We start from the raw sequence: 57,671 nt of genomic DNA, 5'->3' as shown, positions 1-57,671 counted from the left end.
GCCAGGGTGCTGACCATGCGCTCAAGGCCTTTGACGGCAAGAAACTCTGTCTGCACCGGGATCACCAATTGCTGACTGGCGGCCAGGGCATTGACCATCAAGACGCCGAGCAACGGCGGACTGTCGATAATGGCGTAGTCAAATTCACCCCACAGCTGGGCCAGCGCCTTGGAGACAACCAGGCCCAACCCATTCTGGCCGGGCGACTGTCGCTCAAGCGTGGCCAATGCGGTACTGGAAGGCAGCAAGGCGATCTGCTCATGGCTGGTGGGCAGGAGCAACTGTTTAGGCAGCCCTTCGGGCACCACGCCCTGATGCAGGAACAAATCAAATGCACTGTGCGCCAAGCTATCCGGATCGTGCCCGAAATAGCTTGTCATTGAGCCATGAGGGTCGAGATCGACCACAATCACACGCTTGCCGGCATCGGCCAAAAGACCTGCCAGCGCAATGGATGAAGTGGTCTTACCGACACCACCTTTTTGATTGGCTACTGCCCAAACTCTCATTCTGCTCTTCCGCCCACCACAGGGATTGCCTGCGCAGGACCTAGTGTCGCCCGATCAATTCGGCGACGATGATTTGACGGCACCGCCCTGCGACGCCTGAACCATCGGTGATGGTGCAGGTTGCGTGCCAGCGTTGCGTAACGCATTGTCAGGTTGTGCCCGGGAACTGCCAACGCCACTGATACCACGGCGCACATCGAGGTTACGCGAGATTACCAAAACCACCCGGCGGTTTCGCGCCCGCCCTTCACTGGTCGCATTATCGGCCACAGGCTGAAACTCGCCATAGCCCACCGAAGCCATGCGCGATGGATTGACCCCATCGAGCGCCAACATCCGCACAATACTTGCGGCTCGCGCAGCGGAAAGTTCCCAGTTACTCGGGAACTGCGCCGTATGAATCGGCTGATTATCGGTAAAGCCCTCGACATGAACCGGGTTGCCGTAGGGTGCCAAAATCTTGGCAACCTTCTCGACAATATCGAAGGCCGCATCGCTGGGCAGCGCGTCGCCACTGGAGAACAGCAAACTTGAACTCAGCTCGATTTCAATCCATAACTCATTGCCGCGCACCTTCAACTGATCACTGGCGATCAGGTCCCCAAAAGCTGCAGTTATGCTCTCGGAAATACTTTGCAGGGAGTCTTGCGGTGCTTGAGTAACATCTTCATCGACCAGCGAAAGATCAGGCTCGGTGGTCCTTGGCCGTTCTTCACCCACCGGAATTGGCTTGATCGATCGATCAGGCTGGTTGAACACACCGGTAAGGGTCTGCGAAAGAATCTTGTACTTGCCTTCGTTGACCGATGAGATCGAATACATCACCACAAAAAACGCAAACAACAAGGTGATGAAGTCGGCATAGGAGACTAGCCAGCGCTCATGGTTTTCGTGTTCTTCCTGATGGCGACGGCGAGCCATGTCTCACTCCATTAATCCATGAAACCTTGCAGTTTCAATTCAATGGAACGCGGATTCTCACCCTCTGCAATCGACAATATGCCTTCGAGGATCATTTCGCGATAACGCGTCTGGCGCTGGGCGATTGCTTTGAGCTTGTTGCCGATGGGCAACAGCAGCAGGTTGGCAAAGCTCACGCCATAGATGGTCGCGACGAAGGCGACGGCGATCCCGCTGCCCAGCATGCTCGGATCGGCCAGGTTGCCCATCACATGGATCAAGCCCATTACCGCACCAATGATGCCAATGGTCGGGGCATAGCCACCCATGCTCTCGAATACCTTGGCCGCCTGGATGTCGTGGCTTTCCTTGGTGTACAGGTCCACCTCGAGCACACTGCGGATCGATTCGGGCTCGGCGCCATCGACCAACAACTGCAAGCCTTTGCGGGCATAGGGGTCGGTCTCCAGGTCAGCCACCGACTCAAGCCCGAGCAAACCTTCCTTGCGCGCCACCAGGCTCCAGTTGACGATGCGATCAATACCGCCTGCCAAGTCGATATGCGGCGGGAAGATGATCCAGCGGACAATGACCAGCGAGCGTTTGAAGACACTCATCGGTGCCTGCAAGAAAGCAGCGCCCAGCGTTCCGCCAATCACGATAAGCGCAGCAGGACCATTGAGCAGCGCGGCGGCATGGCCGCCCTCAAGGTAGTTGCCGCCCAAAATAGCGACAAACGCCAGGATGATGCCAATCAGGCTCAGGACATCCATTAGATGCAGGCCTGGGTAATGTGCCGGCCGATATCATCCAGCGGGTAGACGGCATCGGTCAGGTTGGCCTTGACCACTGCCATTGGCATGCCGTAAATCACGCAGCTGGCTTCATCCTGGGCCCACACCTGGCTGCCATTCTGCTTGAGCAGGCGCGCACCTTCACGGCCATCGGCGCCCATGCCGGTGAGTACCACCGCCAGCACCTTGTCATGATAGGTACGCGCCGCCGAGCCGAAGGTAATGTCGACACAGGGCTTGTAGTTAAGCCGCTCATCGCCCGGCAGGATCCGTACCGAACCCCGCGCGTCAATCATCATTTGCTTGCCGCCGGGGGCCAGCAACGCCAGGCCGGGGCGCAGCAAATCGCCGTCCTCGGCCTCCTTGACACTGATGCGGCAGAGCTTGTCCAGCCGCTCGGAAAAAGCCTTGGTGAACGCCGCTGGCATGTGCTGGACCAGGACGATCGGTGCCGGAAAATTGGCAGGCAACTGGCTGAGCACGCGCTGCAGCGCCACCGGACCACCGGTTGAAGTGCCGATCGCAACCAGTTTATAGGCCCGCTGCTTGGGCGCGGCACCAGTACCTGCATGGCTATGCGACCCGGAAGGCCGTGTGGGTTCAACAACTGGACGTGCCGGGCTGCTCAGCGGTGCACTGCTACGCCTGGGCAATGCGGTTGTAGTAGCCGTGGTTGGCGCCTGCCCAGATGAAACCGGCGGTGCCGAGCTGAGGCTGCGCCTGTTGCTGCGTGCAATGCTGTGGACTTTCTCGCAGAGCAGCTGGCGAACCTTGTCCGGGTTGCGCGAGATATCCTCAAAATTCTTTGGCAAAAAATCAACCGCACCCGCATCCAGCGCATCGAGCGTGACGCGAGCGCCTTCATGAGTCAGCGAGGAAAACATCAGTACCGGTGTTGGGCAGCGCTGCATGATATTACGCACTGCCGTGATGCCATCCATCATCGGCATTTCGTAATCCATGGTGATCACATCAGGCTTGAGGTTTTGCGCCTGATCGATCGCTTCACGGCCATTGGTTGCCGTGCCGATGACTTGAATATTCGGATCCGAGGAAAGGATTTCAGAGACTCGACGGCGAAAAAAACCGGAGTCATCCACTACCAATACTTTTACAGCCATTAGAGCTCCTTTTCCGCGCAGACAGGGCTGCGCGGGCGACAGTCACATGCGGCGTGCGTAATGTTTGAGCATGCTCGGCACATCGAGAATCAGCGCAATACGCCCGTCCCCCGTGATGGTCGCACCCGACATGCCGGGCGTGCCTTGAAGCATCTTGCCAAGCGGCTTGATCACCACTTCTTCCTGGCCCACCAACTGATCGACCACAAAGCCTATGCGCTGGCTGCCGACAGTCAAAATCACAACGTGACCTTCGTGTTGTTCTTCATGCGCGGCGCCTTTTACCAGCCAACGCTTGAGGTAGAACAATGGCAAAGCCTTCTCCCGCACCACGACCACTTCCTGGCCATCAACAATGTTGGTACGCGACAAGTCGAGGTGGAAGATCTCGTTGACGTTGACCAGCGGAAAAGCAAAGGCCTGGTCGGCCAGCATCACCATCAAGGTTGGCATGATCGCCAGGGTCAAAGGCACCTTGATCACGATCTTCGAGCCCTGGCCCTTGACCGAGAACACGTTGACCGTGCCGTTGAGCTGGGAAATCTTGGTCTTGACCACATCCATGCCGACACCCCGGCCGGACACGTCGGATATCTCGGTTTTAGTCGAGAAACCGGGCGCAAAGATCAGGTTGTAGCATTCAAATTCATTGAGCCGGTCTGCCGCGTCTTTTTCCAACAACCCCTTTTCGACGGCCTTGGCACGCAATACGTCGGCATCCATGCCCTTGCCGTCGTCGGTGATCATCAACAGGATATGATCGCCTTCCTGTTCGGCCGACAACACCACCTTGCCACCACGCGACTTGCCTGCCGCCTCGCGCTCAGCGGGCGACTCGATACCGTGGTCAACCGCATTGCGCACCAAGTGCACCAGCGGGTCGGCCAGGGCCTCGACCAGGTTTTTATCCAGGTCGGTTTCTTCGCCGATCAACTCCAGGCTGATTTCTTTTTTCAGGTTGCGGGCCAGGTCGCGAACCAGCCGCGGAAAGCGACCAAATACTTTCTTGATGGGCTGCATGCGGGTTTTCATCACCGCGGTCTGCAAGTCAGCAGTGACCACATCCAGGTTCGATACCGCCTTGCCCATGGCTTCATCGTTGCTGCTTGCACCCAGGCGAACCAGGCGATTACGCACCAGCACCAGCTCACCGACCATGTTCATGATTTCATCAAGGCGCGCGGTATCAACCCGAACCGTGGTTTCCACTTCGTTGGCTGGAGCCGCCTTTTCAGGAGCCGGCGCAGCTGCCGCAGCTCGGGCTGGTGCAACCTTTGCGACTGCCGCAGTTGCCTGGGCAGGCTGTACGTCGGAGCCGACAACCTTGGCAACTGGCTCGCTAAACTTGCCTTTGCCGTGCAGCTCATCAAGCAAGGCTTCAAATTCGTCGTCGCTGATTTCATCGCTGGCAACCGCCGGCGTGGAGGCGCTTTCCACTGGCTCAGAAGCTGCGGCAGGCTCAGCCACCTTGGGCGCTACGAACTGGCCTTTGCCATGCAACTGATCGAGCAAGGCCTCGAACTCATCGTCAGTGATTTCATCACTGGCTGATTCGGCAGCCGGAGCTTCGGGAACCGCCGCCTCGGCCTTGGCTGGCGCGGTTGAAGCCTCGCCTGTGGCGAACTGGCCCTTGCCGTGCAATTGATCAAGTAGCGACTCGAATTCATCGTCAGTGATTTCATCACTGGCAGCCGGGGCATCGACCTGCTGTGGCGTTTCGTCAAGGGCGTCGAGCAACTGTTCAAATTCGCTGTCGGTAATATCGTTGGAGGTTGCCGCAGTCGGCGCAGTAGCAGGCGCAGCAACAACTGGCGCTGGGCTGGCGACGCCCGCAGCAGGCGTTGGCTCAGCCAGCTGGGCCAATGCAGCCAATAGCTCCGGGGTCGCGGCAGTGGGCGTGACACCTTCGCGTACTTCACTGAACATGCCATTGACGGCGTCCAGTGCCTCAAGCACAACGTCCATCAACTCCGAATCGACCCGGCGTTCGCCTTTACGCAAGATATCGAAGACGTTTTCCGCAATATGACAGCACTCCACCAACTCATTGAGCTGGAGAAAACCGGCACCGCCTTTAACTGTGTGAAATCCCCGAAAAATCGCATTGAGCAGATTCATATCATCCGGGCGGCTCTCAAGCTCAACCAACTGCTCGGACAATTGTTCGAGTATCTCGCCGGCCTCTACCAGGAAATCCTGGAGAATTTCTTCATCGGCGCCGAAGCTCATATGGACGTGCTCCTAAAATCCCAGACTGGACAACAGATCATCGACGTCATCTTGACTCGCTGCGACGTCATCAAGCTTATCGGCATGAATCTGCGGACCTTCACCCTGAGATGGATTTTTTTCTTGTTGTTTTTCTGCACGCAATGCCTCCTGGTCATGTTCGATGCCGGCATAGCGATCAACCTGGGTGGCCATGAGCATCAACTTGAGCAGATTGCTTTCAACTTCAGTGACCAACTGGGTGACGCGCTTGATCACCTGGCCGGTCAGGTCCTGGTAATCCTGGGCCAGGAGAATATCGTTCAAGTGCCCTGACAACTTGCCACTGTCTCGCTCGCTATTGACCAGGAACAACTCGACTCGCTTGGCCAGCTCACGAAAATCTTCGGCGCCCATTTCGCGGCGCATGAAACGCCCCCAGTCGGCACTCAGGCTCTGCGCCTCGGTGCGGATATCATTGACCAGCGGCGCACTCTGCTCGACCAGATCCATGGTGCGATTGGCCGCATCCTCGGTCATTGTCACCACGTAATTGAGGCGTTCGGTTGCGTCGGTAATCTGCGAGACTTCGGTCGCATGGGGCAGGCGCGGGTCAAGCTGGAAGTTGACGATTGCGCTGTGCAGCTCGCGCGTCAGCTTGCCGACTTCGTGATAAAGACCACGGTCGCGCACTTTGTTCAGTTCATTGATAACCTGGACAGCATCACCAAAATTGCCGCGCTCAAGGCTTTCAAGCAATTGGTGGGCATTACTTTTCAGGGTCGATTCAAAGTCACCCACTTGGGAATCATCGTGTTCCATAACAACCTCAGCGCAGACATCAGCCGTTTACACGCTCAAATATCTTTTCTATTTTTTCTTTAAGCACTTGAGCAGTGAAAGGCTTCACCACGTAACCGTTTACACCGGCCTGGGCAGCCTCAATGATCTGGTCACGCTTGGCTTCAGCGGTCACCATAAGTACCGGCAGTTGTTTCAGCCGTTCATCCGCACGCACTGCGCGCAACAGCTCAATACCGGTCATTCCCGGCATGTTCCAGTCAGTCACCAGAAAGTCGAAACTGCCGCTTTGCAGCATTGGCAGTGCAGTGGTGCCATCATCGGCTTCAGCAGTGTTAGTAAACCCCAGATCACGCAGGAGGTTTTTGATAATGCGGCGCATCGTTGAAAAGTCATCAACGATGAGGATTTTCATGTTCTTGTCCAAGTCGACCTCCGTACCTTCCCCAGTGCACTCAGCAGCCTGAATGCACCCTCTAATCGTGAAACCGGCCTGGCTAGGCACCTGCGTGCCTCGCTATACAAGGTTTTCAGTATCCAACTATTTATCCAGCTCGCCACTCGCCCAGGCGCGCACGCAAACGTGCGGCGCACTGGCTGTGCAACTGGCTTACCCGAGACTCGCTCACGCCCAGCACTTCACCAATTTCCTTGAGGTTGAGCTCTTCGTCGTAATACAACGAAATGACCAATTGCTCGCGCTCCGGCAAGTTGCCAATCGCATCGGCAAGCGCTTTTTGAAAGCGCTCTTCCTCGAATTCGCGTGATGGGCCTGATTGACTGCTACTCACATCTTCATGCAGGCCGCTATTTTCTCCGTCCTCAAGCAGGTCGTCAAAACTGAACAGGCGGCTGCCCAAAGTGTCGCCAAGAATGCCGTAGTAATCTTCGAGACTCAATTGGAGTTCGGCCGCAACTTCGTGATCTTTAGCGTCACGACCTGTTTTTGCTTCAATTAATCGAATTGCATCACTGACCATGCGGCTATTGCGATGCACCGAACGCGGTGCCCAATCGCCTTTACGCACTTCATCAAGCATTGAGCCACGGATACGAATACCGGCAAAGGTCTCGAAACTGGCGCCTTTGGAGCCATCGTATTTTTTCGAAGCCTCAAGCAAGCCGATCATTCCGGCCTGGATCAAATCATCGACCTGAACGTTCGCAGGCAAGCGCGCCAAAAGGTGATAGGCAATCCGCTTGACCAATGGCGCATACCGTTCGATTAGCTGATGTTGCAAGTCTTTACCTTGCGCTTTGCTATACATTCGGAGTCCAGACGCCGCTGTCATGCCGGCGTATCAGTAGCAGGTTGTTGCACCAGACGCTCGACAAAAAACTCCAGATGCCCACGCGGATTGGCGGGTAAAGGCCAGGTGCAGACCTTCTGGGCTATTGCTCGAAACGCCATGGAGCATTTTGAACGTGGAAATGCTTCAAAAACTGCACGTTGCTTCTGCACGGCTTTGCGCACCGACTCGTCATAAGGCACGGTGCCAACGTATTGCAATGCGACATCGAGGAAACGGTCGGTGACCTTGCTCAGTTTGGCGAACAGATTTCGCCCTTCTTGCGGGGTGTGCGCCATATTGGCCAACACTCTGAAACGGTTCATGCCGTAATCGCGGTTAAGCAGTTTGATCAGGGCATAGGCATCGGTAATAGACGTTGGCTCATCGCAAACCACCACCAGCACTTCCTGCGCTGCGCGTACGAAACTGACAACCGAGTCGCCGATTCCGGCTGCGGTATCGACAATCAACACGTCAATATTTTCACTGATGTCGCTAAATGCCTGGATCAGGCCGGCATGCTGCATGGGCGATAGCTGAACCATGCTTTGCGTGCCCGAAGCTGCCGGCACAATGCGAATACCGCATGGCCCCTGGATGACCACATCGCGCATGTCGCATTCGCCACTGATGACATCTGCCAGCGTGCGCTTTGGTGTAAGCCCCAGCAGCACATCAATGTTCGCCAGCCCCAAGTCAGCATCCATCAGCATGACGCGCCGGCCTTCCTCGGCCAGCGCCATTGCCAGGTTGACGGACACGTTGGTCTTGCCGACGCCGCCCTTACCGCCAGTAACTGCAATTACTTGCACTGGGTGCATAGCCATTTAATTACGCTCCTTGTTCACGTTGGTCAGAAGCATCCTGTCCATTGAGCTTCGACTAAGATGAACACAACAAGCTTGCATGCAAGCTGTATCAAAGATCATGTGGTGACGCATCAACTCGCCTGTCTAGCCGGTTGCTGGTAAAGACCCGCAAAGACTTCAGCCATGGTGTCTTCGCAAGGTTCTTCCTGTGCTTGAAGGCCAACTGCGCGGCTGACCAACTGATGACTGCGCGGCAGCTGTAGATCATCAGGAATTCGAGGACCATCAGTCACATATGCAACTGGCAGGCGCTGGCTCATCGCCAACCCCAGAACCTCACCCATGCTTGCCGCTTCATCCAGTTTAGTCAGAATACAACCCATAAGCCCACAGCGCTTATAACTATGATAAGCCGATTTCAGTACCTGATTCTGACTGGTCGCGGCCATCACCAGGTAGTTTTTCGCATTAATCGAGCGGCTCGACAAGGCTTCAAGCTGCATTCGCAGCGCCGGGTCGTTGGCTGGCAGGCCTGCAGTATCGATCAAAACCACACGTTTGCGCATCAAGGGGGTGATGACCTGGGTCAACGATTGACTGGGATCAACCAGCGTCACCGGCACATTGAGAATGCGGCCCAGGGTTTTCAGTTGTTCCTGAGCGCCAATGCGATAGCTATCCAGGCTGACCAGCGCGATATTCTGCGCGCCGAACTTCAGTACATAACGCGCCGCCAGCTTGGCAATGGTCGTGGTCTTGCCCATGCCAGCCGGGCCGACCAGGGCAATAACACCACCCTCTTCCAGCGGCTCCTGCTTGGGAACCTGAATCGCGTGAGCCATATGTGCCAACAACATGCGCCAGGCCTGGCGAGGCTCGGCAATTTCGCCAACGCGCTCCAGCAAGGGCCGGGCGACATCCGCGGGCAAGCCCATGCGCTGCAGGCGGCGCCACAGGTTGGCTTGCTGGGGCCGACGGGTTTGCATCTGCCCCCAGGCGATCGAGCCGAGCTGGACTTCGATCAGCTCACGCAGCCCAGACAACTCAGAACGCATGGCATCGATAGTGTTTTGATCAACCGCCGCAGCCGCCGCTTTGGAAGATGCACGTACGGCAGCATCCAGCGGGCTTTCAACCTGCTCCGACAGCTCAGCGAATAGCTGCAGATCCTTGGCCACCTCAGGCTCGACGCGCAGGCTCAACTCAGCATGGGCCGCAGCAATTTTCGACTGGGTTTTGCGCAGTTCGGTTTCCAAGGCAGGGTTCGGCTGGCGCGCGGGCGCCGCAGGAACCTGGTAATCCAGCGCGGCGGTCAACTCGACGCCGCCCGCAACACGGCGATTACCGATGATCGACGCGTCAGCGCCCAGCTCTTCACGAACCAGCTTCATGGCTTGACGCATATCGGCAGCAAAAAAGCGTTTAACCTGCATACCTGTGACCTCGGTTTTGCGGCGGCTGGACAACATCTGTGCGATTCAGCACCGCTTAATTCTGACCCACCGTCGCAACGATGGTGACCTGCTTGTTATCGGGTATTTCCTGGTAAGCCAACACATGGGCATTGGCTACCGCCATTCGTGCAAAGCGCGAGAGCATCGCCCGAACCGGCCCGGCGACCAGAAGAATCACTGGCTTGCCGAGCATTTCCTGGCGCTGAGCTGCATCGATCAAGGAACGTTGCAGCTTTTCAGCCATGCCCGGCTCCAGCAAGATGCCTTCCTCGGAGCCTTGACCGGCCTTCTGTACGCTATTTAGCAATATCTGTTCCAACCTTGGCTCCAAGGTGATCACAGGCAGCTCGGGCTCTAGTCCCACAATGCTTTGCACTATTGCACGGGATAGCGAAACACGAACTGCCGCCACCATAGCGGCGGGATCTTGACTCTTTGGCGCGACATTGGCGATGGCCTCGGCAATGGTCCGGATATCACGCACCGGCACCTGCTCCTGCAGCAAGGCTTGCAGCACTTTAAGCAAGGTCGACAGCGATACCAGCCCCGGCACCAGTTCCTCAGCCAGCTTGGGCGAGCTCTTGGCCAACAGCTGCATGAGTTGCTGGACTTCTTCATGGCCCAGCAACTCATGGGCGTGCTTGTGCAGCACCTGGTTGAGATGGGTCGCAACCACGGTACTGGCATCGACCACTGTATAGCCCAGCGACTGCGCCTGGTCGCGCTGGTTAACATCAATCCAGACCGCTTCAAGACCGAACGCCGGATCCTTGGCGGCAACCCCGTTGAGGGTGCCAAATACCTGCCCCGGGTTAATGGCAAGCTCGCGATCCGGATAGACTTCTGCCTCCGCCACGCTGACGCCCATCAAGGTCAGGCGATAGGCATTGGGCTGTAGATCAAGGTTGTCGCGGATATGCACCGAAGGCATCAGGAAACCCATCTCCTGCGACAGTTTTTTACGTACGCCCTTGATCCGCGCAAGCAACTGGCCGCCCTGGTTGCGATCAACCAGTGGAATCAGCCGATACCCCACTTCCAGCCCGACCATGTCGACCGGCATCACATCATCCCAACCCAGTTCCTTGACGTCCTGGGCACGCTGGGCAGGTAGCTGCTCTTGCTGGCGCTGAACCTCCTTGACTTCCTCCTCCTTGACCTTGCGCTGCTTGTTGGCAATCCAGTAGGCCGCACCGGCAGCCACCAGGCCAAGACTGATAAAGGAGAAATGTGGCATCCCCGGCACCAGCCCCATTGCAATCATGATGGCAGCAGCCACGGCCAGCGCACGCGGCGAGGCAAACATCTGGCGGTTGACCTGCGCCCCCATGTCTTCGGAGCTGGAAACCCGGGTCACCATGATTGCCGCCGCAGTCGACAGCAGCAGCGACGGAATCTGGGCAACCAGGCCGTCACCAATGGTCAACAGGGTGTAGACCTTGCCTGAATCGGCAAAGCTTAAACCGTGCTGGAAGATACCAATGGCGACACCGCCAATAAGGTTGATGAAGAGGATCAGCAGGCCGGCAATGGCATCACCACGGACGAATTTGCTGGCACCGTCCATCGAGCCGTAGAAATCCGCTTCCTGGGACACTTCGGAACGGCGCTTTTTGGCTTCGGCCTGCTCAATCAGACCGGCATTGAGATCGGCGTCAATCGCCATTTGCTTACCGGGCATGGCGTCGAGGGTAAAACGCGCGCTCACCTCCGAGATACGCCCGGCACCCTTGGTGACCACCACGAAGTTGATGATCATCAAGATGGCGAAGACCACGATACCTACAACGTAGTTGCCACCAATCACCACCTCACCAAAGGCCTGGATCACCTGCCCCGCTGCCGCGTGGCCATCATGGCCATGGAGCAACACCACCCGTGTAGAGGCTACGTTTAGCGCCAGGCGCAGCAAGGTGGCCGCCAGCAGGATGGTTGGGAACACCGCAAAATCCAGCGGGCGCAAGGCATAGATACTGACCAGCAGCACCACGATCGCCAAGGCAATGCTGAAGGTAAACAGCACGTCGAGCAGAAATGGAGGGATCGGCAGCATGACCATGCCAAGCATGACCAGCAGCAACAGCGGGATACCCAGGTTGCCCTGGCGCAACCCCGAAAGATTACTGCGCACGTTACCGATAATCTGTGAATGATCTACCGCCACATCTTTACCCCAGCAGGTTCAATCTTTTGACGCGAAAGCGCCTTTCACTGGGGTTTTGCAAAATCCCGTCCAACTTTGCCCTGCGCCTCAAAATTCCCTGAAATAGGCAGGGAATCAGTCGTCACGACGCAAGTCAGGCGGGATGGGTAGATCCTTGAGGCTATCGGGACGCTTGCCTTTGCCAGCCTGATACTGGCGTAACTGATAGACATAGGCCAACACCTGGGCCACCGCCAGATACAGGCCAGCCGGGATTTCCTGATCGATTTCCGTCGAATAGAACACCGCCCGCGCCAGCGCCGGGGACTCCAGGAGCATGACATCGTGTTCCTGGGCGATCTCGCGAATTTTCAGCGCCGTAAAATCGCCGCCCTTGGCCAACATCACCGGGGCACTTCCCTTGGTCGGGTCGTACTTTAGCGCCACGGCAAAATGCGTGGGGTTGGTGATGACCACGTCGGCCTGCGGCACGGCCTGCATCATTCGGCGCTCGGTCATCTCACGCTGCAATTGACGGATGCGCTGCTTGACCTCGGGCTTGCCCTCGCTGTCCTTGTACTCGTCGCGCACTTCTTGCTTGGTCATCATCAGCTTTTGCTTGTTGTCCCAGATCTGGAACGGCACATCCACCGCAGCAATCAGAATCAAGCCACAGGCAATCCACAACGCACTCCAGCCCACCACTTGCGAGGCATGCATGATGGCGTTTTCCAGCGGCTCATGGGAAATTGCCAACAAGGCATCGCGATCCGCCGACAGCACCAGCAAGGCGATGATCAGGATCACGGCAAACTTGGCCAGCGCCTTGACCAGCTCAACCAGGGCCTTGGTCGAGAACATTCGCTTGAGCCCTGCCGCCGGGTTCATCCGGCTGAACTTGGGCGCCATCGCCTGCGCCGAAAACAACCAGCCACCCAGGGCGATTGGACCAAGGATTGAAGCGATCAGCAGCGCCATGAACAATGGCACCAGCGCCTCGAACGCCACTTGACCGGCGGCCATCAACCAGATGCCCATATTGCGTTCATCAAGTATCACTTCGCGAGGCAGTGAAAAACTGCCGCGCATGACATTGAGCATTGCATTACCAAGCGCGCCGCCGCTGGCCAGCAGGCCACCTGTACCCGCCAGCATAATGGCCAGGGTGTTGAGTTCACGCGAGCGTGCTATCTGCCCTTTTTCACGGGACTCACGCAGGCGTTTCTCCGTGGGTTCCTCGCTTTTGTCGGCGCCGCTTTCAGATTCAGCCATGGACTGACCTCACCTCGCCTGTGCCATTTCACGCAGGAACAGTAACGCCTCACGAGCGAAAACCTCGTATTGCGCCAGAATATCGGCCAGGCCGATCCAGATAATCACCAGGCCCAGCACCACCGTCAGCGGAAAACCGATGGTGAAGATGTTGAACTGGGGCGAGGCCCGGGTCATTACCCCGAACGCCAGGTTAATCACCAGCAAGGCGGTAATCGCCGGCAACACCAGGATCAGCGCCGCGCCAAATACCCAACCGAGCTTGGTCGCGATATCCCAATACTGGTTAGTCAAAAAGCCGCCACCGACGGGCAAGGTGACAAAGCTTTCCGCCAGTACCTCGAACACCACCAGATGCCCGTTCATGGCCAGGAACAGCAAGGTCACCAACATGGTAAAGAACTGGCCGATCACCGGCACTGAAATGCCGTTGGTGGGGTCGACCATCGAAGCGAAGCCCAGGCCCATTTGCATCGAAACAATTTGCCCTGCGATCACGAATGCGTGGAAAAACAGCTGCAACACAAAGCCCAGCATCACCCCGATCAGGACTTCCTGGGCAATCAGAACCAGGGTTTGCACGTTCAATGCATCCACCTGCGGCATGGCGGGCAACGTTGGCAGCAGCACCAGGCAGATCGCCAACGACAGGTACAGGCGCACCCGCACCGGAACCAGCTTGGTACCGAAAATAGGCATGGTCATCAGCAACGCGGCGATACGAAACAGTGGTAGCAAAAAACTACCCACCCAACCACCAATCTGCGCATCGCTAAGCTCAAGCATGGTCAGCCAATGAGCGAGGGAATGTTCATGATCAAGGTGCGCGTGTAGTCCATCAACTCACGCACCAGCCAGGGGCCGGTAATAATCAGCGTGAGGAAGATCACCATCAGGCGCGGCAGGAAACTCAGGGTTTGTTCGTTGATCTGCGTGGCAGCCTGGAACATCGCAACCAGCAACCCCACCAACAGACTCGGCACAACAATAGTTGCGACAATCATCGAGGTCAGCCACAGCGCCTCTCGAAACAGATCGACTGCAACCTCTGGAGTCATGGCTATATACCTCCGAAACTGGCAGCAAGTGTGCCCATGATCAGCGCCCAGCCATCAATGAGTACAAACAACATGATCTTGAACGGCAACGAGATGATCAGCGGCGAGAGCATCATCATCCCCATCGCCATCAAGATACTCGACACCACCAGATCGATAATCAGGAAGGGGATAAAAATCATAAAGCCGATCTGAAATGCGGTCTTCAGTTCAGAAGTCACGAAGGCCGGCACAAGGATGGTCAACGGCGCGTCATCCGGGCTGGCGATGTCGGTGCGCTTGGACAGGCGCATAAACAACTCGAGATCACTTTCCCGGGTTTGCGCCAGCATGAAATTCTTGATCGGGCCTTCGGCCTTGAGTATCGCCTCCTGCGCCGGAAGCTGTTCATTGAGATAGGGCTGCAAGGCATCCTTGTTAATCTGGTCGAACACTGGCGCCATGATGAACAGGGTCAAGAACAGCGCCAGGCCGACCAGTATCTGGTTCGATGGCGTCTGCTGCAGGCCAAGCGCCTGGCGCAGAATCGAAAATACAATGATGATCCGGGTGAAGCTGGTCATCAACATCAGGAACGCCGGGATAAAACTCAGCGCCGTCATGATCAGCAAGATCTGCAGGCTGACCGAATACTCCTGCTGCCCCTGGGCATTGGTGCTCAGGGTGATCGCCGAAATCGACAGCGGGTCATCCGCGCCCAGTGCCATCGGCGCCGCCAGCATGAACAACGAAAGCAACAACAGGCGCATCGCGCTCATCAACTCTTGTCCTTATTATCTTTACCCAGCAGCTCCATCAGGCGCTGGGAAAACTCTGCTGGCGCAGGCTTGCTCTCACTGCTGTCCACCGGTTCCTTGAGCACATGCAAAGGAGTGATCCGCCCCGGCGTCAGGCCCAGCAACACCTGTTCGTTACCGACCTGGACCAGCAATAGACGATCACGCGTGCTCAGGGCCTGGCTGGAAATGATCTTGATAGCCTGGCCACCACGCGGAGTAATCTGCTGGACCCGACGCATCAGCCAGGCAAGCAAGAAGATCAAGCCGATAACCAGCAGCAAGCCAACCAGCAGTTGGCTCAGTTGCCCGGCGATACCACTGCTGGCCATCGGCGTCACCGCCTTGGCAGCAGGTTCGGCAGCCAGGGCGGTCAAGGGCATGGCCAGCAGCACGGCAAGGCTTTTCATATCAACGTAGCTTCTTGATGCGTTCGCTCGGGCTGATCACGTCCGTCAGACGAATGCCGAACTTTTCGTTGACCACAACCACTTCACCATGGGCGATGAGCGTGCCATTGACCAGCACATCCAGCGGCTCGCCTGCCAGGCGATCCAGTTCGATAACCGAGCCCTGATTAAGCTGCAGCAGGTTACGGATGGTGATGTCGGTATTGCCCACTTCCATGGATATCGACACCGGAATGTCGAGGATCACATCAAGGTTCGGGCCTTCAAGGTTGACCGGCAAATTGCTTTTTGGCACACCGCCAAACTCTTCCATTTCAGCTCGTGAAGCCGCCGGAGCCGAGTCACTGCCAGCATCGCCAACACCGGCGAGCATCGCGTCTATGTCATCTTGATTGGCATCGCCCGACTCGGACAGTGCAGCGGCCCACTCATCGGCCAATGCCTGCTCCTCGGGTGAAGTCGCTTCGTTTTCATCTGCCATGATCTTTCCTCGGATGGCGTAAAATACTTGCTGAACTTCTATAAACCCATGCGCTGCCTGGCGCGACGAGATTCAGAAGCTCCTTGATTGTTCAGCCCTGCAAGCGCGCGTGGCGCTAGCGGCTACGATTAATCGGGTCGAGCACCTGCAGCGCCAAATTACCTTTGTGCGCGCCCAGCTTGACCTTGAATGAAGGCACGCCACTGGCGCGCATGATCACATCGTCTGGCAGCTCAACCGGAATCACATCACCAGGTTGCATGTGCAGGATGTCGCGTAGCTTCAACTGACGACGCGCAACCGTGGCCGACAAGGGCACGCGCACATCCAGCACGTCTTCACGCAGCGCGTTGATCCAGCGCTCGTCATGATCGCCGACATCGGACTGGAATCCGGCATCCAGCATTTCGCGAATCGGCTCGATCATCGAGTAAGGCATGGTCACATGCAGGTCGCCACCGCCACCGTCCAGCTCAATGTGGAAGGTCGATACAACCACCACTTCACTTGGGCTGACGATGTTGGCCAGCGCCGGGTTAACCTCGGAATTAACGTAATCGAAGTTAATGTCCATGACCGCGTGCCAGGCTTCCTTGAGATCGACAAATGCCTGGTCCAGCACCATGCGCACCACGCGCAATTCAGTGGGAGTGAATTCACGGCCCTCGATCTTGGCGTGACGACCATCACCGCCAAAAAAGTTATCAACCAGCTTGAACACCAGCTTGGCGTCGAGAATAAACAGGCTGGTGCCGCGCAAGGGCTTCATCTTCACCAGGTTGAGGCTGGTCGGCACGTACAACGAATGCACGTACTCGCCAAATTTCATCACCTGCACGCCGCCAACTGAAACATCCGCGGAACGGCGCAACAGATTGAACATGCTGATGCGGGTATACCGGGCAAAGCGCTCGTTGATCATCTCCAACGTCGGCATGCGCCCACGGACGATACGGTCCTGGCTTGTCAGGTCATATTGTTTGACGCTACCTGGAACCCCAGCGTCTTCAGTTTCGACCATTCCGTCATCGACACCATGCAGCAAGGCATCAATTTCATCCTGGGAAAGCAGGTCTTGCACGGCCATCGATGGCTCCCGACTACTGCAACACGAGGTTGGTAAATAACACTTGTTCGACCACTGTCTTGCCAACTTCCTTTTGCGCCAGTTCCTGCACGCTGGCAGTCGCCTGCTGGCGCAGCATTTCCTTGCCGACCGGTGTCACTAACGTATTGAAATCCTGGCCAGAGAACAACATGACCAGACGGTTACGCAGTACCGGCATATGCACTTTAAGCGCGTCCAGTGCGGCCTGGTCACGGGACATCAAGGCAACGCTGACCTGCATGTAGCGAGCGCGACCGTTCTGGCTGAAGTTGACCACAAACGCAGGCGTCAACTCCTCATAGATAGCGGCTTGCTTGACTGGAGCACCCTCTTGCTGCTTGGTTTCGGCGCTGGGTTCCGGCGTATCGTCCTGCTTGCTGAGAAAGAACCAGGTACCGGCAATTGTCAGGCTCACCACCAGTAACAAGGCCACCACAGCCAGGATAATGATCTTCATTTTACCGCCAGACTTGCCATCCGCTGCCGGGTCTTGCGGCTTATCTTTCTTCGCCATGCCAATAATCCGTCACAAATTCAGGTTAGCAACCATTAAAGCCTGTTAGAGCAAGTGTTATGCCAGATTAGCCCTTATGCTTTTGAACGCTGCACAAACAAAATCGCCCGACGCTTTGCAACGTCAGGCGAAAGGTCGGCAGGATAATGCTTTTTTATCCGCCATAGTTCATAACGCGTGCAACCTGACTACTTGCTGACAAGCTTGATGGACAAGCCTGGCATTGTCACGCCCTGTGCCAGCAATATACTCATGCGTAATAGTCGACCATGCTGCGAGGCGCTCCATAGGCCGTGGCACGCTGCTCGATGCTGCTAATCGACAATTCCTCCTCATGGTTGCCGGTAAAGCTTGAGCCAGAAGCCCCACGCTGACTGTCACTGCCCGCTTGCTGCTGGTTTTGCCCCTGCCCTTGCCAACCGCGCCCCTGGTTCGGGTCGGTGACGCTGACATCCTGCAAATTGATTCCCTGCTGGGTAAACATCTCGCGCAAGCGGTGCATTTGCCCTTCAAGACTATCGCGCACCGCCGCATTGGCGCTGGCAAAGGAAACCTGGGTCTGGTCATGGTTCATGTGAATACGCACTTCCAAACGCCCCAGCTCTGCCGGATCAAGCTGGATCTCTGCCGACTTGAGGTTCTGGCTCGACAAGTACATGACCCGATCCACGACTGCCTCGGTCCAGCCACCCTGTTGCATCGCGATTGGCGTACCGACCACCGGAAGTTTCGGAGTAAGCGAGGTTTGCTGGGTAACAGCCTGGCTCAGCGCATTGAGCTTGCTCACGAAGTTTTCCGGCTTGGTATCGGCGGAACTCTCCTTGAGGCTATCCAGCGCTTCGGCGGTGAGATCACTCAAGTTGAATTCGTCGGCCAGGGTTTTCTCGCCTGACTGCAACTTGTTGCCCATCGCCGCCATTGCGCTGGCAAAGCTCTGCTCGGGGTTGAGCGAAGTTTGCGCCGCTACTGCGCCGGGTGATTTCTGTTCGGCATTGGCCGCCGCTTGTGCCTTGCCGATATCCAAAGCCATGCGTACCGCGGGCAGTTGGTTCATGGCATCAAGGTCGGCATCAAAACTGGCATCGGTCATACTGGCCGGCCCCGAGCTTTTGAAGTTGGCCGAGACCGCTGTCATCTGCGCAAGCTGGTCGGCATTCAATTGCAGGCCGAACAACTCATCGGTCTCTTCAGTCGATGGCGGTGCATCGGCTTGCCCCTCCTCGCCCTCACCCTGGGTCATCGCCGGGTCGGTCGGCAAGGAATTGCCGCTTTCGGCAACCGTTTGCGGCTGAGCCTCGCCATTGGCATCCGCACCGGCATCATCGGCCGCCTTGGGTTTGTGCTCATTCGCCGCTTTTGTCGAGCTGTTTGCGCGCTCGGCCGGTTTGGCCTGACGCTCATTGGCGTAGACCTCAGCGAAGCTGGAAGCCTCACGGCCACGGGGCTCGGCAGGTTTTGCCTGAGGCTTGGCCGCCGCAACCTTGGGCTTTAAATCGACTGCTGGTTTGAGCAGTAAGTCAGCTGCACCGGACATCGGCACTCTCCATACGGATTGGTTCGTACTGGGAGATAGCAAGAGCCAGGCCAAGTTCGCCTGTATGGGTTGGCGAGGAGAATCTAATCGGCTTGGGAAGCCTGAATTTCGAGCTGGAAAAAAATCCTGACCGCGGCCAGTTCGATTTTGATCTGGGCAAACAGTTGGTCACGCAAGGGCCTGTTGTGTTGCTCGACTGCCAGCTCTAGCGCCTGGCATAGGCGCGCCAGCTCATATGCACCGACATTGCCGCAACTGCCCTTGAAGCTGTGTATGGCCAGGCAGAGGGCCGACATATCGTTCTCGGCAAGCGCATGCTCGGCCAATCGCAGGCGCTCACGGGAGTCTTGCAGGTAGGCCTCGAGCAAGACCGGGTACTCATTACCCATGACGTCCTTCAGTCCGGCAATTATGACTTCATCAACATGTGCTACCACGGCGCGACACTCCTTGATTCGCCCATCACCGAAAACACTGCGCAGACACACTAACGGCGCCCAGGCATAAGGCCAAATGCTTTTTTTGCGATTTCATCCAGAAGGCCGCTTAAAACCGCTCGCGACCGGCCAGCCGTTGCGACAACTCATCGAGCATTTTCTGCTCGCGCTTGTCCTCAAGTTGACGCGCTTCATCCTGGTAGCGCTGGATCAATTTACGCAGGCCTTCGAGGCGCGCATACCGCTGCTGCCAGGCCTGGCGAACCTTATCAACATTATTGCGATGCCAATCAAGGCTTTGCTGCTGCTGGGCAATCGCGGTTTCCAACTGGGAAAGAAAGCGCTGATAGTTAATCAGCCACTGCCCGGATACACCACGCTGACCTTCAGTCATCCATTGTTGCTGATAATCGGCGCGGTAGCGTTCAAGCTCACCCAGCTTGACCTCGGCCTGGCCCTGCAGCGCTTGAGCCCGCCCCAGTTGCACAGCAGCTTCACGCTCGGCGCGCTCGGCCATTTCCACCACCGGCGCCAGCTGTTGAGCACGACGTTTACTCATGCTTGAGTATTATTTGGCGGAGTGAATGTGCTCGCAAGCTGGGCTGAACTGCTCGACAAACCCTCGCTCTCGTCCAGGCTCTGACGCAGAAAAGCCACCATTTGCGGGCGTTTGGCAATGGCCAGGTCGGTGTCCGCATCGCCACCCGGCACATAAGCGCCAACGCTGATCAGGTCGCGACTTTGCTGGTAGCGCGACCACAGCTGCTTGAACCGCTGGGCGTTCTGCAGATGCTCACGCGTCACCACTTGCGGCATCACCCGGCTCACCGAGGCTTCGATATCAATCGCCGGATAATGGCCCTCTTCGGCCAAGCGTCGACTCAAGACAATGTGCCCGTCGAGTACCCCCCGCGCGGCATCGGCAATGGGGTCCTGCTGATCGTCACCTTCGCTCAACACGGTGTAAAAAGCCGTGATTGAACCGCCACCTTCTTCAGCATTACCCGCACGCTCCACCAGCTTTGGCAATTTGGCGAAAACTGATGGTGGATATCCCTTGGTAGCTGGCGGCTCACCAATGGCCAGGGCAATTTCGCGCTGGGCCTGGGCAAAACGGGTCAGCGAATCCATCAGCAACAGGACATTCTTGCCCTTGTCACGAAAGTATTCGGCAATTCGTGTGCAATAGGTGGCAGCGCGCAAGCGCATCAAGGGGGCATCGTCAGCAGGCGAAGCCACCACGACCGAGCGCTTGATGCCCTCTTCACCGAGTATTTCCTCGATGAATTCCTTGACCTCGCGGCCCCGCTCGCCAATAAGCCCCACGACAATAATCTCGGCTTCGGTAAAACGCGTCATCATGCCCAACAGCACGCTTTTACCGACGCCTGTACCGGCAAATAGACCCAGACGCTGGCCTCGCCCCACAGTCAACAGGCCATTGATCGAACGAATGCCCACATCCAGCGGCAGGTCAATCGGATGACGCTTCATCGGGTTGATTTGCGGGCCGTCCATCGGCACCCAGTCTTCGGCCTTCATCCGCCCCTTGCCATCCAACGCGGCACCTGTGCCATCAAGCACCCGGCCGAGCATCGACATGCCCATCGGCAGGCGTCCGGTATCCGGCAAGGGCACCACACGCGCCCCCGGGGCTATGCCAGCCAGGCTGCCGACCGGCATCAGGAAGATCTTGCCGTTGGCAAACCCCATCACTTCGGCCTCGACCTGCAATGGATGATAGCTGCCCTCGTTGATGACCATGCAGCGACTGCCCAAGGAGGCACGCAAACCTTCGGCCTCAAGGGTTAAACCGACCACCCGCAGCAAACGTCCTTCGACCACGGGTGAGCTTGGCAGCCTGATCGCCTCGCTGTAGCCACTCAAGCGCTTGGCAAAACTAACGCGCTCAAGTTTCACGTGTGGGATTTTCCGCTGAACTCAGGGGAATATGCATATCGGCCTCAAGCGGATGCACCGCCTGTTCGCGCTGTTGTTCGAAGAGTTGCTTGAGCGACTGGGTGATGCGCGTTTCAACGGTCGCATCGATCCGGCTGTTGGCACACTCCACCCGGCAACCGCCCGGAAGCAGTGACTCGTCCTCGAGAATCCGCCAGCTTTCCTCGTGGCGATCACGCAAGGTTTTGATGATGTCGTAATCCTGCGGATTAAGGTGAATCCGCACATTGTCATCGCCAATGGGTAATAACTTCAAAGCCTCTCGCAACACCTGGCGTATGTGGCTGGAGTCATGCGCCAACTCACGCTGGATCACCTCTCGGGTGATGCGGCTGACCAGGTCGACCATGGCCGCCTCGATTTGCTGATCCTGCTCGGCAATGGGCTCGAACAACTGGCTCATCACCCGCTCAAGCCCTTCAAGCTTGCTGGCCAATGCGGCCTCGGCTTCCTGCTTGGCCTTGAGCTGCCCGGCATGGTAACCGTCACGTTCGCCGGTCAACAAACCCTCGTTGTAGGCTTCCTGGCGAATGGCTTCAAGCTCATCCAGCGTCAGAGGCTTGACGTCTTCCGGCGCCACCTCTTCGCTGTCGAGCTGCGCATCGGCAGGCGGTTCATCAGGCGCCTCGACTGCAAGCTCATTGGCGGTGTCTGGATGCTGGTCGAAACTCGGCAACGACCAGACATCGAGCGCATTGATATCGCCGGCGCGAATAAGCTCGCTCTGGACTTCTTTAGCCATAGCGGCTTACACCATTTCTTCGCCGCCCTTGCCACCAAGGACGATCTCCCCGGCTTCGGCCATGCGGCGGGCGATGGTGAGAATTTCTTTCTGTGCGGTCTCGACATCGCTGACGCGCACAGGCCCCTTGGCTTCAAGGTCATCACGCAGCAGCTCGGCCGCTCGCTTGGACATGTTCTTGAACACCTTTTCCTTGATCGCTTCGTCAGCGCCCTTGAGCGCCAGCACCAGCACATCGGAAGACACCTCGCGCAGCAGCGCCTGGATGCCGCGATCATCAACATCAGCCAGGTTGTCAAAGACAAACATCAGGTCTTCGATCTGGGTCGACAGATCCTCGTCAACTTCACGAATCGAATCCATCAACTGTCCTTCAACAGAGCTGTCGAGGAAGTTCATGATATCCGCGGCGCGCTTGATGCCACCAAGGCTGGCGCGACTGGTATTGGAGTTCCCGGAGAACTGCTTCTCCAGGATCAGGTTCAATTCTTTCAAGGCCGCAGGCTGGACGGTGTTCAGCGAAGACACGCGCAGGACGATATCCAGACGGACTTTATGATCAAAGTGGCTCAGCACTTCACCGGCCTGGTCGGGGTCCAGGTAGGCCACGACAATGGCCTGGATCTGCGGATGCTCGTAACGAATCACGTCAGCCACCGCCCGCGGCTCCATCCACTTCAGACTGTCGAGGCCGCTGGTGCTGCCGCCAAGCAAAATCCGGTCAATCAGGTTGCCTGCTTTATCTTCGCCAAGGGCCTGGGTCAGCATCTTGCGGATGTAGCCATCGGCACCCACGCCCAGGCTGGTCTGGTCGCCAACGATCTCGACGAACTCCCCCATCACCAATTCGACCTGGTCACGGTTGATATTGCGCATTCCAGCCATGGCCACGCCGACCTTCTGCACTTCCTTGGGGCCAAGGTGGCGCAGGACCTGGGCCGCGTCGGTTTCACCCAATGACAGCAGCAGGATTGCAGCCTTCTCGACCTTATCTAACTTGGCGTTCGCGCGACCTTCACTCATCGTCGTTGATCCACTCTTTAACTACCTGAGCAACCCGGCCCGGATCTTCGGCAACCAGACTTTTAATTGCATTGAGCTGCGCGTCATAGCCTTCGCTCGGGCTAGGCAACAGGATGCTTTGCGGGCCGCCAAGGCTGACCCGATCTGCCGCCAGGCCACCGGCCATGTCGCCTAACTCTACATCGCCATCCGCGCCGCCGGCCACTGCCAATTCACGGCTCTTGCCACCGCCGGTGATGTTATTCAACACCGGACGCAACACACCGAACACCAACACCAGGATAAACAGCACGCCCAGCACTTGCTTGACCGTATCCCAGAACCACGGCTGGGTGTAGAACGGAATGTCGACAACCTCCTCGCCAGTAACCGCGGTAAACGGCGTATTGATGACGCTGACGCTGTCACCACGGCTGGCATCGAAGCCAACAGAGTCCTGAACCAGTCGGGTAAAGCGTGCCAGCTCATCGCTGGTCCAGGGCACATGGGTGGTTTCGCCCGTTGCAGGATCAACCTTGATCTGATCATCAACCACTACAGCGACAGATAACCGGCGCAGGCGACCTTGTTGTTGCTTGGTGTGGCTGATCGAACGATCCAACTCATAGTTGCGCGTCGACTGCTCACGTTTATCAGCCGGGAACGGCGCCAGCATTGGCTGGCCTGTAGCCGGATCAATCACTTGCTGGCCATTGGCATCGAGCAGCGGTTGCCCCGCCGCGACCGGACCTGCAGGTGCTGCGGCAGCCGGCGCATTGGCTTGTTGCGGCGCATTGGTTGGCGTCGGCGGCTGATTGCTCAGCGCGCCGGGCACTCCTTGCGGGGGCAAGCTACTGCTGCGTTGCTCGTCGGTTTTCTGCTCGCTGCGCAGTGCGGGCTGGTCTGGATTGAACATCTCCGAAGTCGATTCAACAGCGCTGAAATCAACGTCGGCTGAGACTTCGGCCTTATAGCGGCCTGAACCTAAAACCGGCTGCAGGATATTGTGCACACGCTGGGTCATCAGGCTTTCAAGGCGACGGCTGTAATCAAACTGTTTGCCTGCCATGGTCAGCGCCGAGTTTTCCTGCTGGTCGCTGAGCAGATTGCCCTTTTGATCGACCACCGTGACTTGCGATTTATCCAGTTCAGGTACGCTGGTGGCCACCAGATTGACGATCGCCATCACCTGGCTCGGCTCCAGCCCACGCCCCGGATAAAGTTCGACCAATACCGAGGCGCTCGGCTTGCGGTCATCGCGCACGAACACCGAGCTCTTCGGAATCGCCAGGTGCACGCGTGCGGCCTTGACATTATTGAGGCTCGAAACAGTGCGCGCCAACTCACCTTCGAGGCCGCGACGGTAGCGGGTGGCCTCCATGAACTGGCTGGTGCCAAGGCCTTGTTCCTGATCAAGGATTTCAAAGCCCATGGTCTTGTCGCTCGGCGCAACGCCTGCCGCCGCCAGACGCATGCGGGCACGGGCCATGTCCTCGGACTTGACCAGCAAGGCGCCAGAGTTTGGCTCGACGGTGTAAGCAATATCAGCCATCGACAGGGTTTCCATCACCTGTGATGCATCCATGCCGTCGAGGCTGCCATAAAGCGGACGATAGTCGGGCTGCTGTGACCACAAAACCACCGCAAAGCCAATCGCCACGCTTGCCGCCAAACCAACCATCAGGCCGACCTGGCGCAGCATGGTCATTTCCGAGAGATTTTCCAGAAATGCCAGGCCAAACAAGGGTTTCTTCGAGTCGCCAGAGGCGCCGGTGGTAGCCGGCATATTTGCCGAGAGAGCGTCAGCCATGAGTCAAATTCCGCCTTTAAACCGGCATCTGCATGATGTCTTGATACGCCTGAACCAGCTTGTTACGCACCTGGGTCATGGCCTGGAATGAAACGCTGGCTTTTTGCGAGGCGATCATCACGTCGGTCAGGTCAACACCGCTTTTACCCATCTCGAAGGCGGTAGCCAACTGAGTGGAAGCCTGCTGGGTTTCATTGACCTTGCCAACCGCCTGGCCAAGCATTTCGGAAAAGCTCGGCGCACCTGGTTCAGGTGTGGCTGATACAGGTTTTACCTGGTTCAGGTGTGGCTGATACAGGTTTTGGACGCGCCATGGCATCTGCCTGCATGGAACGCATTTCCAACATCAGTCGATTAAATTCAATGCCTTGGCTCATAACTTCCTCCACTGGCCGCTTTCTTTTTGACACTTCGCGGCGCTATACAGGGTTATTAGCAACAAGGATGCCAGTTAAGCGCTGATGGATAATTATTCTGATGCGATCGGATGATTGACGCTTTGCGCTGGCAAACACTCAAAGCACGGGTTATGCCCCGGTGGACAAGCTGCGCAATGTCGCACCCTACACTTCGCCGTAGGGTGGAAGACGCTTCATCCTTCCACCAGCAATCAGCGCCGATAATTTGGCCTGACTTTCGGTGGACAAGCTGCGCAATGTCGCACCCTACACTTCGCCGTAGGCTGGAAGACGCTACATCCTTCCACCAGCAATCAGCGCCGATAATTTAGCCTGAGGTTCGATAGGCAAGCTGACGCTGCCGAGCCCTGTAGAGAAGGGCCTAGCTGGCGTAGAGATACGCCTCTACATCCATCCCGGCATCGCGCATTTGCGCCAGCTTGTAACGCAGGGTACGCGGGCTGATACCCAGGCGTTCAGCCGCTTCCTTGCGCCGTCCGCGCTCGGTTCGCAAGGTGTCGATAATCACCTGGAACTCACGACGACGAAGGTCTTCGCCCAAGGCTCCCGACTCTGGCGCCTCTACTTCTTCGATCACCACCTCGATTGGCGCCACCGTCGGTTGAGCAGGCCTGGCGACAGGCGCCAAGGAGCTGGCGCCCACGGGTGCCGCCAGGCACAAGTCCTGGGGCTGGATCATACCGTCCTGCTGCAAAATCAGCGCGCGCTGCACAGCATTGTCCAGCTCGCGCACGTTGCCTGGCCAGGCATGGGCCAACAAGCTGGCTTGCGCCTGCGCAGAGAATCGTACAGGGGCGTGATTCATTTTCTTGACGTGCTTGGCCAGCAGCCGCTCGGCCAAAGGCACTATATCGGCCGGCCGGTCACGCAATGGCATCCAGGCCAGAGGGAAGACCGAAAGCCGGTAATACAAATCCTCGCGGAAGCGCCCGGCAGCAACATCGCCGGCCATGTCGCGGTTACTGGTGGCGAGCACGCGAATATCCAGTTCAATCGGCTTGCGCCCACCGACACGCTCGACCTCACGCTCCTGCAACACCCGCAACAACTTAGCCTGCAATGGCAAGGGCATTTCAGAAATTTCGTCGAGCAAGATAGTGCCGCCATTGGCCAGCTCAAACTTGCCCGGGGCACTGTTCACGGCGCCGGTGAAGGAGCCCTTCTCATGGCCAAACAGCGTGGCCTCAAGCATATTGTCTGGAATCGCTGCGCAGTTGATCGCGATAAACGGTTTGTTCGCACGTGGCGATTGATCATGAATGTAGCGCGCCAGAACTTCCTTGCCTGTCCCCGACTCTCCCGTGATCAATACCGTGGAATCACTGCGCGCCACCCGCGCAGCCAGGTCGAGCAGTTGCACGCTTGCAGGTTCCACAGCAATGGGGCCTTGTTGCTCACCGCAGGCCACAAGGCCACGCGCATGACGATCAACCAGCGCCAGCAATGCCTTGGGTTCAAAGGGCTTGACCAGATAATCGGCGGCGCCTTGACGCATAGCATCGACTGCTCGCTCAACGGCGCCAAAGGCGGTCATCAACAGCACCGGCATTTGCGGCAGACGCTGACGGATGGTGGCAAGCAATTGGTGACCATCCATTCCCGGCATGTTGACGTCACTGACTACCAGGCCAAATGGCTCTTGCTCCAGGGCCAGCAACGCGGCCTCGGCACAATCCACCGCGTGGTAATCGTGCCCGCCAATACTCAAGGTATCGGCAAGTGCCTCACGCAGCGCGCGGTCATCTTCGACCAATAGAATTTTAGCGGCCATGGCGGTTACTCCTGAACAATCATTTGCGCCGCGCTGATCAGCGGCAAAATCAATAACGCGCTGGTACCGCGCCCCGGTCTGGACAACAACTTCAGCTCGCCCTGATGGGCTTTAGCTACAGCCTTGACCACCGCAAGTCCCAATCCGGTACCCGTGGTTTTAGTGGTGAAGAAGGGTTCGCCGAGGCGCGCCAGAGTCGGCGCATCAATACCGGGACCGTCATCACTGATGCACAGCCGCAAACTGTTGTCGCGGCTGTATAGATGTATTTTCAAGCGTGCTTGACGACCTGAAGCCTGAATGGCGTTTTCCACCAGGTTCAGCGCCGTGCCCACCAAGGTGTCGCGATTACAAAGCAACTCACCGCTGTAGCTGTCGCACTGCCAACGCACCTGCATGCCTTGCACATGGGCTTCACCCGCTGCACGCAAGGCATTGAATAAAGCCTTTGGCGTGATTCGATCCGGCAAGGGCAAGTCACCACGAGCGAATATCAGCATGTCGCGCACCTGATGCTCAAGTTCATGCAGGCGCTCTTTCAAGCGTCCGGCAAAACGCTGTTGCTGTTCGGCCGGCAATACCTGTTCAGTCAAGTGGCTGGCATAGAGCAGCGCGGCCGACAGCGGCGTACGAATTTGATGAGCCAGCGAAGCCACCATTCGGCCCAGGGCCGATAAACGTTCGTGGCGTGATAACTGATCCTGCAGGCGGCGGGTTTCGGTCAGGTCGGTGAGCAGCACCAACTGGCCAGGTTCGCCCTGCAGTGAACGCGTGGCAATCGCCAGGCGTCGACCATCCCTGAGCGAGACTTCGTGACCATCGTCTTCCCGCGGGGCAAAACTGCGGGCGATCACTTCACGCCAGAGCATGCCGGCAAGGGGCTTGCCCAGCAGGTTACGCGCAACCGGATTGGCCTCGCGCACCACCCCCTGGCCATCGATAACGATCACGCCGCCCGGCAGCAGATCAAGCAAGCTTTGCAGGCGCAGTGCCAGACGTTCTTTCTCGGCCAGCTCCTGCATGCGTTGCGCACTGACCAACGCCAACTGCCCCTTGAGCTCAGTGACCCGTGACTCCAGCAAGCTGTAGGACTCGCTGAGCTGGTTGGACATCTGATTAAACATCTCAAATGCTTGCTGCAAACTCTCACGCCCCGCCTGCTCGGCCGGTTCAGTGGGCATTTGGTTGGTGTTTTCAGCAGTTTGGGCAGTGCTAGTCATTCTTCTATCTCGCGCAGCGTGCCGTCATAAGACAGTCGGTTGCATGAGTGTTAGCAATACCCGTGCCTAAAAAAATATCCTTTATTATCAATCAGATAAAAAATAAGGCCGAAGCTAACGTCAAAGCTTCGGCCTTATTTAATGGGTTCGCGCCAAGGGAATGACTAATCTTTGTTAGTCGTCCATGCCCTCTTCATCGCGCCTGCTCATGTTGTACTTGCGCATTTTCTCAACCAGCGTTGTACGCCGGATACGCAAACGCTCGGCTGCGCGCGCAACAATGCCATTGGACTCATCAAGCGCCTGCTGGATCAGGCCCTGCTCAAGGCTGCCCAGGTAATCCTTGAGGTCGATGCCTTCAGCCGGTAGCTGCGGTGCAGTTTCGGGGCCTGGCAAGCCGGCAAGAATGGCCGCCCGCTCCTCAAACTCGTCAAACATGGGCTCGTGCACGTGTTCGTCTTCATCATCCACATGGCGAAACTTCTTGGGCAGTTCACCCACGCCAATCACCCCATAGGGATGCATGATTGCCATGCGCTCGACCAGGTTCGCCAGCTCGCGCACGTTGCCCGCCCAGTCGTGACGACACAGCGACATGATCGCTGCCGAATTGAAACGGATCGAACCGCGCTTTTCGTGCTCCATGCGCGAGATCAATTCGTTCATCAGCAGCGGAATGTCTTCAATGCGCTCACGCAGGGGCGCCATCTCGATGGGGAACACATTCAACCGGTAATACAGGTCTTCACGAAAGGTGCCTGCCTCGATCATGCTTTCCAGGTCTTTGTGGGTCGCGGCGATGATGCGCACATCGGCAATCTGGGTCTTGTTGCTCCCCACCCGCTCGAATGTGCGCTCTTGCAGCACGCGCAGCAGCTTGACCTGCATTGGCAGTGGCATGTCGCCAATTTCGTCAAGGAACAAGGTACCGCCGTTGGCCAGCTCAAAACGCCCTGCCCGGCTGGTTATCGCTCCGGTAAAGGCACCCTTGTCATGACCAAACAGCTCGCTCTCCAGCAACTCGGCAGGAATGGCACCGCAGTTGACCGGGACAAAGGGCCCTTCACGGCGCTTGGAATGGTAGTGCAGGTTACGCGCAACAACCTCCTTGCCGGTACCAGACTCGCCAAGTATCAACACACTGGCTTCGGTATCCGCCACTTGCTGCATCATCTGCCGCACTTGCTGGATGGCACGGCTGGTACCAACCAGGCTGCGAAACAGATTGGCTTCACGCTGGCGACCACGGGCACGCGCCTGATCGTACATTTCGCGATACACCTGAGCGCGGTGCAACGAATCAAGCAATTTGTTGTAGCTGGGCGGCATCTCAAGGCTGGCCAGCACGCTGCGACGAATATCCTCGGGCCAATCAGCATGAACCGTTGCGTCAATCAGCAACACCGGCAGGAACTCATCCCAGCTTACCAGTTGCTTGATTTGCTCCAGCAGCTCCCCACTGCTTTGCACATCGCCAAGCATGACGCACAACATCGCGCGACTCGACTCCAACTCGGCAACCGTGGTTTTCCACGAGGCGCTGTCACACGCCAGATGTTCCTCGCCTAAAAAATTTAAAATCACCGCAAGATCGCGGCGACGCTCAGTGTTGTCATCAATCAACAAAATTTTGGTTTCACGCCACATAGTTTTATTTCATGTCCGGGAGTGAAAAATCGGGCTGGATCACTATCTAAACAGCCAGCACTTAGCCGTTAAGTTAAATCAATTAACCCGGCATATGTCAATTTTATGGCGTGTTTTATTTGCTCTGTCCGACCAATGCCAATATCTGAGCTTGATCGCAAAAGAAGGGCCCAGGGCGCGTGAATACAGGCTCAAAGCGGCCTTGGATGCAAGGCCAAGGCGCTGGAAAACAGCCGCGCAGCTTGCATGGAGAAACCACAGCTTAGGAATCATCCGCGGTTGGGATGAGCAACAGCCAAGGGGGACTGACGCGATATCAGCCCCTCGGTAATACCTGGCGCAGTAGTTTTTCAGCTATTTCTTAGCCAAACAGCTGATAAACCTTGGCACCACTGTGCGCCTGGTTAAGCTGCACCAACTCACCTGCCAGGCGCTTTTGCTCGGACTGGCAGACGCTGACCAGCTCGCGGTACAAATCAAGCAGTTCGGTCATCCGCGAGCGCAAGGCCTCTTCGTCACCGGCGACATCAAGCATGGCTTCATCCACAGCCTCGCGACACTGCAGGTCGAGGTTGCCGATTGCAGCCCAGTCCTGAGTAGCCAAGGCGCTACGCAGTGCACTTCCGGTGTCTTGCAGGCGTTGTACTGATGAACTCATAACTTACTCCGAATGCCGGGTGACTCGCTGAAAAAGGTAGCGAACGACGATAGAACAAAGCGCAACGACCAACAGGAGTAACAGCCAAAGGCTGGCCCGAAGGGCGCGCGCAGCGAGTCAAAAAATGCGAAAAAGCGACCTAGGCCGCGCTCGACTTTAGTTGCCTAAACGAGCATTTGATTCGCGTTGCTCGCCCCTTCGGGGCCGAACTGAAGTTCGTTCAGCCTAAAGGCTGTGAGCCGTTTTTTAACGCCGTGATATCGAGCGCAGTAGTTTTTCAGAAGTTCATTAACCGATCGCGTCCCAACCGGACTTAATATTACGCAACAGGCTCGCTACTTCTTCAAGTGGCTCAGCCTGGTTTTTCACATTGGCTTCAAACAAACGCGCCGACATGTACTCATACAGACTGTCCAGGTTTGCTGCCAGCTCACCGCCTTGCTGCAGATCCAGACCGTCGCGCAAGCCACCCACGATACCGATGGCTTTACCAATGAGTTCACCCTTGAGGGCAAGCTGGCCACGCTCCATGGCGCCACGCGCCTGGGCGATACGGGTCAAGCCACCTTCCATGAGCATCTGGATCAAGCGGTGCGGGCTTGCATCAACAGCCTGGACCTGAGTGTTAACGGCTTGGTACTGCTTCATCGCTGCCATCGCGTACATTGTCGCTCTCGCTTATATCTGTGCCTGATGCTTAAGCTATCGGCGCAGCGGCAAGAAGCTTTAACGATTTCTGAGTGAAAAAATGCTTAAAAACCTTGGAAATAGCCGGGATCAAAAACGCTAATTTATTCACCATTAAGGGTGAACAACTCAATTGAAAACGCCGCAATAGAGCCGCTTGGCTTGAGCTTGAGCTCAACAGCCAAGGGCTAGACTCACGGTAGACAAGCTTAGGCGGTTTCGACTTCCGGGGCGATCGCATCCCAGGCCGATTTAATCTGGCCCAGCAAGGTTTCAACCTCGTCAATCGATCGCGGGGTTTTATCCAGCGCAACACCCGCCAGGCGGCTCGTCATGTAGTCGTAGAGTGAATCCAGGTTTTGCGCCAACTCTCCGCCCAGCTCCATATCCAGGCTACCCTGCAAGGCGCCTATGATGCTAAGCGTGCTGCTGACCGCTTCACCACGCACAGCCGGCTGGTTGTCAGCCTGGGCTTTGCGCGCCTTGCGCAGACGCTCAATGGCGCCATCGAGCAACATCTGCACGGCGCGGTATTGGCTGACTTCCTGGCTGACGGCGACCTGCTTGTACATATCAATCGGCTGCTGGCCCATACCTTACTTATCCTTCTTGACGAAGCCCGGTAATGCTTCAAGCGATTGAGTCAAGCGATCGCTGGTCTGGTTGAGTTGGGTGACCAATGATTCCATTGCGTTAAATTGCTTGTACAGGCGTGTCTGCAGTGACTCGATCCGACGATTAAGGTCTTCTTTCTGGTTATCGATATCGGTCAAGGTTGATTGCAGGCCATCCATACGCTGCTCAAGCACACCGCCATTTTTGACAAAACCATCAACCTTGCTGTCCAGACGACCGGTTATGCCGGTATCTCCGGTGAAGAAGGTGCCTACAGAGTCAAAGTTGTCACTCAACGCTGTCTTTAACTTGTCATCATCAATAGCCAGGGTGCCGTCTTTTTGTGTGGTGATGCCCATGTCGGAAAGCGTGCGAATACCGGTTTGATCTGCCGGATTCACCAGCTCGTTGCGAACAGAACTGAGCAGGTTACGCACCGTGGCGTCACCGACCAAGCCTCCGACCACAGGCTCCTTGCCCTCGCCCACGCTGACCACACGGGTCAGCTCATTACTGGTCGTGATAAGCGTGTTATAGGCGTCGACGAATTTCTTGATATTCGCAGTAACACCAGAGGTGTCCTGACCAACCTTCACTGTCGCGGTCTTGCCGGCCTCGGTCACAGCCGCCAAGGAAAGCGTCACCTCGGGGATAGCATCAGTAACGGTATTGGTTTTGCTGTGCAGCACCAGGCCGTCAATACTGAACTCGGCATCGGCAGACTGGGTGATGAAACCTGCACTTGCTGGATCAGTACTGTTGAGGGCTTGGGTGCCGTCTGCATCAAGCGCAGATAAGTTACCCGTGCCACTGACAATAATGTCGTTGCCGGCGCCGGTGGTGGTTGAGCTAAAGACCAGGCGCGATTCTCCGGTGCTCGGATTATTGACGATATTGGCACTGATGCCCTGCTCTTTGAGCGCAGCATTGAGCTGGTCGCGGGTGCTGGCAAGATCAGAACCTGCGGCAATCTTCACTTCGGTGACCGCACCGGAGCTGCCCAGTTGAACCGAGAATGTTTCCTCGCCAGCACCACTCTCAAAAGTACTGGCAACAGTGGCGCTGGCGACTTTACTTGAGGTCGCCAGGCTATTGACCACAACCGAATAGCTACCCGGCAGGGCATTCTTGGTGGCAGTAGCCGTGACTGAACTGGTATTCGACGAACTGGCAGTGCGGTTCTCGAACAACTTGATGTCGTTGAGCCCGGCCAAGGCCGTCTGGAACTCACTCAATGCGCCTTTGAGGGTTCCCAAGGCAGAAAACTTGGAAGTCGTGGCAGTTTCAAGGCGAGACAGCTGCGCAGTCTTCGGGGCTGAATCAGCATTCACCAGGGCGGTGACAATGCTGTCGATATCCAAACCGGAACCACCAAGACCTGATATACCTACCATGTTCTCCACCTCGTCATGGGTTTGACGCTAAATTATCTAGTGGCAAACCCTTACAAAAATCATGCCGCCTACTCAGTTTGAAGCCATTGAGTACAGGTGCGGCCTTTCAGGCTTCAGCTTTGAACAGCAAGCTGCGTACAGCCTCAAGGCTTTCGGCAAGTCTGAGCGCATCTTCCGACGGAATCTGTCGGATAACATCGCCGGAAGCCGAGTCGGTGACCTTGACCACGACACGGCCAGATGAGTCATCGACAGCAAAATTCAGGTCACGGCGAATAGACTGCACATAACCCTGAATGGATGAAGCCGCCTGTTCAACTGCTTGAGTTGCAGACTCCGGCTCCTGCTCGGTTAAGCGTTGCTCACTGACCGCAATGGGGTCAGGCTGGACAGTTGCAGAGCGATTACCTGTGCCGACCACCGGAGCTTTCGCCCCGCTATTCACCAACGACAACGTATTGCTGATTGCTACGTCCATCGTTAAATCCTCTGAATGGCAAGACGGGGAGAAGCGCAAATGCACTTCCCCCCGCGATGTTTGCCTAACCTAAAACTTACTGCAGGAGGCTGAGAACAGCCTGTGGCAGCTGGTTAGCCTGGGCCAGAATCGCAGTACCGGCCTGTTGCAGCACCTGGTTCTTGCTCAGGTTTGCAGTTTCAGCAGCATAGTCGGTGTCCTGGATACGGCCTTTTGCAGCCGATACGTTCTCCGAAATGCTCTGCAGGTTGCTGATGGTGTTGTCGAAACGGTTCTGCACCGCACCGAGATCAGAACGCTGTGAGTCGATGAAGGCAATCGCAGCGTCAATCACGTCGATAGCGTTCTGGGCGCCGTAGGCAGTGCTCACATCGACGTCACCAACCTTTTCCAAGTTACCAGCAGACTCGCCAGTGATTTTTGCAGCAGCAGTTCCAGATAACGAGTAAGCAGCAGAAGAGCTTAGCTTAAGCGCACCGTTTGCAACTCCGGTACCAGCACCGATATCGGTAGCAGTTGACAGATCACCCGCGTTGTCGTTGTCGCTGTCTTCTGCTGAGCGCGACTGAACAGTGATATCGCCTGCTGCGGCAGCGGTGGTGCCATCTGCTTCTAAACCAGCGGCAGTGAACTTGATTGCAGCGCCACTATCAGAGCTGATTTCAAGGGTACCGTCACCATTCACTTTAGCTTGCAGGCCAGAACCGCTGGAGTTTACTGCGCTCACCACCTGGTCAAAAGTTGTTAGACCGCTCAGATCAATGGTGGAGTCAACTTTGCTGGTATCAGTTCCAGAAACTTCGATTTTCAGGTCAAAGGTAGCAACGCTGGCAGCTTTGGTGAGTACTGCATCGGTACGGGCAGAAGCTTTGATCGGCGTACCCGCGCTGTTGATTTTGCTGGCAACTGATGCTGCAGTGTCGGTTGCAGTCAACGCTTCAACATCAGTTTGCTTACCGTTGGCCGAGATAGTCAGGGCACCGTTTACATCGGCAGCCGCTGCAGAAGAAATACCCAGTGCAGAACCTGCTTTATCAGAGGTGTAAGCACCGATGCTGCTTGCGCTGGCGTTGCCGATTGAAACGTTGATGGTTTCGTTGGCATTGGCACCGACCTGGAAAGCGGTTGCACCGAACGAGCCGTCGAGCAACTTACGACCACCGAAGGTGGTGGTGTCAGCGATACGGTTCAGTTCGTTTTGCAGTGCACCCACTTCTTTTTGCAGAGCAGAACGGTCGGTGGAGTCGTTGCTGCCGTTAGCAGCTTGCAGGGACAGGTCACGCATACGCTGCAGGATGTTGGTCGACTGCTGCAGTGCGCCTTCAGCGGTTTGCGCCAAGGAGATGCCGTCGTTAGCGTTACGTACTGCAACGCCCAGACCGCTGATCTGACTGCCCAGACGGTTGGAGATCTGCAGGCCGGCGGCGTCGTCCTTGGCGGAGTTGATACGCGAACCGGTAGAAAGACGCTGCAAGGAAGTGCTGAGCGCATTGGAAGACGAGTTCAGGTTGCGCTGAGTGTTCAGAGAAGCAACGTTGGTATTGACTGTAAGGGCCATGGTGTTTGCCTCCAATGGGCTAGTGTCTTAGGTATCTGGGTGTTGCGAGCTGTGGGCTTGAGCCTTGCTCCGGCACCCAGTTACTTCGCATTCGTAAGTTGTATCGGCGCTACTGGCACAAGCTTTAGATTTTTTTTCAAGGCGTTTCTAATTATTTTTTAAAACCTTATAAAACAAATAATTAGCTTAAAAAAAACACCAGACAACCTACCGGCTTTGTAGGGAGGGCAACGCGAAGTTTGCCCGCCACGACACTGAGATCAACCGAATATTCGAGACTGCAAATGGCAGGTAAAAAAACGCCACCCACCCTGGTTGCAAGACACAGCAACTAACTGGATATCAATGGCCAACTTGATTAGTTGTATCAAAGCTTATTGAACAGATTCAGACTGCTGATCTTCACATAACTCTGCTGCGCCGCTTCAAGCACGATGGTCTGGAATGAAAGCCGTGACAACGCCTCTGCGTAATCCAGCTCACGCAAATCCGCCTGCACGCTTTTATTGACCAGAGTGACGTTCTCGTTATCGGTCTGGGTCGAGTCAATCACGTTAAGCCGCGCACCGATATTGCCACGCGCCTTGTCCACCGTGCCGATGCTGTTATCCAGGTTGGTCACCGCCAGTGCCACTGCATCACGAACTTCACGTCCATCGGGGGCGGTCTCAAGTGACTGGCGCAGGCTGGCGATGGTATCGAGAATACCGACGCTGTTTTGTGGCGGTGTTGCAGGGTTGGCGTCCGGCCCTTCAATGGTGAAACTGGACGATGCTGGCGGCGTGCCGTTGACGAAAAAAGTCGCCCCGGAAAAATGAATCTGGGTGTCATTTTCATCATCCAGGCGCCCGGTCGTAGTGGTGCCCGGTGCCGGCAATGTGGTGATGGTGTAATTAAGTGGATCGGTTGCATCGAAGTCGAGCTGGATGCCACCTGCCGGGAAATTGGCAAAGGCAACGTCATCTTCAACCAGCAAGCCACTGATGCTGTTGGCTGGCGCCGCAGGCACCGAGTTGTCGGTCAGGCTCAGGCGACCGCCATTGACCACATCCTGGAAGACCGCCTTGCCGCTGTCGCTGATCGCCAGTTCCAGGGAGCTGGCGATCTGTACCTTACGCTGGCCGTCATCACCGGTGTAGGAATAGGTGCCGTCGGGGTTCTGCACAAAGGGCTGCGACTTGCCCTGAAAACCGGAAAACAGGTATTCGCCACGCGCATTGCGCGAGTTCATCAAGCCCAGCAGCTCATCCTCACGCTCACCCAGTTCAGCAGAGATTGACTGCCGGTCTTCCTTGCTCAAGGCACCATTACCGGCTGATAACGCCAGCTCGCGCACTCGCTGCAAAATGGTGTTGACCGAATTAAGCGTGCTCTCTTCCTGGGTCAGGCTGTTTTTAGCGGCCGTCAGGTTCGAGTTGTACTGGTTGAGCACGTTCTGCTGCTGCTCAAGTTGCAACAAGCGCACCGAGGCGACCGGGTCATCGGCTGGGGTGAGGATGCGGTTGCCGGTGCTGATCTGTTCCTGGGTGCGGGTCACGTTTGAATAGTTGCGTTGCAGCCCGGACACGCCATTGTTGAACGCTTGGATAGTGGAAATACGCATGTCAGGGCCTCATCAAACAATTGGCTCGGGCTGTTAGTAGCGCCAAGCCCACACCGAATTATCTAAACGCGCCGATCAGGGTATCGAACAAAGAGCGCGCAACTTGAATCACTTGTGCCGAGGCGTTGTAGTACTGCTCAAACTTGATCAGGTTGGCAGCCTCTTCATCCAGGCTTACGCCCGACAACGAGTCACGGTTGTCAGTCGCCTGCTTGAGGATGGAGCTGGTGGCGTCGCTGTCTTGTCGTGCCTGCGCCGTCAGCGTTCCCACCCGCTCGACCAGGTCACCATAGCCATCGGTAAAACTCAGCCCGGTGGAGCCCGTGACGCTGGGGTCGATGCCAATGGTTTGCTTGTTCTGCAAATCCGCCAGTTTCAACGCGTTGCGGTTATCCGACACACCGCCACTATTAAAGTCGATGCTGAAGGTGTCGCCATTTTCCGGGCGACCGCTGACGCTGAACGTGACAACGTTGCCACCACCCATATCCAGCTCGTAGGTATTCTTTTGTCCCGGCTGGAATGTGCCGCCGCCAACCAGGGTCAAGCCGGGCACTGGGGTGCCTGGTGGGTTTTCGAAGCCGCCAGCGCCGTTATAGATCAACCCGACGGGCAAGGCACCTTTGATCGCGGTCAAGTCAATGGGGCTGGAACCTGCACTGGTCAGATCAGGTTGTGAAATCGCACCGGTACCGCGATTGCTGCCAGTGATATTGCCATTGGCATCCAAGGCACCGTTGACCGCACGAACGGGTGCGGCAAAGCCAAGTTGATCCGCCTGGTCGAGCACAGTTGAAATAGACGCTGCGCCGCGACGGGTTGGCTGCAGCTCAAAGGTGTCCCCGGCAGCGGGAGCAGGAGTCCCGACCACGATCTGGAAGCCTTGATCTCGGCCGCCGCTGTCGGTGAAGCTCAAGGTGCCCGGTGGATTTTCGGTCACGGCCATGGCCTGGTTATCACTCAAGCGCCTGGCGGTGTAGTTGGTGCCGTCAAACTCCAGGCGATAATCGCTGGTGGTCAAAATCGAGGTGTCGGTGATATTCAGCAAAGGCTGGGCGTTGCTGGTATTGCTCCCATAGCTTTTCACCCGCAGCGCTGCCAGTTCCGGACTGTTGAAGTCACCAAACAGCGCCGATCCCACCTGCCCCTTGAGATCAACGCCCTCGCCCAGCTGCGTATTGATCTGGTCACTGACCGACAGTGCCAGCCGTCCGAGGGAGTTAAGCGTGGGGTCCAGGGTTTCGGATCGATAACGAATCAAGCCGCCCAGCTCGCCGCCACTCAGTTGAGTGGTAATGCCCTGACGAGAAGCACCACTGACAAACTCGATCTCAAGCCGGTTGGGATCGCCCTTGCCAGCAACGGCTTCCAGGCGACTGGCCGTATTGCCGACCACCAAAGGCTGGCCACTGCCGACGAAGACGTTCATCGAGTTGTCGTCTTGCGGCACAACGGTCACACCAACAAAGGTCGAAAGCTGGCGCACCGCTTCATCACGGGCGTCTAGCAGATCATTTGGCGCCTGGCCGGTAGCCGAGGCCTTGGCGATGGCATCGTTATAGCTGGCGATGGAGCCGGCGAGGCGATTGACCTGATCGGTAACCGCCGACATCTGCTTATTGATGAAGCTGTTTTGCTCATTTATTCGGTCATAAACCGTATTGAAACGTCGACTCAGGCCTTCGGCCTGGGACAATACCAACTGACGGGCTGGCCCGTTGGATGGGTCTTCGGCAGCGGTTTGCAACGAGGAAAAGAAATCTTGCAGCGACGGCGTAATGCCGGTGGTGGAACCCGCCAACAGCGAATCAAGCTGCTCAATCTGGCTTCTATAGGCTTCTACATCGCTGCTCAAGGCAGTACTGGTGCGCACCTGGGTCGTCAGAAACTCACTGTAGGTGCGGCGAATATCAACCAGCGTGGTGCCTGAGCCAATAAACCCGGCGCCGCTGAACTGCGGCACACGGGTACCCTGCACCGCATCCTGGCGGGAGTAACCCGGGGTATTGACGTTGGTGATGTTGTGTCCGGTCACTGACAACTGGGTCTTGTTCGACGACAGCCCAGACAAGCCGATATTAAGTAAGTCAGCCATTTTTCAGCTCATCCACGAGTTGGCGTCGTATCGACGGCGGCGACAGTTTGATAGACCGCCATCTTCCGGGCGATCTGCGAAATCTTGCGTGCGTATTGCGGGTCGGTGGCGTAACCGGCTCTCTGCAATTCCTTGACGAACTGTTCCGGGTTATCGGTGCTGTCCAAAGCCTTGTCGTATCGACCATTGGTTTGCAGGAAGCTGACGTAGTCCTCGAAGCTTTGCGCGAAGGAATCGTAGGAGCGGAACGAGGCTGCCTCTTTCACAGCCTTGCCGCCTTTGTATTCGGTGGTCATGACATGGGCAGACTCGCCACTCCAGCTGTTGTGGCTTTTAATGCCAAACAGGTTGTGACTGACGCTGCCGTCTTGCTGGCGGATAATTGACTTGCCCCAGCCGGTTTCTAGTGCTGCTTGAGCCACGAGGTAACGCGCTTCGACGCCGATCTTGGCTGCAGCTTTTTCAGCCATGGGCAGCATGGTTGCAATAAAGTCGGCGGGCGAAGTAAAGGCCGAGGCGCCTTTGCTTCCTTTCTGCGTCAAGCGCGCGCCAGTGATTGCATCGCTGCCGTTGATGCTCAGGCCTTTATCCCTGGGCGCGGCATGGGCGATGGCTGGAATCCAGTCGTTATTGGCCAGGGCCTGCACTGCGGCGGTGTCTGTTGTTGGCGTTATGCCGGCGAGCAAGCGATCCGCTAACTTGCCGGGCAATGAAAGACGTCGCCTGTTAATCAAGCTGGAGTCATCACGACTGCTATCGACCTGAGCCACGGGCTTGGCGATGGCATGGGTGCTGGCGACGGCACTCGCTGCTTCGCCACTGCTCGCGCGGGCCAAGGTGTTATCGGCCTGGGCGAACGGATTAGGCCGGTCACTGTGGCTTTTCATCTTGCTCATCTGGCGCGCCAAAACATCTGCCAGACCAATACCGTTCTTGTTGTTGGACATGGTCACAGCCAATTGCTGGTCATACATGCCCTGATAGGTCTTACCCTCTTCGCTGTTCATGAAATTGCCTTCGCTAAAACCTTCGTTGGCCGAACGCATGGCTTTAAGCATTTCATTGAGAAACAGCGACTCGAACTCTTTGGCGACCTTGCCGATATTGGCTTCGCTGTCGCCACCGACTTTAAATTTATTGAGCCGGTTAAGGTCAGTGGCAGCGCCAGTATCCAATGTACTGGTGCCAGCGCCGGCAAATCCTGCGGAGAGTCGAGAGTCCATCGATCCGTCCCTTAAATAACGATCAAGTCAGCCTGCAAAGCGCCAGCTTGTTTCAGCGCTTCGAGGATGGCCATAAGGTCGGAAGGCGCAGCGCCAACCTGGTTAACCGCACGGACAATTTCATCCAGCGTGGTGCCTGGGCCAAAGCGGAACATCGGCTTGGCCTCCTGTGTTGCATCAACCCGTGAGCGAGGAACAACAGCCGTCTGCCCACCCGACAAGGCGCCGGGCTGGCTGACGATCGGGTCTTCAGTAATGGTCACGGTCAGGCTGCCATGAGTGACCGCCGCTGGCTGTACACGCACGTTCTGACCGATGACGATGGTGCCGGTGCGGGAGTTGATAATCACCTTGGCAACCGCCTGGCCTGCAACCACTTCAAGGTTCTCCAGGATCGACAGGTAATCAACGCGCTGGTTAGGGTCCAGCGGCGCACTGACTCGTACCGAGCCGGCATCGATCGCCTGGGCAACGCCAGGGCCAAGCAGTTCATTGATCTGGTCGACAATATGCTTGGCGGTGGTGAAGTCAGGACGATTGAGGTTGAGGGTCAGGCTATTGCCTTGATCAAAGCCACTTGGCACCGAACGTTCAACCGTGGCGCCAGAAGGAATTCGCCCAGCCGATGGAATATTGACGGTAATGCGCGAACCATCGCCGCCTTCGGCATCGAAACCACCTACCACCAGGTTGCCCTGGGCGATGGCGTAGACATTGCCGTCGATCCCCTTGAGCGGCGCCATCAACAGGCTGCCGCCGCGCAGGCTCTTGGCGTTACCAATAGAGGACACGGTAACGTCAATGGTCTGGCCCGGCTTGGCAAATGCAGGCAGGTCGGCGTGAATCGAAACCGCAGCTACGTTCTTAAGCTGGACATTGCCACCCGCAGGGACCTTGATCCCGAATTGGGCAAGCATGTTGTTGAAGGTCTGCACGGTAAAGGGTGTTTGCGTGGTCTGGTCACCGCTGCCATTCAAGCCCACGACCAGGCCATAGCCGATCAACTGGTTGGTCCGCACACCCTGGATGCTGGCCAGGTCTTTCAGGCGTTCAGCCTGTGCCGCGGCACTTAACAGCAGCATCGAGAACAACACCAGGTATTTGCCTAAACGCATGTTTGCAGCCCTCAAAACGGGAACAGTGGGCTAAGGAAGAAGCGATCGAGCCAACCAGGCTGACTGGCATCGGCAAAGGCGCCCGTTCCTGAATAGGTGATACGTGCGTCGGCGATACGGGTCGAGGAGACCGTGTTGTCGGTCGCAACATCATCGGCGCGGACCAGGCCGGCAATTCGTACCAGTTCATCACCGGTGTTGAGTGTCATCCACTTCTCGCCGCGTACCGAGAGGATGCCGTTGGGCAGCACTTCAGCGACAGTTACTGTCACCGAACCGGTCAGGCTGTTGCCCTGCGCTGCCTTGCTGTCGCCCTGGGTGTCCCGGTTCCCGCTGTATGAGGCACTCAGCGACAAGTCGTTATCAGAGAACGGGCTGGCAGCCGACACCGCCCCGCCGAACAAAGAGGTCAAGCCGAGGCTGGTTTTGCTGTCCTTGGAAATCTGCGAACCGGCGTTTTTGCTCGCCTGGGTTTTCTCGTTCAAGGTGATGGTGATGATGTCGCCCACCCGATACGCCTTGCGGTCGGTAAACAGGTTGTTGTCAAAGCCGGTCTGATAGATAGAACCATTGTTCTGCGCAGCAGGCAGCGGCGTGCGTGGCAGCACCGGCGAGTAATATGGATCGTTCGGTTTGGCGGCAGGCGCAACGCAACCACTTAGCAAGGTGGCGCACAACACTAAGGAAACAACAACTAGCCGATTCATGGATCCACCCTCGCGGTGTAACAATTAACGCAGAGGCCCGCTATAAGCCAGGCCAAAACCATCAAAGATTCTGAGTAATAAAGGACAACATCTGGTCAGCGGTCGAGATGACTTTCGAGTTCATCTCGTAGGCGCGTTGAGTGGTGATCATGTTCACCAGTTCTTCAACCACGCTGACGTTGGAGTTTTCCAAGGTGTTTTGCAGCGTAGTACCCAAGCCATTCAAACCAGGTGTTCCCACTTGTGGCGCACCGCTGGAAGCGGTCTCCAGAAACAGGTTGTTGCCGATAGCCTCAAGGCCAGCCGGATTGATAAAGTCGGCGGTCTGCAGGTTGCCAATGACTTGAGGCTGAGGATTGCCAGCGGTAGTTATCGAAACGGTGCCATCCTCGCCGACAGTAAAGGTTTTGACTTCGTTCGGCAGCACAATGGCCGGCTCCAGCGGAAAGCCATTGGAAGTCACCACCTGGCCATCGGAATCGAGATGGAAGCTGCCGTCACGGGTATAGGAAACCGTGCCATCGGGCATCAATACCTGGAAGAAGCCACGGCCGTTCACCGCCAGATCCAGCGGCTGTTCGGTCGTCTGCAAGCTGCCCGCGGTGAAGATTTTCTGGGTGCCGACAATCCGCACACCGGTACCCAACTGCAAACCGGAAGGCAACTCGCTGTCCTGGCTTGACTGGCCGCCAGGCTGACGACGGATCTGATAAAGCAGGTCCTCGAATTCAGCGCGATCGCGCTTGAAGCCGGTGGTCGAAACGTTGGCCAGGTTGTTGGAAATAGTGGTCAGGTTCATGTCCTGGGCGGACAAACCGGTTTTGCTGACCCACAGTGCCGGAAGCATATTTGTTCTCCTCGGACGACGTATTCACGTCGCCACCTGCTGATAATTAGCTAAGTTGCAAAACCCGCGCCATCGCCGAGGCATTGTCTTCGGCAGTACGCATCATTTTTACTTGCAGCTCGAATTGGCGGGACAACGACATGATCGCGGTCATCTCTTCAACCGCATTGACGTTGCTCGATTCCAGAAAGCCAGACGTCAGGCGCACGCTTGCATCTGCGGGCTCAGCTTGGCCACTCTTGAGACGCATCATGCCGTCTGCCCCCTTTACCAACTGCTTGGGGTCCGGGTTTACCAGCTTCAACCGATCCACCTCTGCCAGCACGTTGGGAGCTTCGCCCAGGGCGCGAATACTGATGGTGCCGTCCTGGCCGATATCGATCCCCTGCTCTGGCGGTACGGCGACCGGCCCGGCATTGCCCATAACCGGCAAACCATTGCCAGTGCGCAACACGCCCAGGGCATCGACATTCAGGCTTGCGGTACGTACATAGGCTTCACTGCCATCGGGAGCCTGCACGGCAAGCCAGCCATGACCACCAATGGCAACGTCCAGGTCACGACCGGTTTCCTGCATGGAACCCGGAGTAAAGTCGGTACCAGGACGCTCGCTCATGGCATACACGCGCGACGGATAGCTTTCGCCAAATGATGAAATCGCCCGCGCCTGTTCAAAGTCGCGACGAAAGCCGCTGGTTGAAATATTCGCCAGGTTGTTGGCGTGCGCGCGCTGGGCCAGGGTGTTGTTCTGGGCCCCGGTCATCGCGACGTAAAGCATTTTATCCATGGTAACTCTCCGAGATAGGCCTGCCGCCTTGTGCTCTGTACAGGCAATATTGCAAAGCCTGTGCCACTCTCGGAAAACAAATATAAACCATTGATAAATATAGATTTTATAAAATAGAAAAGCTCCCAAAGGAGCTTTTCATTGCGGCGTTTGACGAGATGCCGTCGGCTAGACTTTGCCGCTCGCGGCAAAGTCAGGTCATACCTTGAATCAACGCAGGTTGATAATGGTCTGGGTCACCGCGCTCTCAGTCTCGATGGTTTTTGCGTTCGCCTGATAATTGCGTTGCGCAACAATCAAGTTCACCAACTGGTCGGACAGCTCGACGTTAGAGTCTTCAAGCGCACCCGATTGCAACGCCCCCAGGGTTCCGCTGTTTGGCGTGCCGATTACAGGCTCGCCCGATTCAAACGACTGTACCCATGCTGTCTTGCCCACCGGCGTCAGCCCTTGCATGTTGGCAAAGTTGGCCAGCACCACTTGCCCCTGCACCTTGGATTGCCCGTTGGTGTAGCGCGCGAAGATCACCCCGGTGTCGTCAATTTCAAGGCCTGCCAGCTCACCTGTGGTGTAGCCGTTCTGGTCAACGCTATTGACAGCAAACAAGCTCGAATACTGAGTGGTGCCACGGAAGTCAAAGTTGACCCCGGTTGCACTCGCCGTTGCGCCGTTGCCACTCCAGACTGGCGGCGTACCGCCATCGGATGCAGCCGGTACCCAGTTGGTCATGTTCAGGGTGCCATTGGCGGCAACGGTGAAATCCGTCGATGTCAGTGCCGAGGTGTCCAGCTGACCCGCGGCATTAAAGGTCAGGTTGGCCGAATACGGCGTGGTTGATGTCGGGTTCGCCGGGTTGCGCCCATCGACCAGCACATTCATCTGCCAGGTGTTGGCACCTGTCTTGATGAAGTACTGCGTGAAGGCATGGGAATTACCCTGCGAATCGAAGATGTTCACCGAAGTCGACGAGTTGAATGAGGTCGGATCATTAGGGTTAAACGGCGTTGTAGTCGGAACCTCGTTGGTCGAGTTCAGGTTGAACGGCTGGGTAATGGTGCTGGTCGCTTTTGGCGCCTGGCTGGCACTCTCGACTTTCAAGTCCGAAAGAACGCCATTTTGCAGATTACCGTTCGCGTCTACCGCATAACCTTGCAGCTTGTAGCCAAAGTTATTGACGATATTGCCAGCACGGTCAGTCCCGAAATAACCGGCACGGGTATAACTGATATCACCGTTATTGCTGGTGCGGAAGAAACCATTGCCGTTGATCGCCAGGTCCAGCGAGTTCTGCGTGTAGTTGACGTTGCCCTGGTTGAACAGTTGCGACACATCACTGAGCAGTACCCCGCTGCCCTGCGCGTTCTTGCCGGAGCCAAGCACGGAGGCGGCATATACATCGGCAAATTCCGCACGCGACTGCTTGAAGCCCGCGGTGCCGGCGTTGGCGATGTTATTACCTGTAACGTTGAGGTCGCTGGTCGCTGCGCGCAGACCGCTAAGCCCGATATTGAACGCCATTGAAAACTCCTTTGCCGGAACAGCCGGCCATTAAATCGTGATGATTACTGACCAATTACCTGAACCTGCGAAAGCGGCACACTGCCCACCCCCGCCAGGTTCAACATGAGTTCGCTACCGCCCAGTGTGACGCTGTCAACGTTGGCTGGAAGCAGGGTGTACAGCCCCTTGGTTTCACCGGCATAGGTGGCTTCAGCCTCAAAGGTGTAGGTGCCAGGCGGCAAGAGATTGCCGCTCGAATCCTTGCCATCCCAGATAAAACTGATGTTGCCTGCTTCCTGCTCACCCAGATTGACCCGGCCAACCACCGAGCCCGCACTGTCTTTGACATTGACGTAGACGTTGCTGCTGCTGGTCGGCAGAATCAGGCTGGCCTTGAAGCTTTCGCTGGTATCAACCACCGCACTGTCGGTCGGCACAATCACCTTGCGCCCAACCAGCGACGATGCCTGCAAGGCCTGCGAAGACTGATAACCCGACAGCAAGGTGTCGACACTACCGTTCAACTGCTGAATACCTTCTACCTGGCTGAACTGCGCCAACTGGGCGATGAACTCGCCGTTACCTTGCGGCTCCAGCGGGTTCTGGTTGTTCAATTGGGCGACCAACAGGTTCAAGAACTCGTCTTTACCCAGTTCTTTGTCGGTGCCGGTGCTGGGCGATTTAATCTGCAGTTGATCAAAGACCGAACTGCCAACGCCACTGGTGCTATCGACGCTCATTTAGCGTTCCTCATTGATGGCTTACTGACCCAGGGTCAGCACCTTCTGCAACATTTGTTTAGCGGTATTCATCATTTCAACGTTGGTCTGGAAAGCCCGGCTGGCGGAAATCATGTCAGCCATCTCTTCGACCACATTGACGTTGGGGTAATAGACGTAGCCGTTTTCATCGGCAGCCGGGTGGGTAGGCTCATAGCGCGGCATCAGCGAGCTCTGGCCCTCAACAATCCCCAGCACGTGGACACGGCTGCCTGCCGCATCCTGCTCGGCAAACAGCGAACCGCCGTCAGAACCCTGGGCCTGATTAAACATGGTGGCAAACACCGGGTGGCGAGCGCGGTAGGTCTGGTCAATGTTCGAAGAAACCGACTCGGCGTTGGCGATGTTGCTGGAGATGGTATTAAGGCGCGTGCTTTGCGCGCTCATGCCGGTCCCGGCAATATTGAATACACTGGCTAGTGACATGGCATCAGTCTCCGTTAATCGCCGCGCAGGGCGCTGATCAGCCCTTTGAACTTGCTATTGAGTAGGGTAAAGCTCGCCTGGAAGTCGACGGCGTTTTGCGCGTAATTGGACTGCTCAAGCTGGGTATCGACCGTGTTCTGATCCAGCGAAGGGCTCATCGGGATGCGATACTTGAGCTCGGCTTCTGCAGTGGCCATGCCTTCAGCGCTGATATGGTGTGCATTGGTGCGGTTCAGGGCAAAGGTACCGCCCTGGGCCTTGGCATTCTGCTCGGCAAGCACTGAGGCAAAATCCAGATCACGGGCCTTGTAGTTAGGCGTGTCTGCGTTAGCCATGTTGTTGGCCAACACTTCAGCACGCTGAGCGCGAAAGCCCAGTGCCTGTTGGTGAATGCCGAGTGCGCTTGCGAAGCTGATACTCATGGTTTGTGCCCTTGCCGTTTGCCGAAGCAGTTTTCTGTGCAAGCAACAAAGCAAACCCTGTGCCAATTAATTTAGTCGTTTAAATACAATGACTTACGAATTAATCTTTTGAATATCCAAGCACAAGCGGCAATGGTTTTCCGCTTGCGGCAATGAGCCGGCCTGATCTTGGAAGCATGCTTGCCGCCCTGCACTGCCGGCGGCGAGGGTGCCGGAAAGACGGGCAATGAGCCAACATTGGCAATGAGGGAGCAGCGCCGAAACCGGTTCAGCGCTGCGGGAATATCAGCTAAAGAACTTGCGCATGGAGCGCGACAACCAGCCACTGGGCTGCCGGTCCTGGGTGATTCGATTCATGTTGTCGATAACGACCTTGGCGTAGGCCGCATCATCATTGCGGATGTGGTTGAACAGCCAACGCGACAACAGGTTGATCAATTCGTGGGTGATATCTTCACCGGCCTTGAAGCGCATGTTGTACTCGTTGACCTTGCCGATAAAGACTTCATGGACGCGCTTGTGCGGGCGGGTAAAACTGTAGCCGGACTCTTCAAGCAGCGACTCTTCGAACGCAAAATGCGAAAGCGTGTAGTCAACCAGGTCATTGAGCACATGCCCCACCTCATCGCGATTAAGCCCCTCCTGCTGCGCCACAATCAGCAGGTTGATCATGGTGACAATACGCCGGTGCTGGTTATCGATGACCTCTATACCGGTATTGAGGTCGTTTTGCCAAACAAGTAATTCCATAGCCCTGTCCTGATAGCACTCACTCGAGTGCCGGGCACTTTATCGACAGCAGGTGCCGCAGGGACTGACTTGAATCAAGGCATTGAACATTGCGACCAACGCCGACCCTATTTGACCTTGTAGATAATGCCCGGGCTGCACTGCACCATCTGATACAGATCAGGCAGTGCATTGAGCGCCTCGGAGGCGCCCAGAAACAAGTAGCCGCCAGGTTTCAAGGTCGCATGAATGCGGGTGAGGATGTCCTTCTTCACTTCTGCTGAAAAATAGATCAATACGTTGCGGCAGAACACCACATCAAACTTACCCAGGCCAGCAAAGCTCTCCAGCAGGTTCAGCGGGCGAAACTCAACACGACTCCTGATCGGCGCCTTGACCGCCCAGCGCCCCGGCGCCTTGGGTTCAAAGTAGCGCTGCAAACGCTCCTGCGACAGGCCGCGGCCGATGGCCAGGCTGTCGTACTCACCTGACTTGCAGTTAGCCAACATGGTCGGCGACAGATCTGTTGCAACGATTTGTGCACCACCGCGCAACTGGCCGATATTGCTTTTCTCGAACTCATCAATGGTCATCGACAGCGAATAGGGTTCCTGCCCGGATGAGCAGGCGGCTGACCAGATGCGCAGGCGCTGGCCCCCATTGGCCTTGAGCAACTCCGGCAAGACGCGCTTTTTCATCACCTCAAAGGGATAGGTATCGCGGAACCACAGGGTTTCATTGGTGGTCATGGCATCGACCACCTGTTCACGCAAACCACTACGCGGCATGGCCTGCATACGCTGCACCAGTTCGCCGAGACTCTTGATGTTGTTCTGTTCCATCAGCTTGTTGAGTCGACTTGAAACCAGGTACTGCTTATTGGTGCCCAGCAAAATTCCACAGGCTTTTTCGAGGAAGCTCCGGAACTGTTCAAAATCCAAATTTCCTGACGACACTCGTTTTGCCCCGCAAAATATTAGTGTTGATTAGTGAGACGCCCGGTCAATATAAACCAATCTACGCGGGCCTCTGATGCACCATCACCAGCTGAAGGCACAGACATCACCCAACCGCTGGTCGCTTTGGCTGGCAGCTTACTGGCCCTGATCCACCTTATTGATGCGTTCGACCACTCTTGAGGCTAAATCATCAGGCCGGAACTTGGCGAGAAAATCATCGGCCCCTACTTTCTTGACCATCGCCTGGTTGAAGACCCCCGACAACGAAGTGTGCAACAACAAATGCACGCCCTCCATCCGCGCATCACTGCGAATCGCCGTGGTCAGTGTGTAGCCGTCCATTTCTGGCATTTCGATATCGGAAATTATCATCAGCAGCTCATCCGCCGGACGCTTGCCTTCATCGGCCATTTTGCGCAAATAGTCCAAGGCCTCACGACCATCGTTAAGCGCAGTGACTTCCACACCAACAGTTTGCAGGCAACGCGATACCTGCTTACGCGCCACAGACGAGTCATCAACAATCAACACATGCTGCTTGACCGCCTTGACATGGGTTGCGGCGTCGACAACACCCTCAGAAATCGCTTCGGAGGTTGGTGACACCTCAGCCAGTACTTTTTCCACATCGATGATTTCGACCATCTGTTGATCGAGATGGGTAACCGCCGTCAGGTAGTGGTCGCGGCCTGTGCCTTTAGGCGGTGGCAGGATCTCTTCCCAGTTCATGTTGACGATGCGCTCAACCGCACTGACCAAGAAACCCTGGGTCTTGGTGTTGTACTCGGTGATGATTACAAAGCTGTTTTTCAGATCAGCCAGCGGTTTGCACCCTGTCGCTAGCGACAGGTCAATAATCGGGATGGTTCCACCGCGAATATTGGCAACCCCACGCACCACGGAATTGGATTTGGGCATTACGGTCAGGCGCGGACACTGCAGTACCTCTTTGACCTTGAACACATTGATTCCGTACAGCTGCCTGCCCTCAAGGCGAAACAACAGCAGCTCCAAACGATTTTGTCCGACTAACTGGGTGCGTTGATTCACCGAGTCCATGACACTAGCCATGCCCACACTCCTTAAAAAATGCGCCCGTAGAACTGAGGTTAGCAGGCGGCACGGGCCTTGCACGCTAATCAATATGACCGTAAAAACGACGTTATCCCGACAGACCTTGGCAAAAAGCTACCAACTGGTAATGGCTTTACTGATGCCCGTGACCATCGGTTTCAGCCCAATGGCTGCGGCAACTTCAACCCTGCCTGACCAGCTTATCGGCGCCGCCCAGACTTTTCTTGAGGTCGCGGTGGTCGACTATTTGCAGCGCAGCGATATCAGTGGCCGCCATGAGATTGAAATCAACCGCCTTGACCCAAGGTTGCGACTGCCGGTGTGCGACAAGGATTTGACAACCACCCTGGAAAGCCCTGCCGAACCCATTGGCCGCGTTACACTGCGGGTGCGCTGCGACGGCTCATCGCCCTGGACTATTTTTGTCCCGGCACAGGTTCGCCTGTACCGCGAGGTGGTCACGGCAACACGGCCGTTGAAAAGCGCCAGCGTGATCGGCGAATATGACGTTACGCTGGCGGAACGGGATGTCGGCCTGCTCAACCACGGCTACCTGACCTCGGTCCAGCAGGCAATTGGCAAGAAACTGACGCGTCCGGTTCGGCCCGACCAGGAACTGACCCCGGTCTATGTGGAGCAAGCTGAAGTTATCCGGCGCGGCGACCAGGTCGTGATCAGCGCGAAAACCGGTACGATTAACGTGAGAATGCCGGGCGAAGCCTTGTCTGACGGGGCCTTGGGCAGACAGATCAACGTTCGCAACCAACGCTCGCAACGTATTATCAAGGCCAGGGTAACGGGTCCGGGACAAGTCGAAGTGGCAATGTAGGCATGATTCTTGATTGTTCTTGCCAAGACGTTTTCTTACACTGTGCTGCGTGCGATTACGGTGGAGTATTTCAGAACTTATAGCCACCTTTGTGCCTCAAAAGATTCCCGCAACGGAATCCACAGCGAAAGTTCTGTTGAATATCAGCCATACTGGACCAGACGCATATTTTTAATTAAGAGTCGCTAAAGTTTTTGCATGCACAGCCGATAGGCAGGTAAGCGTCCAGACAAATCAGAGGGTTACGATCATGGTCATCGACTTCAATCGACCAAGCAACGCACCTACCCCGGCGAACTCCGGGCGGACCAGCGGTGCCCAGTCAGGTGTTCGCCCGGATGAGAAGACATCCAGCTCGACAACCGCGAGCAACACCAAGGCCGAGTCGAGCAAGAGCGGTGAGACAGTGCATTTGAGCCAAGAAGCTCAGCAACTGCAGAGCATTGGTGACAAACTTAGCGAACTGCCAACCGTGGATAAAGAACGCGTTGCCCAGATCAAGCAGGCAATTGCTGACGGCACCTATAAAGTCGATGCCCAGCGCACAGCCAGCAAACTGATTAACTTCGAGTCCCAGCGCTAAGCCTAATGCCTGTTTTGCCAGGCACTGGCTGCGGCGCTGGAATGTTGGACGCCTAACTTCCAAGAGCCTACGATGCAAGACGCCTCAATGCTTCAGCTGTTCAACGACGATATCGGCATCAGCGAGCAATTGCTTGAACTGATCGACAGCGAGCATCAAGCGTTGGGCGAGCGCGACCTAGACAGCCTGCAACAGATCCTCAACGCCAAGCAACCTTTGCTCAGCCAACTCGGCCAGCACGCCCAAAACCGCGCGCAACTGTTGCAAAGCCTGCAACTAAGCGCCGATCTTGAAGGCTTGCAGGCACTTGCAGCCAGCAGCCCCCTGGGCGCCGAACTGCTCAAGCAAAGCAGCAGGTTGACCCAACTGCTGGAGCGCTGCCAAACCGGTAACCTGCGCAACGGACGCTTGATCCGCTCAAGCCAGACGTCAACGCGCAGCATGCTCAGCATCCTCAATGGCAATGAAACACCAAGCCTTTACGACAGTAACGGCAGCGCCTCGCGCGGTGTTAATCAGCGCCCTCTGAGCCAAGCTTAAAATCTCAGCACATAGCGTGCATACGATGTCATTTTGACAGTATGCTAGCGCCATAAAAATCAGTTTGGATTTGGAGTAGACAGGACTGTGTCCAGCCCTTTTGCCGAGGAAGACGGCCCACAACCGCCAAGAGTGCTAAAAGCACCAATGGAGATCGCAGCCACATTGCGTCAACTTCAACAGAACCATGACCCGCTGGTGATTAGCTTCCACGAAAGAAACCAGCGTTTTCAAAGCTTCCTGATTGAAGTTGACCCCGATAAAGGACGGTTGATTTTCGACGAACTAGTCCCGAATGACGGTGAGCGTTTTCTAAAGAATGCCGAGCCCTTCAGTGTTGAGTCATCGCGCGAAGGCGTGCGCGTTGCCTGGCAATGTGACGACTCCGCCCAGATTAGCGAACACGACGGGCTACGCTGTTATTTCTGCGCCATGCCATCCGAGGTTCTCTACCATCAACGCCGCAGTGCATTTCGCGCGACATTGAAGCTTGGCGAACTGGTCGCCATCAGCCTCAAGGGCGAGAAGCTGGCAAAACCCTTGAGCGGGCAAATGCTGGATATTTCGGCCACAGGCTGCAAGATCCGCATCGCAGGCGATGTCAGCCAGAGCCTCAAGCCCGGCATGATCTATGAAGAGCTGGTCGCCCAATTACCCTTTGGCGCAATGACAGCCCCCATCGAGCTACGCCATGTGCACTATAACGAGAAGCTCGACACCAGCATGCTTGGTGTACGCTTTTACCGCATGAGCGGGCTGGTTCAGCGCCAGGTTGAACGCTTTGTCTATCAGTTGCAGCGCGAAGCCAAGCGCCTTGAAAGTGACACTTTTCTCTAGGGCTTCTTGCTACCTGCAAAGACCTCCTAGCGCAGGTGCATGCCCAGAGAAGCCAAGCGACGCAGATCCTCAGGGCGATCGACATCCCAAAGCACCGGCAATAGCTCATAGCGCCAGTCCAGCTCAGCCAGGCGCGCCTGCGTCAGGCTGAGTACCTGCTCTGTTCCCCAAGGCATATCGCTGAACAGGTGCGAATCATTCTGACGCAGCCCGATAAGCACGTAACCACCATCCTCGGCCGGACCCAGCACAGCGCGAGAATCAACCAAGGCGGCACGTGCTTGCGCCAGGTAATCGAGATCAATTGCCGGGCAATCGTTACCGATCAACATCACAGCATCGCTTTCAACCAGGCCTAGGGCGGCAATACAGCGCATGCGCTCACCGAGATCACCTGCGGGCTGCTCGACAACCGTCCACCCCTGTTGCTCGGCCAATGCTTGCAACTCGGCATCCGGACCATCGTCCAGCCAGAGAAAACGCTGAGAGAAGCCGTCAGCTGAAACACTCAATGTATGTTCGACCAGGCGCCGCTGTAGATCACAAGCCCCCTCGGGGCCGAGCGCCGGGATCAGCCGGGTCTTGACCCGACCAGGGCGCGGTGCCCGCGCCAGCATATGCAAGGAAATCGCTAAACTCATATCCGTGGCCCTCGCTGATAGTCGCGTGCCAGTGACTCCGGACTCACGCCAAGATAATACGCCAGCCTGAGACGCCACATTAATACTACGGTGCGCAGGATGCCATTGTGCTCCCAACGCCGACTGGACGTCAGCAAAGCCGGGCGCAAGCACCTTGGCCGGGCAAGCACCTTGAGCCGGGTACAAAGCTCAACATCCTCCATCAGCGCAATATCGGCGTAGCCGTTGAGCGACTCAAAGGTCTTGCGCGCGACAAAGATTCCCTGGTCGCCCGTGGCAATAGCGCTTACCCGCGAACGCAGGTTGATCATTGCGCCAATCAAGCGCAGCAGCAGGCCCGGCCCGGACAGGCGCACATCGAAACGACCCCAGATAGGCTGCTCAAGCAAGGTGTCGAGCAAGCTTTGGATAGATCCCGGATCGACCCGTGTATCGGCGTGGACAAACCACAGATAATCACCATGCGCAGCCGCCGCTCCGGCATTCATCTGCTGCGCCCGTCCAGGCTTGCTCGACAGCAATTGGTCGACAAATGGCCTCGCGACCTCACAAGTAGCATCTTCGCTGGCGCCATCGACCAGGATGATCTCGGCCCCTGCCGCGTGCAAGGCACTCAGGTCGCGCAATAACAACGGCAAGGCTTGGGCCTCGTTACGCGCCGGGATGATGACGCTGAGTAACGGCCTCACGCATCGCCATCCTTGTGCTTTGCAGGCCCTGACTGCTCTGGCTCTGGCTCTGGCGCAGCGCCCATCTCCTGTGCGCCATCGGTGTAGGCCACAGTATCCAGGTCGGCATCAGCTGCAACGGCTGCAGCAGCCACCGCCGAAGCCGTGACCACCGCAGCAGCAATAGTCGCCAGCTAAGCATCCGCAACACTTGCATCCACTGCGGCTTGCGCATTGGCCTGTTCATCTTCGCAGTCCGCATCATGCTCGTCGCACATTTGCTCTTGCACGTACTGCTCTTCGTTACGCGGGTCAAGCGCGGCCACCAGCGGCGAGCTGGCCATGCCTTCAGGCATGGCAATGTGATGTAGCGGCGCTTCATCAACCTGATGCACATGCGTAACCTTGGCCGTTCGTACAAAGCCAACCAACACCAGGCCGCTTAACACAGTGAATGCATAAAGCATGTTGGCCCCGAGAAAGCGCATCAGGAAACCAACCAGCATCGGTCCTACTGCCGCCCCTACCCCGAAAACCACCAACAGCATTACGGTCAGCGACACCCGGCGCTCACTCTCGACGTGGTCATTGGCAAAAGCCACAGCCAAAGGGTAAAGGCTGAACAACATAATGCTCACCGCAAAGCCGCACGCAAACAGCAACTCGACTGGAGCGTCCTGGAGCACGGCAAGAGGCAGCGCTATTATGCTGAGCAGCCCTGCACAACCACGAATCAACTTGACCCGGTCAGCCCGGTCAGACAGCCACCCCAGCGGGACCTGAGCCAGCAAACCAGCCAGAATGCAGCAACCCATGAACAAACCAACCTGCTCGGTACTCAAGCCCATACGCGACCCATACAGCGGCCCCAAGCCATAAAAGGAACCGATCAACAAGCCCGCGACACCAATTGTCAGCAATGACAAGGGCACTCGCTTGAGAAAGAAGCGCATTTCCAAAGGCGCGGGATGCAGCGGCGCCGGGTGGAGCTTGCGAGTCAGCGCCACCGGCACCAGGCACAAGGCAAAGCACAGGGCGACCATCATCAGCAGTTCGACACTGAGTTCAGGATGCACAACCAGCACCAGCTGACCCAGAATCAAGCCCAGATAGGAGGCCCCCATATAGCCCGCGAATACCTTGCCGCGCTGGCTTGGACCCGCCTGCTCGTTCAGCCAGCTCTCGATCACCATGTATTGGCACATCATGCACAAACCAACGACCAGTCGCAGCACCAGCCAGACAGGCAACAAGGCGGTCATGCCATGAACCAGCACTGCCGCAGTGACAATACCGGCACAGGCAACATAGGCGCGGATGTGGCCAACCCGGGCAATCAGCCGGTGACCTAGCTTGCCACCAAGGACCAGGCCCAGGTAGTTCGCGGTCATCAATGCACCGACCCAAAGCCCATCGGCAGTCTCGGCAAGGCGCAAGCCTAGATAGGTACTGAGCAAGCCCGAACCGAGCAACATCAGCAAAGTGGCAAAATACAGCGAACTAAATGACTTGAAGATCATCGTCATGGGCAGTGCAACTCTCCTGGAACACCTCGCCGACCCTGGTGATCGACGTAAGACTCCAAAATAAAATGTCGCCGCTCTTTTACCAGGCGACGATCAGGCTGAACCAATGCATGCCACCGCCTGCAAACGCGACTGCACGGCGGGGCTTCACACGAACTGTTGAGATGCATCAATTAGATGCCAAGTAACGTCAAGGTCATCGCTTGGCGACAGCCCTACGTTTAGAGAACTCAATGCAGCAAATGTTGCACGAGAGGATGAGTCTTTATTGTTAAAACTCCAGCATAGGCTGGAGTTTTAAGCACTGCCAATAAAACCAGTAGCGCCTGGAGCCCTAGTGTATTACGCCTCAGGCGTGGGCCGCCAGAACGCGTCGCTCCCAAGGCGTAATCTCATCGAAGAAACTCGTCAGCTCCATCGATTTGGTCGCGATATAGCCTTCCACAAACTCGGCACCAAACAACTCGACCGCCACCGAGCTCGCACGCAGCTTTTCAATGGCTGCATGCATGGTGCATGGCAGAATCAATTTTTGCGGCACTTCAAAGTCACCCTGAATCGGCTCGCTCGGCTGCAACTCATGCTCAATACCGTATAAGCCAGCGGCCAAGCTGGCCGCCAACGCCAGGTATGGGTTGGCATCGGCGCCTGGCAGGCGGTTTTCGACCCGACGCGCAACTGGGGAGCTCGCCGGAATACGCAAGCCTGCCGCACGGTTGTCTTCCGACCAACAGGCGTTGTTTGGCGAAGCGTAGGGATGGCAGAGACGCTGGTAGGAATTGACATGTGGCGCGAACAACAGCGTGAAGTCCGCCAGCAATGCCTGCTGCCCACCAATGAAGTTGTAGAAGGCAGCGGTTGCCTGGTCATCTGCGCCAGTGAAGATATTCTTGCCACTGCCCTGCTCCACCACGCTTTGATGGATATGCATCGAACTGCCAGGCGTGTGTGCCAGGGGTTTTGCCATGCACACCACGGTCAAGCCATGCTTGAGTGCAACTTCCTTGAGCATGTGCTTGAACATGAACGTCTGGTCCGCCAACAACAGTGGATCACCATGCAACAGGTTGATCTCAAACTGGCTGACACCCATCTCGTGCATAAAGGTATCGCGCGGCAGGCCCAAAGCCTCCATGCATTTATACACTTCGCTGAAAAACGGCCGCAGGCCATTGTTGGAACTCACACTGAACGCAGAGCAGCCGTCCTCGCGGCGCCCATCCAAGCCAACTGGTGGCTTGAATGCCTGCATCGGATCGGCATTGGGTGCAAAGACAAAGAACTCAAGCTCGGTTGCAACAACTGGCTGCCAACCATGTGCGGCATAGCGGGCAATGACTTGCTTGAGCAGGCCGCGCGTCGAGAGGCCAGAGCTCTGCCCGTCAAACTCATCAGCATCACAAATGGCCAGCGCACGCGGCGACTCACTCCAGGGTAAGCGGTGTATCTGCGTTGGCTCTGCAACCAGCGCCAGGTCACTGTCATCACTGCCGTAGAACTTCGCCTCGGGGTAGCCGCCCATCATGCATTGCAGCAGTACTCCCCGCGCCAACTGCAAGCGGCGCCCCTCAAGAAAGCCTGCTGCCGTCATCACCTTGCCGCGCGGCACACCATTGAGATCAGGGGTCACACATTCAATTTCATCAACCCCGCGAAGTAACTCTTGCAGCTCTGGACGACCTGTACTGCTCATATTGCTTTCCTTGTTATAGGCATTGGCCGTCTGCGACGGCTAGGCGCACAAAATAAGCATCACCTGTTCAAAATATCAAGCATCGGAAGGGGGCAAAACCTCTGAAAATTTAGATAGCTTGCTATTACATCAAATTAGTCGATTTTATAGATCTAGACTAACAGCCCCATAGAAAGCCTTTAAACCACCCTTAAAAACCGCAAAAAACACATAAATATCCATATAAATCATGCACTTAATTCAACTATTAAGCATGTCGATATATACCATTCGCAGCGTCAACTTTTTAATCGATTTTTTGCGAGTAACATTGAATCCATACCCACTTACCGCCCTATGCAAGGAGCAACACATGAAAAAGCAAATTCTCGCCAGCCTGATCCTGGTCACCCTGTCCGCTAGCGCTTTCGCTCTGCCTGAAGCGGCTCAACAGTCAATCAATGTCACACCAATCGCTGCAGACGGTGCTGATCGCACTGGTGCTAACCGCGTTGCCGAAGATGGCTT

The 57,671-nt window shown here is 56.5% G+C and carries 58 protein-coding genes and 1 pseudogene (1 of these 59 running past the window's edge); 4 read left to right on the top strand and 55 right to left on the bottom strand.

What is annotated here, in order from left to right:
* The 50 genes and pseudogenes from PSES9_RS0100300 to PSES9_RS0100055 all read right to left on the bottom strand — a co-directional run.
* Positions 1–509, bottom strand: the 5' portion of a protein-coding gene (locus tag PSES9_RS0100300; protein WP_010482930.1) for a ParA family protein. The gene continues 280 nt to the left of window position 1, outside the view; the window shows 509 of its 789 coding nt (coding positions 1–509); it begins with the start codon at positions 507–509; its stop codon lies beyond the left edge, outside the window.
* Positions 510–563: 54 nt separating this feature from the next.
* On the bottom strand, positions 564–1,430 hold the full coding sequence (gene motD / locus PSES9_RS0100295; protein WP_010482928.1) for a flagellar motor protein MotD: 867 nt from the start codon (positions 1,428–1,430) through the stop codon (positions 564–566).
* 11 nt (positions 1,431–1,441) lie between these two features.
* Positions 1,442–2,182, bottom strand: a complete 741-nt coding sequence (locus tag PSES9_RS0100290; RefSeq protein ID WP_010482926.1) for a flagellar motor protein — start codon at positions 2,180–2,182, stop codon at positions 1,442–1,444.
* Positions 2,182–3,324 carry a protein-glutamate methylesterase/protein-glutamine glutaminase gene (locus tag PSES9_RS0100285; protein ID WP_010482924.1) on the bottom strand — a complete coding sequence of 381 codons (1,143 nt, stop codon included), beginning with the start codon at positions 3,322–3,324 and terminating at the stop codon, positions 2,182–2,184. The genes PSES9_RS0100290 and PSES9_RS0100285 overlap by 1 nt, the downstream gene beginning before the upstream one ends.
* Before the next feature lie 42 nt (positions 3,325–3,366).
* Positions 3,367–5,553 carry a chemotaxis protein CheA gene (locus tag PSES9_RS0100280; RefSeq protein WP_010482922.1) on the bottom strand — a complete coding sequence of 729 codons (2,187 nt, stop codon included), beginning with the start codon at positions 5,551–5,553 and terminating at the stop codon, positions 3,367–3,369.
* Positions 5,554–5,565: 12 nt separating this feature from the next.
* Positions 5,566–6,354, bottom strand: a complete 789-nt coding sequence (locus PSES9_RS0100275) for a protein phosphatase CheZ (protein ID WP_010482919.1) — start codon at positions 6,352–6,354, stop codon at positions 5,566–5,568.
* A gap of 19 nt (positions 6,355–6,373) precedes the next feature.
* Positions 6,374–6,748: a chemotaxis response regulator CheY gene (locus tag PSES9_RS0100270; RefSeq protein WP_176443248.1), complete on the bottom strand. Its 375-nt coding sequence runs from the start codon at positions 6,746–6,748 to the stop codon at positions 6,374–6,376.
* 130 nt (positions 6,749–6,878) lie between these two features.
* Entirely contained in the window at positions 6,879–7,625 is a 747-nt protein-coding gene (fliA, locus tag PSES9_RS0100265; RefSeq protein WP_176443247.1) for an RNA polymerase sigma factor FliA, read from the bottom strand.
* Positions 7,622–8,452, bottom strand: coding sequence for a flagellar synthesis regulator FleN (gene fleN / locus PSES9_RS0100260; RefSeq protein ID WP_010482915.1), 831 nt, complete (start codon positions 8,450–8,452; stop codon positions 7,622–7,624). Before fleN ends, fliA begins: the two co-directional genes overlap by 4 nt.
* Before the next feature lie 113 nt (positions 8,453–8,565).
* Positions 8,566–9,867, bottom strand: coding sequence for a flagellar biosynthesis protein FlhF (gene flhF, locus PSES9_RS0100255; protein ID WP_010482914.1), 1,302 nt, complete (start codon positions 9,865–9,867; stop codon positions 8,566–8,568).
* Positions 9,868–9,922: 55 nt separating this feature from the next.
* Positions 9,923–12,052 carry a flagellar biosynthesis protein FlhA gene (gene flhA / locus PSES9_RS0100250; protein ID WP_010482913.1) on the bottom strand — a complete coding sequence of 710 codons (2,130 nt, stop codon included), beginning with the start codon at positions 12,050–12,052 and terminating at the stop codon, positions 9,923–9,925.
* A 114-nt stretch (positions 12,053–12,166) separates the two neighbouring features.
* A complete protein-coding gene (flhB, locus tag PSES9_RS0100245; protein WP_010482912.1) occupies positions 12,167–13,303 on the bottom strand; it encodes a flagellar biosynthesis protein FlhB in 1,137 nt (378 codons plus the stop codon).
* A 9-nt stretch (positions 13,304–13,312) separates the two neighbouring features.
* Positions 13,313–14,089, bottom strand: a complete 777-nt coding sequence (fliR, locus tag PSES9_RS0100240) for a flagellar biosynthetic protein FliR (protein ID WP_010482911.1) — start codon at positions 14,087–14,089, stop codon at positions 13,313–13,315.
* Positions 14,090–14,091: 2 nt separating this feature from the next.
* Positions 14,092–14,361: a flagellar biosynthesis protein FliQ gene (gene fliQ, locus PSES9_RS0100235; RefSeq protein ID WP_010482910.1), complete on the bottom strand. Its 270-nt coding sequence runs from the start codon at positions 14,359–14,361 to the stop codon at positions 14,092–14,094.
* A 2-nt stretch (positions 14,362–14,363) separates the two neighbouring features.
* Positions 14,364–15,119, bottom strand: a complete 756-nt coding sequence (gene fliP / locus PSES9_RS0100230; RefSeq protein ID WP_010482909.1) for a flagellar type III secretion system pore protein FliP — start codon at positions 15,117–15,119, stop codon at positions 14,364–14,366.
* The gene (fliO, locus tag PSES9_RS0100225) at positions 15,119–15,547 is read right to left on the bottom strand and encodes a flagellar biosynthetic protein FliO (RefSeq protein WP_010482908.1); all 429 of its coding nucleotides are present in this window, start codon (positions 15,545–15,547) and stop codon (positions 15,119–15,121) included. Before fliO ends, fliP begins: the two co-directional genes overlap by 1 nt.
* 1 nt (position 15,548) lies before the next feature.
* Entirely contained in the window at positions 15,549–16,028 is a 480-nt protein-coding gene (gene fliN / locus PSES9_RS0100220; protein WP_010482907.1) for a flagellar motor switch protein FliN, read from the bottom strand.
* 115 nt (positions 16,029–16,143) lie between these two features.
* Complete coding sequence (fliM, locus tag PSES9_RS0100215) at positions 16,144–17,115, bottom strand: flagellar motor switch protein FliM (protein WP_010482906.1); 972 nt, start codon at positions 17,113–17,115, stop codon at positions 16,144–16,146.
* Positions 17,116–17,128: 13 nt separating this feature from the next.
* Positions 17,129–17,650: a flagellar basal body-associated protein FliL gene (gene fliL / locus PSES9_RS0100210; RefSeq protein ID WP_010482905.1), complete on the bottom strand. Its 522-nt coding sequence runs from the start codon at positions 17,648–17,650 to the stop codon at positions 17,129–17,131.
* A gap of 250 nt (positions 17,651–17,900) precedes the next feature.
* The gene (locus PSES9_RS0100205) at positions 17,901–19,184 is read right to left on the bottom strand and encodes a flagellar hook-length control protein FliK (protein WP_010482904.1); all 1,284 of its coding nucleotides are present in this window, start codon (positions 19,182–19,184) and stop codon (positions 17,901–17,903) included.
* A gap of 83 nt (positions 19,185–19,267) precedes the next feature.
* On the bottom strand, positions 19,268–19,621 hold the full coding sequence (locus PSES9_RS0100200) for an Hpt domain-containing protein (RefSeq protein WP_010482903.1): 354 nt from the start codon (positions 19,619–19,621) through the stop codon (positions 19,268–19,270).
* Positions 19,622–19,730: 109 nt separating this feature from the next.
* Positions 19,731–20,180 carry a flagellar export protein FliJ gene (gene fliJ / locus PSES9_RS0100195; RefSeq protein WP_010482902.1) on the bottom strand — a complete coding sequence of 150 codons (450 nt, stop codon included), beginning with the start codon at positions 20,178–20,180 and terminating at the stop codon, positions 19,731–19,733.
* Positions 20,177–21,541: a flagellar protein export ATPase FliI gene (fliI, locus tag PSES9_RS0100190; RefSeq protein WP_010482900.1), complete on the bottom strand. Its 1,365-nt coding sequence runs from the start codon at positions 21,539–21,541 to the stop codon at positions 20,177–20,179. Before fliI ends, fliJ begins: the two co-directional genes overlap by 4 nt.
* The gene (fliH, locus tag PSES9_RS0100185; RefSeq protein ID WP_010482898.1) at positions 21,531–22,322 is read right to left on the bottom strand and encodes a flagellar assembly protein FliH; all 792 of its coding nucleotides are present in this window, start codon (positions 22,320–22,322) and stop codon (positions 21,531–21,533) included. Before fliH ends, fliI begins: the two co-directional genes overlap by 11 nt.
* 6 nt (positions 22,323–22,328) lie before the next feature.
* Positions 22,329–23,345, bottom strand: a complete 1,017-nt coding sequence (fliG, locus tag PSES9_RS0100180; protein WP_010482897.1) for a flagellar motor switch protein FliG — start codon at positions 23,343–23,345, stop codon at positions 22,329–22,331.
* The gene (gene fliF, locus PSES9_RS0100175) at positions 23,338–25,134 is read right to left on the bottom strand and encodes a flagellar basal-body MS-ring/collar protein FliF (RefSeq protein WP_010482895.1); all 1,797 of its coding nucleotides are present in this window, start codon (positions 25,132–25,134) and stop codon (positions 23,338–23,340) included. Before fliF ends, fliG begins: the two co-directional genes overlap by 8 nt.
* A gap of 16 nt (positions 25,135–25,150) precedes the next feature.
* Positions 25,151–25,511 (bottom strand): annotated as a pseudogene (fliE, locus tag PSES9_RS22835) (flagellar hook-basal body complex protein FliE).
* Positions 25,512–25,914: 403 nt separating this feature from the next.
* A complete protein-coding gene (locus PSES9_RS0100165; RefSeq protein WP_010482891.1) occupies positions 25,915–27,324 on the bottom strand; it encodes a sigma-54-dependent transcriptional regulator in 1,410 nt (469 codons plus the stop codon).
* A gap of 5 nt (positions 27,325–27,329) precedes the next feature.
* A complete protein-coding gene (locus PSES9_RS0100160; RefSeq protein ID WP_010482889.1) occupies positions 27,330–28,544 on the bottom strand; it encodes a sensor histidine kinase in 1,215 nt (404 codons plus the stop codon).
* A 174-nt stretch (positions 28,545–28,718) separates the two neighbouring features.
* Positions 28,719–30,191, bottom strand: a complete 1,473-nt coding sequence (locus PSES9_RS0100155) for a sigma-54 dependent transcriptional regulator (RefSeq protein ID WP_010482887.1) — start codon at positions 30,189–30,191, stop codon at positions 28,719–28,721.
* 361 nt (positions 30,192–30,552) lie between these two features.
* Complete coding sequence (locus PSES9_RS0100150) at positions 30,553–30,849, bottom strand: hypothetical protein (protein ID WP_010482885.1); 297 nt, start codon at positions 30,847–30,849, stop codon at positions 30,553–30,555.
* Positions 30,850–31,137: 288 nt separating this feature from the next.
* Positions 31,138–31,515, bottom strand: a complete 378-nt coding sequence (gene fliS, locus PSES9_RS0100145) for a flagellar export chaperone FliS (RefSeq protein WP_010482883.1) — start codon at positions 31,513–31,515, stop codon at positions 31,138–31,140.
* A 230-nt stretch (positions 31,516–31,745) separates the two neighbouring features.
* Positions 31,746–32,129, bottom strand: a complete 384-nt coding sequence (gene fliS / locus PSES9_RS0100140) for a flagellar export chaperone FliS (RefSeq protein WP_010482881.1) — start codon at positions 32,127–32,129, stop codon at positions 31,746–31,748.
* Between the two features lie 3 nt (positions 32,130–32,132).
* Positions 32,133–33,545, bottom strand: coding sequence for a flagellar filament capping protein FliD (gene fliD, locus PSES9_RS0100135; protein ID WP_010482879.1), 1,413 nt, complete (start codon positions 33,543–33,545; stop codon positions 32,133–32,135).
* A gap of 106 nt (positions 33,546–33,651) precedes the next feature.
* Entirely contained in the window at positions 33,652–34,023 is a 372-nt protein-coding gene (locus PSES9_RS0100130) for a flagellar protein FlaG (protein WP_010482877.1), read from the bottom strand.
* Between the two features lie 76 nt (positions 34,024–34,099).
* Positions 34,100–35,581, bottom strand: coding sequence for a flagellin (locus PSES9_RS0100125; RefSeq protein ID WP_010482876.1), 1,482 nt, complete (start codon positions 35,579–35,581; stop codon positions 34,100–34,102).
* Positions 35,582–35,948: 367 nt separating this feature from the next.
* Positions 35,949–37,184 (bottom strand): flagellar hook-associated protein FlgL, encoded by a 1,236-nt coding sequence (gene flgL, locus PSES9_RS0100120; protein WP_010482873.1) that lies wholly within the window; start codon positions 37,182–37,184, stop codon positions 35,949–35,951.
* 58 nt (positions 37,185–37,242) lie between these two features.
* Positions 37,243–39,279: a flagellar hook-associated protein FlgK gene (gene flgK, locus PSES9_RS0100115; RefSeq protein ID WP_010482871.1), complete on the bottom strand. Its 2,037-nt coding sequence runs from the start codon at positions 39,277–39,279 to the stop codon at positions 37,243–37,245.
* A gap of 8 nt (positions 39,280–39,287) precedes the next feature.
* The gene (flgJ, locus tag PSES9_RS0100110; protein ID WP_010482870.1) at positions 39,288–40,502 is read right to left on the bottom strand and encodes a flagellar assembly peptidoglycan hydrolase FlgJ; all 1,215 of its coding nucleotides are present in this window, start codon (positions 40,500–40,502) and stop codon (positions 39,288–39,290) included.
* An 11-nt stretch (positions 40,503–40,513) separates the two neighbouring features.
* Positions 40,514–41,617 carry a flagellar basal body P-ring protein FlgI gene (locus tag PSES9_RS0100105; RefSeq protein ID WP_010482868.1) on the bottom strand — a complete coding sequence of 368 codons (1,104 nt, stop codon included), beginning with the start codon at positions 41,615–41,617 and terminating at the stop codon, positions 40,514–40,516.
* A gap of 11 nt (positions 41,618–41,628) precedes the next feature.
* Complete coding sequence (gene flgH / locus PSES9_RS0100100; protein ID WP_029529287.1) at positions 41,629–42,324, bottom strand: flagellar basal body L-ring protein FlgH; 696 nt, start codon at positions 42,322–42,324, stop codon at positions 41,629–41,631.
* A gap of 61 nt (positions 42,325–42,385) precedes the next feature.
* Entirely contained in the window at positions 42,386–43,171 is a 786-nt protein-coding gene (gene flgG / locus PSES9_RS0100095) for a flagellar basal-body rod protein FlgG (RefSeq protein WP_010482864.1), read from the bottom strand.
* Positions 43,172–43,217: 46 nt separating this feature from the next.
* A complete protein-coding gene (locus PSES9_RS0100090) occupies positions 43,218–43,958 on the bottom strand; it encodes a flagellar basal body rod protein FlgF (protein WP_010482862.1) in 741 nt (246 codons plus the stop codon).
* A gap of 210 nt (positions 43,959–44,168) precedes the next feature.
* Positions 44,169–45,476, bottom strand: a complete 1,308-nt coding sequence (gene flgE / locus PSES9_RS0100085) for a flagellar hook protein FlgE (RefSeq protein ID WP_010482860.1) — start codon at positions 45,474–45,476, stop codon at positions 44,169–44,171.
* 44 nt (positions 45,477–45,520) lie between these two features.
* On the bottom strand, positions 45,521–46,198 hold the full coding sequence (gene flgD, locus PSES9_RS0100080) for a flagellar hook assembly protein FlgD (RefSeq protein WP_010482858.1): 678 nt from the start codon (positions 46,196–46,198) through the stop codon (positions 45,521–45,523).
* Between the two features lie 21 nt (positions 46,199–46,219).
* Complete coding sequence (flgC, locus tag PSES9_RS0100075; protein WP_010482856.1) at positions 46,220–46,663, bottom strand: flagellar basal body rod protein FlgC; 444 nt, start codon at positions 46,661–46,663, stop codon at positions 46,220–46,222.
* A 14-nt stretch (positions 46,664–46,677) separates the two neighbouring features.
* Positions 46,678–47,085, bottom strand: coding sequence for a flagellar basal body rod protein FlgB (gene flgB, locus PSES9_RS0100070; protein WP_010482854.1), 408 nt, complete (start codon positions 47,083–47,085; stop codon positions 46,678–46,680).
* A gap of 285 nt (positions 47,086–47,370) precedes the next feature.
* Complete coding sequence (locus PSES9_RS0100065) at positions 47,371–47,835, bottom strand: bacteriohemerythrin (RefSeq protein WP_010482853.1); 465 nt, start codon at positions 47,833–47,835, stop codon at positions 47,371–47,373.
* 107 nt (positions 47,836–47,942) lie between these two features.
* Positions 47,943–48,770 carry a protein-glutamate O-methyltransferase CheR gene (gene cheR, locus PSES9_RS0100060; protein ID WP_010482851.1) on the bottom strand — a complete coding sequence of 276 codons (828 nt, stop codon included), beginning with the start codon at positions 48,768–48,770 and terminating at the stop codon, positions 47,943–47,945.
* Between the two features lie 138 nt (positions 48,771–48,908).
* Entirely contained in the window at positions 48,909–49,844 is a 936-nt protein-coding gene (locus PSES9_RS0100055; protein ID WP_010482848.1) for a chemotaxis protein CheV, read from the bottom strand.
* Positions 49,845–49,917: 73 nt separating this feature from the next.
* On the opposite strand from PSES9_RS0100055, the gene flgA reads away from it, so the two are divergent.
* The 4 genes from flgA (at position 49,918) to PSES9_RS0100035 (ending at position 52,636) form a co-directional block, all read left to right on the top strand.
* A complete protein-coding gene (gene flgA, locus PSES9_RS0100050; protein WP_029529286.1) occupies positions 49,918–50,676 on the top strand; it encodes a flagellar basal body P-ring formation chaperone FlgA in 759 nt (252 codons plus the stop codon).
* A 250-nt stretch (positions 50,677–50,926) separates the two neighbouring features.
* Positions 50,927–51,259, top strand: coding sequence for a flagellar biosynthesis anti-sigma factor FlgM (flgM, locus tag PSES9_RS0100045; protein WP_010482845.1), 333 nt, complete (start codon positions 50,927–50,929; stop codon positions 51,257–51,259).
* 72 nt (positions 51,260–51,331) lie between these two features.
* A complete protein-coding gene (locus PSES9_RS0100040) occupies positions 51,332–51,799 on the top strand; it encodes a flagella synthesis protein FlgN (RefSeq protein ID WP_010482843.1) in 468 nt (155 codons plus the stop codon).
* Positions 51,800–51,886: 87 nt separating this feature from the next.
* The gene (locus PSES9_RS0100035) at positions 51,887–52,636 is read left to right on the top strand and encodes a flagellar brake protein (protein ID WP_010482841.1); all 750 of its coding nucleotides are present in this window, start codon (positions 51,887–51,889) and stop codon (positions 52,634–52,636) included.
* A gap of 26 nt (positions 52,637–52,662) precedes the next feature.
* Here the strand turns inward: PSES9_RS0100035 and PSES9_RS0100030 are convergent, their stop codons facing one another.
* The 5 genes from PSES9_RS0100030 to PSES9_RS0100010 form a co-directional block, all read right to left on the bottom strand.
* Positions 52,663–53,277, bottom strand: coding sequence for a TIGR04282 family arsenosugar biosynthesis glycosyltransferase (locus PSES9_RS0100030; RefSeq protein ID WP_029529285.1), 615 nt, complete (start codon positions 53,275–53,277; stop codon positions 52,663–52,665).
* Positions 53,274–53,966: a TIGR04283 family arsenosugar biosynthesis glycosyltransferase gene (locus tag PSES9_RS0100025; protein ID WP_010482836.1), complete on the bottom strand. Its 693-nt coding sequence runs from the start codon at positions 53,964–53,966 to the stop codon at positions 53,274–53,276. The genes PSES9_RS0100030 and PSES9_RS0100025 overlap by 4 nt, the downstream gene beginning before the upstream one ends.
* Positions 53,963–54,100, bottom strand: a complete 138-nt coding sequence (locus PSES9_RS24985) for a hypothetical protein (protein WP_157998224.1) — start codon at positions 54,098–54,100, stop codon at positions 53,963–53,965. The genes PSES9_RS0100025 and PSES9_RS24985 overlap by 4 nt, the downstream gene beginning before the upstream one ends.
* Before the next feature lie 39 nt (positions 54,101–54,139).
* Positions 54,140–55,471 carry an MFS transporter gene (locus PSES9_RS0100015; protein WP_010482833.1) on the bottom strand — a complete coding sequence of 444 codons (1,332 nt, stop codon included), beginning with the start codon at positions 55,469–55,471 and terminating at the stop codon, positions 54,140–54,142.
* Between the two features lie 349 nt (positions 55,472–55,820).
* Entirely contained in the window at positions 55,821–57,062 is a 1,242-nt protein-coding gene (locus PSES9_RS0100010; RefSeq protein WP_177313033.1) for a glutamine synthetase family protein, read from the bottom strand.
* Positions 57,063–57,671 lie beyond the last annotated feature (609 nt).

The organism is Pseudomonas sp. S9 (assembly GCF_000222125.1).
GTDB lineage: Bacteria > Pseudomonadota > Gammaproteobacteria > Pseudomonadales > Pseudomonadaceae > Aquipseudomonas > Aquipseudomonas segetis.
The sequence above is the reverse complement of the archived record's forward strand: the minus strand, read 5'-3'. Positions and strand labels throughout refer to the sequence as shown.

Bases quoted from the DNA above. Each gene is read 5' to 3' on its own strand.
- fliH (WP_010482898.1), bottom strand. From the start codon at position 22,322: ATGGCTAAAGAAGTCCAGAGCGAGCTTATTCGCGCCGGCGATATCAAT.
- fliF (WP_010482895.1), bottom strand. From the start codon at position 25,134: ATGGCTGACGCTCTCTCGGCAAATATGCCGGCTACCACCGGCGCCTCT.
- PSES9_RS0100130 (WP_010482877.1), bottom strand. From the start codon at position 34,023: ATGGACGTAGCAATCAGCAATACGTTGTCGTTGGTGAATAGCGGGGCG.
- fliJ (WP_010482902.1), bottom strand. From the start codon at position 20,180: ATGAGTAAACGTCGTGCTCAACAGCTGGCGCCGGTGGTGGAAATGGCC.
- PSES9_RS0100275 (WP_010482919.1), bottom strand. From the start codon at position 6,354: ATGGAACACGATGATTCCCAAGTGGGTGACTTTGAATCGACCCTGAAA.
- flgE (WP_010482860.1), bottom strand. From the start codon at position 45,476: ATGGCGTTCAATATCGGGCTTAGCGGTCTGCGCGCAGCGACCAGCGAC.
- motD (WP_010482928.1), bottom strand. From the start codon at position 1,430: ATGGCTCGCCGTCGCCATCAGGAAGAACACGAAAACCATGAGCGCTGG.
- flhF (WP_010482914.1), bottom strand. From the start codon at position 9,867: ATGCAGGTTAAACGCTTTTTTGCTGCCGATATGCGTCAAGCCATGAAG.
- fliQ (WP_010482910.1), bottom strand. From the start codon at position 14,361: ATGACTCCAGAGGTTGCAGTCGATCTGTTTCGAGAGGCGCTGTGGCTG.
- PSES9_RS0100270 (WP_176443248.1), bottom strand. From the start codon at position 6,748: ATGAAAATCCTCATCGTTGATGACTTTTCAACGATGCGCCGCATTATC.
- PSES9_RS0100090 (WP_010482862.1), bottom strand. From the start codon at position 43,958: ATGGATAAAATGCTTTACGTCGCGATGACCGGGGCCCAGAACAACACC.
- PSES9_RS0100040 (WP_010482843.1), top strand. From the start codon at position 51,332: ATGCAAGACGCCTCAATGCTTCAGCTGTTCAACGACGATATCGGCATC.
- flgL (WP_010482873.1), bottom strand. From the start codon at position 37,184: ATGCGTATTTCCACTATCCAAGCGTTCAACAATGGCGTGTCCGGGCTG.
- fliR (WP_010482911.1), bottom strand. From the start codon at position 14,089: ATGCTTGAGCTTAGCGATGCGCAGATTGGTGGTTGGGTGGGTAGTTTT.
- fliO (WP_010482908.1), bottom strand. From the start codon at position 15,547: ATGAAAAGCCTTGCCGTGCTGCTGGCCATGCCCTTGACCGCCCTGGCT.
- flgJ (WP_010482870.1), bottom strand. From the start codon at position 40,502: ATGGACTCTCGACTCTCCGCAGGATTTGCCGGCGCTGGCACCAGTACA.
- PSES9_RS0100290 (WP_010482926.1), bottom strand. From the start codon at position 2,182: ATGGATGTCCTGAGCCTGATTGGCATCATCCTGGCGTTTGTCGCTATT.
- PSES9_RS0100280 (WP_010482922.1), bottom strand. From the start codon at position 5,553: ATGAGCTTCGGCGCCGATGAAGAAATTCTCCAGGATTTCCTGGTAGAG.
- flgM (WP_010482845.1), top strand. From the start codon at position 50,927: ATGGTCATCGACTTCAATCGACCAAGCAACGCACCTACCCCGGCGAAC.
- flgH (WP_029529287.1), bottom strand. From the start codon at position 42,324: ATGAATCGGCTAGTTGTTGTTTCCTTAGTGTTGTGCGCCACCTTGCTA.
- flgK (WP_010482871.1), bottom strand. From the start codon at position 39,279: ATGGCTGACTTACTTAATATCGGCTTGTCTGGGCTGTCGTCGAACAAG.
- fliG (WP_010482897.1), bottom strand. From the start codon at position 23,345: ATGAGTGAAGGTCGCGCGAACGCCAAGTTAGATAAGGTCGAGAAGGCT.
- PSES9_RS0100160 (WP_010482889.1), bottom strand. From the start codon at position 28,544: ATGACTAGCACTGCCCAAACTGCTGAAAACACCAACCAAATGCCCACT.
- fliP (WP_010482909.1), bottom strand. From the start codon at position 15,119: ATGAGCGCGATGCGCCTGTTGTTGCTTTCGTTGTTCATGCTGGCGGCG.
- PSES9_RS0100285 (WP_010482924.1), bottom strand. From the start codon at position 3,324: ATGGCTGTAAAAGTATTGGTAGTGGATGACTCCGGTTTTTTTCGCCGT.
- flgD (WP_010482858.1), bottom strand. From the start codon at position 46,198: ATGAGCGTCGATAGCACCAGTGGCGTTGGCAGTTCGGTCTTTGATCAA.
- PSES9_RS0100155 (WP_010482887.1), bottom strand. From the start codon at position 30,191: ATGTGGCGTGAAACCAAAATTTTGTTGATTGATGACAACACTGAGCGT.
- PSES9_RS0100030 (WP_029529285.1), bottom strand. From the start codon at position 53,277: ATGAGTTTAGCGATTTCCTTGCATATGCTGGCGCGGGCACCGCGCCCT.
- fliD (WP_010482879.1), bottom strand. From the start codon at position 33,545: ATGGTAGGTATATCAGGTCTTGGTGGTTCCGGTTTGGATATCGACAGC.
- fleN (WP_010482915.1), bottom strand. From the start codon at position 8,452: ATGGCTATGCACCCAGTGCAAGTAATTGCAGTTACTGGCGGTAAGGGC.
- PSES9_RS0100065 (WP_010482853.1), bottom strand. From the start codon at position 47,835: ATGGAATTACTTGTTTGGCAAAACGACCTCAATACCGGTATAGAGGTC.
- fliN (WP_010482907.1), bottom strand. From the start codon at position 16,028: ATGGCAGATGAAAACGAAGCGACTTCACCCGAGGAGCAGGCATTGGCC.
- fliA (WP_176443247.1), bottom strand. From the start codon at position 7,625: ATGACAGCGGCGTCTGGACTCCGAATGTATAGCAAAGCGCAAGGTAAA.
- PSES9_RS0100015 (WP_010482833.1), bottom strand. From the start codon at position 55,471: ATGACGATGATCTTCAAGTCATTTAGTTCGCTGTATTTTGCCACTTTG.
- flgC (WP_010482856.1), bottom strand. From the start codon at position 46,663: ATGTCACTAGCCAGTGTATTCAATATTGCCGGGACCGGCATGAGCGCG.
- PSES9_RS0100010 (WP_177313033.1), bottom strand. From the start codon at position 57,062: ATGACGGCAGCAGGCTTTCTTGAGGGGCGCCGCTTGCAGTTGGCGCGG.
- PSES9_RS0100055 (WP_010482848.1), bottom strand. From the start codon at position 49,844: ATGGCTAGTGTCATGGACTCGGTGAATCAACGCACCCAGTTAGTCGGA.
- fliM (WP_010482906.1), bottom strand. From the start codon at position 17,115: ATGGCCGTGCAAGACCTGCTTTCCCAGGATGAAATTGATGCCTTGCTG.
- fliS (WP_010482881.1), bottom strand. From the start codon at position 32,129: ATGGGCCAGCAGCCGATTGATATGTACAAGCAGGTCGCCGTCAGCCAG.
- flgG (WP_010482864.1), bottom strand. From the start codon at position 43,171: ATGCTTCCGGCACTGTGGGTCAGCAAAACCGGTTTGTCCGCCCAGGAC.
- fliS (WP_010482883.1), bottom strand. From the start codon at position 31,515: ATGTACGCGATGGCAGCGATGAAGCAGTACCAAGCCGTTAACACTCAG.
- PSES9_RS0100205 (WP_010482904.1), bottom strand. From the start codon at position 19,184: ATGTCCGGTGCAGCTGACTTACTGCTCAAACCAGCAGTCGATTTAAAG.
- PSES9_RS0100150 (WP_010482885.1), bottom strand. From the start codon at position 30,849: ATGAGTTCATCAGTACAACGCCTGCAAGACACCGGAAGTGCACTGCGT.
- fliL (WP_010482905.1), bottom strand. From the start codon at position 17,650: ATGGCGAAGAAAGATAAGCCGCAAGACCCGGCAGCGGATGGCAAGTCT.
- PSES9_RS0100125 (WP_010482876.1), bottom strand. From the start codon at position 35,581: ATGGCCCTTACAGTCAATACCAACGTTGCTTCTCTGAACACTCAGCGC.
- flgB (WP_010482854.1), bottom strand. From the start codon at position 47,085: ATGAGTATCAGCTTCGCAAGCGCACTCGGCATTCACCAACAGGCACTG.
- PSES9_RS0100105 (WP_010482868.1), bottom strand. From the start codon at position 41,617: ATGCGTTTAGGCAAATACCTGGTGTTGTTCTCGATGCTGCTGTTAAGT.
- flgA (WP_029529286.1), top strand. From the start codon at position 49,918: ATGACCGTAAAAACGACGTTATCCCGACAGACCTTGGCAAAAAGCTAC.
- flhB (WP_010482912.1), bottom strand. From the start codon at position 13,303: ATGGCTGAATCTGAAAGCGGCGCCGACAAAAGCGAGGAACCCACGGAG.
- PSES9_RS0100165 (WP_010482891.1), bottom strand. From the start codon at position 27,324: ATGGCCGCTAAAATTCTATTGGTCGAAGATGACCGCGCGCTGCGTGAG.